Source organism: Pseudomonas sp. Wu6, assembly GCF_019891515.1.
GTDB lineage: Bacteria > Pseudomonadota > Gammaproteobacteria > Pseudomonadales > Pseudomonadaceae > Aquipseudomonas > Aquipseudomonas orientalis_A.
In genome coordinates, this window is record NZ_JAFLXH010000003.1 from 168962 (window position 1) to 226632 (window position 57671).

The 57671-nt window shown below is 61.1% G+C and carries 49 protein-coding genes (2 of these 49 running past the window's edge); 30 read left to right on the top strand and 19 right to left on the bottom strand.

The features are described from left to right. Positions 1-194, bottom strand: the beginning of a protein-coding gene (locus tag J1G34_RS03195; RefSeq protein WP_065886890.1) for a lipoprotein. 220 nt of this gene lie to the left of the window's left edge; the window shows 194 of its 414 coding nt (coding positions 1-194); it begins with the start codon at positions 192-194; its stop codon lies beyond the left edge, outside the window. 185 nt (positions 195-379) lie between these two features. Here J1G34_RS03195 and J1G34_RS03200 point away from each other — a divergent pair, with 185 nt between their 5' ends. After that, on the top strand, positions 380-1258 hold the full coding sequence (locus J1G34_RS03200; RefSeq protein ID WP_065935812.1) for a DMT family transporter: 879 nt from the start codon (positions 380-382) through the stop codon (positions 1256-1258). On the opposite strand, the gene J1G34_RS03205 is transcribed toward J1G34_RS03200, so the two are convergent. After that, positions 1259-2593, bottom strand: a complete 1335-nt coding sequence (locus J1G34_RS03205) for an MFS transporter (protein WP_065886892.1) — start codon at positions 2591-2593, stop codon at positions 1259-1261. Positions 2594-2803: 210 nt separating this feature from the next. Here J1G34_RS03205 and quiC point away from each other — a divergent pair, with 210 nt between their 5' ends. Both quiC and J1G34_RS03215 read left to right on the top strand, forming a co-directional pair. After that, positions 2804-4705, top strand: coding sequence for a 3-dehydroshikimate dehydratase QuiC (gene quiC, locus J1G34_RS03210; RefSeq protein ID WP_065895202.1), 1902 nt, complete (start codon positions 2804-2806; stop codon positions 4703-4705). A 75-nt stretch (positions 4706-4780) separates the two neighbouring features. Further along, positions 4781-5446, top strand: a complete 666-nt coding sequence (locus tag J1G34_RS03215; RefSeq protein WP_065886894.1) for a TetR/AcrR family transcriptional regulator — start codon at positions 4781-4783, stop codon at positions 5444-5446. Positions 5447-5582: 136 nt separating this feature from the next. On the opposite strand, the gene J1G34_RS03220 is transcribed toward J1G34_RS03215, so the two are convergent. Beyond that, positions 5583-6440, bottom strand: a complete 858-nt coding sequence (locus J1G34_RS03220) for a shikimate dehydrogenase (protein WP_222993282.1) — start codon at positions 6438-6440, stop codon at positions 5583-5585. After that, entirely contained in the window at positions 6437-6883 is a 447-nt protein-coding gene (gene aroQ / locus J1G34_RS03225) for a type II 3-dehydroquinate dehydratase (protein ID WP_065895204.1), read from the bottom strand. The genes J1G34_RS03220 and aroQ overlap by 4 nt, the downstream gene beginning before the upstream one ends. 331 nt (positions 6884-7214) lie before the next feature. Between aroQ and J1G34_RS03230 the strand changes: the two genes are divergently transcribed. Both J1G34_RS03230 and J1G34_RS03235 read left to right on the top strand, forming a co-directional pair. After that, on the top strand, positions 7215-7643 hold the full coding sequence (locus J1G34_RS03230; RefSeq protein ID WP_065886897.1) for a DUF4160 domain-containing protein: 429 nt from the start codon (positions 7215-7217) through the stop codon (positions 7641-7643). After that, positions 7640-8104 (top strand): DUF2442 domain-containing protein, encoded by a 465-nt coding sequence (locus J1G34_RS03235; RefSeq protein WP_222993284.1) that lies wholly within the window; start codon positions 7640-7642, stop codon positions 8102-8104. Before J1G34_RS03230 ends, J1G34_RS03235 begins: the two co-directional genes overlap by 4 nt. 147 nt (positions 8105-8251) lie before the next feature. Here J1G34_RS03235 and trmA read toward each other — a convergent pair whose 3' ends face one another. Both trmA and J1G34_RS03245 read right to left on the bottom strand, forming a co-directional pair. After that, entirely contained in the window at positions 8252-9331 is a 1080-nt protein-coding gene (gene trmA / locus J1G34_RS03240) for a tRNA (uridine(54)-C5)-methyltransferase TrmA (RefSeq protein ID WP_065895206.1), read from the bottom strand. After that, on the bottom strand, positions 9328-10623 hold the full coding sequence (locus J1G34_RS03245) for an NCS2 family permease (RefSeq protein ID WP_034117796.1): 1296 nt from the start codon (positions 10621-10623) through the stop codon (positions 9328-9330). The genes trmA and J1G34_RS03245 overlap by 4 nt, the downstream gene beginning before the upstream one ends. 188 nt (positions 10624-10811) lie before the next feature. Between J1G34_RS03245 and J1G34_RS03250 the strand changes: the two genes are divergently transcribed. The 4 genes from J1G34_RS03250 to J1G34_RS03265 all read left to right on the top strand — a co-directional run bounded on the left by J1G34_RS03250 (position 10812) and on the right by J1G34_RS03265 (position 15045). Further along, the gene (locus J1G34_RS03250; protein ID WP_222993286.1) at positions 10812-11258 is read left to right on the top strand and encodes a DUF4879 domain-containing protein; all 447 of its coding nucleotides are present in this window, start codon (positions 10812-10814) and stop codon (positions 11256-11258) included. A 96-nt stretch (positions 11259-11354) separates the two neighbouring features. Beyond that, positions 11355-11879, top strand: a complete 525-nt coding sequence (locus J1G34_RS03255; RefSeq protein WP_065886900.1) for a (2Fe-2S)-binding protein — start codon at positions 11355-11357, stop codon at positions 11877-11879. Further along, positions 11876-12865 carry an FAD binding domain-containing protein gene (locus tag J1G34_RS03260; protein ID WP_065897636.1) on the top strand — a complete coding sequence of 330 codons (990 nt, stop codon included), beginning with the start codon at positions 11876-11878 and terminating at the stop codon, positions 12863-12865. Before J1G34_RS03255 ends, J1G34_RS03260 begins: the two co-directional genes overlap by 4 nt. Next, positions 12862-15045 (top strand): xanthine dehydrogenase family protein molybdopterin-binding subunit, encoded by a 2184-nt coding sequence (locus J1G34_RS03265; RefSeq protein WP_222993288.1) that lies wholly within the window; start codon positions 12862-12864, stop codon positions 15043-15045. Before J1G34_RS03260 ends, J1G34_RS03265 begins: the two co-directional genes overlap by 4 nt. 514 nt (positions 15046-15559) lie before the next feature. Here the strand turns inward: J1G34_RS03265 and J1G34_RS03270 are convergent. Then, positions 15560-16810, bottom strand: a complete 1251-nt coding sequence (locus J1G34_RS03270; RefSeq protein WP_222993290.1) for an MFS transporter — start codon at positions 16808-16810, stop codon at positions 15560-15562. Between the two features lie 319 nt (positions 16811-17129). Here J1G34_RS03270 and J1G34_RS03275 point away from each other — a divergent pair, with 319 nt between their 5' ends. From J1G34_RS03275 to J1G34_RS03285, 3 genes are read left to right on the top strand one after another with little or no spacing between them, the layout of a single operon-like run. Then, on the top strand, positions 17130-18569 hold the full coding sequence (locus tag J1G34_RS03275; protein ID WP_128876057.1) for a cytochrome ubiquinol oxidase subunit I: 1440 nt from the start codon (positions 17130-17132) through the stop codon (positions 18567-18569). 1 nt (position 18570) lies between these two features. Beyond that, positions 18571-19578, top strand: coding sequence for a cytochrome d ubiquinol oxidase subunit II (cydB, locus tag J1G34_RS03280; RefSeq protein WP_065886905.1), 1008 nt, complete (start codon positions 18571-18573; stop codon positions 19576-19578). Between the two features lie 12 nt (positions 19579-19590). Beyond that, positions 19591-19758 (top strand): DUF2474 domain-containing protein, encoded by a 168-nt coding sequence (locus J1G34_RS03285; RefSeq protein ID WP_065886906.1) that lies wholly within the window; start codon positions 19591-19593, stop codon positions 19756-19758. Between the two features lie 69 nt (positions 19759-19827). On the opposite strand, the gene J1G34_RS03290 is transcribed toward J1G34_RS03285, so the two are convergent. Both J1G34_RS03290 and J1G34_RS03295 read right to left on the bottom strand, forming a co-directional pair. After that, complete coding sequence (locus J1G34_RS03290; protein WP_128876058.1) at positions 19828-20952, bottom strand: methyltransferase; 1125 nt, start codon at positions 20950-20952, stop codon at positions 19828-19830. A gap of 142 nt (positions 20953-21094) precedes the next feature. Then, positions 21095-21805 carry a helix-turn-helix transcriptional regulator gene (locus J1G34_RS03295; protein ID WP_065895212.1) on the bottom strand — a complete coding sequence of 237 codons (711 nt, stop codon included), beginning with the start codon at positions 21803-21805 and terminating at the stop codon, positions 21095-21097. Positions 21806-22231: 426 nt separating this feature from the next. Here J1G34_RS03295 and J1G34_RS03300 point away from each other — a divergent pair, with 426 nt between their 5' ends. Beyond that, the gene (locus J1G34_RS03300) at positions 22232-23008 is read left to right on the top strand and encodes a ferredoxin--NADP reductase (protein WP_122562038.1); all 777 of its coding nucleotides are present in this window, start codon (positions 22232-22234) and stop codon (positions 23006-23008) included. A 40-nt stretch (positions 23009-23048) separates the two neighbouring features. On the opposite strand, the gene mscL is transcribed toward J1G34_RS03300, so the two are convergent. Further along, the gene (gene mscL, locus J1G34_RS03305) at positions 23049-23465 is read right to left on the bottom strand and encodes a large-conductance mechanosensitive channel protein MscL (RefSeq protein WP_065886910.1); all 417 of its coding nucleotides are present in this window, start codon (positions 23463-23465) and stop codon (positions 23049-23051) included. Between the two features lie 287 nt (positions 23466-23752). Between mscL and katB the strand changes: the two genes are divergently transcribed. The 6 genes from katB (at position 23753) to yjiA (ending at position 31072) form a co-directional block, all read left to right on the top strand. Further along, positions 23753-25294 carry a catalase KatB gene (gene katB / locus J1G34_RS03310; protein ID WP_065895215.1) on the top strand — a complete coding sequence of 514 codons (1542 nt, stop codon included), beginning with the start codon at positions 23753-23755 and terminating at the stop codon, positions 25292-25294. Positions 25295-25432: 138 nt separating this feature from the next. After that, on the top strand, positions 25433-25981 hold the full coding sequence (locus J1G34_RS03315) for an ankyrin repeat domain-containing protein (RefSeq protein WP_122463081.1): 549 nt from the start codon (positions 25433-25435) through the stop codon (positions 25979-25981). A 35-nt stretch (positions 25982-26016) separates the two neighbouring features. After that, positions 26017-27384: a DNA repair protein RadA gene (gene radA, locus J1G34_RS03320; protein ID WP_032884669.1), complete on the top strand. Its 1368-nt coding sequence runs from the start codon at positions 26017-26019 to the stop codon at positions 27382-27384. Positions 27385-27678: 294 nt separating this feature from the next. Continuing rightward, on the top strand, positions 27679-29745 hold the full coding sequence (locus J1G34_RS03325; protein ID WP_065897629.1) for a carbon starvation CstA family protein: 2067 nt from the start codon (positions 27679-27681) through the stop codon (positions 29743-29745). Positions 29746-29760: 15 nt separating this feature from the next. Further along, positions 29761-29958: a YbdD/YjiX family protein gene (locus tag J1G34_RS03330; RefSeq protein WP_003176208.1), complete on the top strand. Its 198-nt coding sequence runs from the start codon at positions 29761-29763 to the stop codon at positions 29956-29958. Between the two features lie 154 nt (positions 29959-30112). Continuing rightward, the gene (yjiA, locus tag J1G34_RS03335; protein WP_122562041.1) at positions 30113-31072 is read left to right on the top strand and encodes a GTPase; all 960 of its coding nucleotides are present in this window, start codon (positions 30113-30115) and stop codon (positions 31070-31072) included. Between the two features lie 126 nt (positions 31073-31198). Here the strand turns inward: yjiA and glyA are convergent, their stop codons facing one another. Together glyA and J1G34_RS03345 are read right to left on the bottom strand one after the other, a co-directional pair. Beyond that, positions 31199-32452 (bottom strand): serine hydroxymethyltransferase, encoded by a 1254-nt coding sequence (gene glyA, locus J1G34_RS03340; protein WP_065895218.1) that lies wholly within the window; start codon positions 32450-32452, stop codon positions 31199-31201. Between the two features lie 142 nt (positions 32453-32594). Next, on the bottom strand, positions 32595-36446 hold the full coding sequence (locus tag J1G34_RS03345) for a sensor domain-containing protein (protein ID WP_122463098.1): 3852 nt from the start codon (positions 36444-36446) through the stop codon (positions 32595-32597). 285 nt (positions 36447-36731) lie between these two features. Here J1G34_RS03345 and ettA point away from each other — a divergent pair, with 285 nt between their 5' ends. Continuing rightward, the gene (gene ettA / locus J1G34_RS03350) at positions 36732-38396 is read left to right on the top strand and encodes an energy-dependent translational throttle protein EttA (protein ID WP_065886915.1); all 1665 of its coding nucleotides are present in this window, start codon (positions 36732-36734) and stop codon (positions 38394-38396) included. A gap of 248 nt (positions 38397-38644) precedes the next feature. Here ettA and J1G34_RS03355 read toward each other — a convergent pair whose 3' ends face one another. Continuing rightward, on the bottom strand, positions 38645-39556 hold the full coding sequence (locus tag J1G34_RS03355; RefSeq protein WP_065935818.1) for a LysR family transcriptional regulator: 912 nt from the start codon (positions 39554-39556) through the stop codon (positions 38645-38647). A 95-nt stretch (positions 39557-39651) separates the two neighbouring features. Between J1G34_RS03355 and J1G34_RS03360 the strand changes: the two genes are divergently transcribed. The 7 genes from J1G34_RS03360 (at position 39652) to gdhA (ending at position 47572) form a co-directional block, all read left to right on the top strand. Beyond that, positions 39652-40845: an MFS transporter gene (locus J1G34_RS03360; protein ID WP_122561362.1), complete on the top strand. Its 1194-nt coding sequence runs from the start codon at positions 39652-39654 to the stop codon at positions 40843-40845. A gap of 34 nt (positions 40846-40879) precedes the next feature. Then, positions 40880-41704 carry a hypothetical protein gene (locus J1G34_RS03365; RefSeq protein ID WP_222993292.1) on the top strand — a complete coding sequence of 275 codons (825 nt, stop codon included), beginning with the start codon at positions 40880-40882 and terminating at the stop codon, positions 41702-41704. Between the two features lie 32 nt (positions 41705-41736). Further along, the gene (locus J1G34_RS03370; protein WP_222993295.1) at positions 41737-42954 is read left to right on the top strand and encodes an MFS transporter; all 1218 of its coding nucleotides are present in this window, start codon (positions 41737-41739) and stop codon (positions 42952-42954) included. A 39-nt stretch (positions 42955-42993) separates the two neighbouring features. Further along, the gene (locus J1G34_RS03375; protein ID WP_222993297.1) at positions 42994-44223 is read left to right on the top strand and encodes an aminotransferase class I/II-fold pyridoxal phosphate-dependent enzyme; all 1230 of its coding nucleotides are present in this window, start codon (positions 42994-42996) and stop codon (positions 44221-44223) included. Positions 44224-44247: 24 nt separating this feature from the next. After that, complete coding sequence (locus J1G34_RS03380; RefSeq protein WP_065892204.1) at positions 44248-45093, top strand: hypothetical protein; 846 nt, start codon at positions 44248-44250, stop codon at positions 45091-45093. A gap of 47 nt (positions 45094-45140) precedes the next feature. Further along, positions 45141-46031 (top strand): phosphoenolpyruvate mutase, encoded by an 891-nt coding sequence (aepX, locus tag J1G34_RS03385; RefSeq protein ID WP_222993299.1) that lies wholly within the window; start codon positions 45141-45143, stop codon positions 46029-46031. A gap of 203 nt (positions 46032-46234) precedes the next feature. Next, positions 46235-47572, top strand: a complete 1338-nt coding sequence (gdhA, locus tag J1G34_RS03390; RefSeq protein ID WP_122685592.1) for an NADP-specific glutamate dehydrogenase — start codon at positions 46235-46237, stop codon at positions 47570-47572. Here gdhA and J1G34_RS03395 read toward each other — a convergent pair. From J1G34_RS03395 to J1G34_RS03410, 4 genes are all read right to left on the bottom strand, one after another. After that, positions 47569-48066, bottom strand: coding sequence for a GreA/GreB family elongation factor (locus tag J1G34_RS03395; protein WP_065892213.1), 498 nt, complete (start codon positions 48064-48066; stop codon positions 47569-47571). The two genes, gdhA and J1G34_RS03395, sit on opposite strands and share 4 nt — an antisense overlap. Positions 48067-48165: 99 nt before the next feature. Continuing rightward, positions 48166-48522, bottom strand: coding sequence for a hypothetical protein (locus J1G34_RS03400; protein WP_065937347.1), 357 nt, complete (start codon positions 48520-48522; stop codon positions 48166-48168). 224 nt (positions 48523-48746) lie between these two features. Beyond that, entirely contained in the window at positions 48747-50600 is a 1854-nt protein-coding gene (locus J1G34_RS03405) for an Lnb N-terminal periplasmic domain-containing protein (RefSeq protein ID WP_065937344.1), read from the bottom strand. A 92-nt stretch (positions 50601-50692) separates the two neighbouring features. Beyond that, on the bottom strand, positions 50693-51181 hold the full coding sequence (locus J1G34_RS03410; RefSeq protein ID WP_003194274.1) for a DUF3015 domain-containing protein: 489 nt from the start codon (positions 51179-51181) through the stop codon (positions 50693-50695). 266 nt (positions 51182-51447) lie between these two features. On the opposite strand from J1G34_RS03410, the gene J1G34_RS03415 reads away from it, so the two are divergent. Together J1G34_RS03415 and J1G34_RS03420 are read left to right on the top strand one after the other, a co-directional pair. After that, entirely contained in the window at positions 51448-53886 is a 2439-nt protein-coding gene (locus J1G34_RS03415; RefSeq protein ID WP_065883862.1) for a Lon protease family protein, read from the top strand. Positions 53887-54215: 329 nt separating this feature from the next. Beyond that, positions 54216-54533, top strand: coding sequence for a PA4575 family protein (locus tag J1G34_RS03420; RefSeq protein ID WP_065897618.1), 318 nt, complete (start codon positions 54216-54218; stop codon positions 54531-54533). Positions 54534-54540: 7 nt separating this feature from the next. Here J1G34_RS03420 and J1G34_RS03425 read toward each other — a convergent pair whose 3' ends face one another. After that, positions 54541-56361, bottom strand: coding sequence for a hypothetical protein (locus J1G34_RS03425; protein ID WP_222993301.1), 1821 nt, complete (start codon positions 56359-56361; stop codon positions 54541-54543). A 165-nt stretch (positions 56362-56526) separates the two neighbouring features. On the opposite strand from J1G34_RS03425, the gene J1G34_RS03430 reads away from it, so the two are divergent. Continuing rightward, a complete protein-coding gene (locus tag J1G34_RS03430; RefSeq protein ID WP_057724985.1) occupies positions 56527-57015 on the top strand; it encodes a TIGR00645 family protein in 489 nt (162 codons plus the stop codon). Between the two features lie 15 nt (positions 57016-57030). Here the strand turns inward: J1G34_RS03430 and J1G34_RS03435 are convergent, their stop codons facing one another. Next, positions 57031-57671, bottom strand: the final stretch of a protein-coding gene (locus tag J1G34_RS03435; RefSeq protein ID WP_222993303.1) for an ArnT family glycosyltransferase. The gene runs 799 nt beyond the window's last position; only the last 641 of its 1440 coding nucleotides appear in the window; the start codon falls outside the window, past its right edge; it ends in the stop codon at positions 57031-57033.

Sequence of the window (57671 nt, forward strand, 5' to 3'; positions counted from 1 at the left end):
CTGTCATCCTTGGCGATGTTCAGGTTCAAGCCTTCGACGCCGATCCACTTGCCCACCCATTTATCGGTTGGCGGGGTCTCGGGCACCAGGGTTGCTTGCACGGAGGCGGGTGCAGGCTTTGGCGCTTCCTTGGGGGCCTTGTCGCAGGCAGAGAGCAGGGCGAGGGCAGACAGCGCAAACAGGATTTTTTTCATATCGGCATGGCCTTGATTAAAAAGTGTGCAACGCCGGAGCGTGCGTGCAGCGTTGGACTCAAATCCACTGATTTAGTGCGCTGTTCGCCCGGTGTTTGGTTATGCTCTTGGGGCAGACACAGGCCCGGCTGCTAGATTACTAGGTTGAGTGCTATCGCGTTCCGCTCGCCATACAAGAGAAATCAATGACTGTCAGTACCCCGCTTTCCGGCGTCAACCATCCCTTCAAAGGCATCCTGCTGATTGTGCTGGCGACGTTTCTGTTCTCCAGCCATGACGCCTTGTCCAAATACCTGGCCGGGTTCTACCCGATCGTGATGGTGGTGTGGGCGCGTTACATGGTGCACACCTTGTTGATGGCGGGGATTTTCCTGCCCCAATCGGGCCTGCGCGTGCTGCGCAGCAAACGCCCGGGCATGCAGGTGGTACGGGCGTTGTGCCTGTTGGGCACCAGCCTGTTCTTCACCACGGCGCTGCATTACATCCCGTTGGCCGAAGCCACGGCGGTGAACTTCCTCGCGCCAATCCTGGTGACGGCGCTCTCGGTGCCCTTGCTCGGCGAGCACGTCACACGTGGCCAATGGCTGGCGGTGATCTGCGGGTTTGTCGGCGTGGTGATCATCATCCATCCGGGCGGTGAGTTGTTCACACCGGCGGTGCTGTTGCCGCTGTGCTCGGCGCTGTTCTTCTGTTTCTACCAATTGCTCACGCGCATTCTCAGCCAATACGACAGCCCCACCACCAGCAATTTTTTCGCCGGCCTGTGCAACACCTTGGTGATGAGTGCGATGGTGCCGTTCTTCTGGCAGGTGCCCACCCTGTGGCATGGCGTGATGATGCTGGCGCTGGGCACCTGCGGGATGACCGCGCATTTGATGCTCACCCAGGCGTTCCGCTTCGCGGCGCCGGCCTTGCTGGCGCCGTTCGGCTATTGCCAGATCGTGTTTGCGGGTTTGTTGGGCTGGCTGGTGTTCAGCCATACCCCCGACATGACCACCGTGGTCGGTATCGGGGTGATCTGCATGAGCGGGTTGGCCGCTGCCTGGCAGCAGCGGCGACGTTGATTACAGGTCGACCTTCGGAATCTTGCGCGGCGCCATGAAGTACATCCAGGTCAGCGCAATGAAATACATCGCCGGGATCAGGGTGAACAACACGGTGTAGTTGTTGTTGGTCACGGTGAGGATGTGGCCGACGATCTGGGTCATGAACATGCCGCCGATGGCCGCGCACATGCCGCCGAAACCGAACACCGTGCTCATCATGTGCTTGGGCGTGTAGTCCATCACCAGGCTCCAGATGTTGGCGGTCCAGGCCTGGTGCGCGCCGATGGCCAGGGAGATGGCGAACACCGCGACCCACAACTGGCTGGAGCCGGCCGCCATGATCACGCCGACGATGCAGCAGGCGAACAACAGCATCGACAGCAGCCGCGCCTTGATCGAGTTCATCCCGCGCCCGATCAGGAACGAGGACAGGATGCCGCCGCCCACACTGCCGAAGTCGGCGGTGAGGTAGATGATGATCAGCGGAATGCCCATCTGCGTCACGTTGATGCCCAGGTTGTATTGCTGGTTCAGGAACGGCGGCAGCCAATACAGGTAGAACCAGAACACCGGCGCGGTCAGTGCGTAGGCGATGGCAAAGGCCCAGGTGCCGCGCATGCGCAGGATGCGGCTGAACGGTACGCCAGGTTGTTCCGGCTCGGCGTGCTGTTGCACGTAGTCCAATTCGGATTGTTTGACGGTCGGGTGCTCTTCCGGGTTGTAATACTTCAGCCCCCAGAACACCAGCCAGATCAAGCCCAGCGAAGCCATGCACAGGAACGCCGCCTGCCAGCCCCACACGTGCAGGATCAACGGCAGCAGCATGGGCGTCATCATGGCGCCGACGTTGGTACCGGCGTTGAAAATGCCTGTAGCCACTGCGCGCTCACCGGCGGGGAACCAAAGGCGCGTGGTTTTCACACAGGCAGGGTAGTTGGCCGCTTCGGTCAGCCCGAGGATAAACCGGCAGACCATGAACCCGACGGCCGAGGTCGCCAGGCCGTGGGCACCGGTGGCCAGGCTCCACAGCAGCACGGCGCAGAAAAACACGCGCTTGACGCCCACCCGGTCGATCAACCGGCCCTGCAGCACAAAGCCGATGGCGTAGCCGACCTGGAACCAGAAGTTGATGTTGGCGTAGTCCATCGCCGTCCAGCTCATTTCCTTGGCCAGAATCGGTTGCATCACCCCCAGGGCGGCGCGGTCGATGTAGTTGAGGGTGGTGGCGAAGAACACCAGGGCCAACATGCCCCAGCGGGTTTTACCCACGGCCAGGGCGCCGCGGATCTTGTCGCCGATGCCGGCGTGCGGGGTGCCGGGGCGCGTGGCCAGGGCGGGATTTTGCAGAGGCATGAGGTCGTACCCGTTTTTGAAATTTTTATGGTGAGATCTGGGTCTTAGTGCAAGGTCGATGGTGCGCAGTGGTTAAAAAGTCGTCAATTCGCCAAAGGGGCATAGTGTTCGATAATCGCACCAAAAACTAACCGGTTCGTACATTTTAATTGCCGCGTGTAGGCTGGGGGCGAATAATTTGCCATAAACAACAATTGCCGGGAGTGACCCATGCAACGTTCCATCGCTACCGTGTCGTTGAGCGGCACCCTGCCGGAAAAGCTCGAAGCCATTGCCGCCGCCGGGTTTGATGGCGTTGAGATTTTCGAGAACGACCTATTGTATTACGACGGCAGCCCGCGCGAAGTTAGACAGATGTGCGCTGACCTCGGTATTGCCATCACCCTGTTCCAGCCGTTCCGCGACTTTGAAGGCTGCCGCCGTGACCGCCTGGCCCGTAACCTGGAACGCGCCGAGCGCAAGTTCGACCTGATGCAGGAGCTGGGCACCGACCTGGTGCTGGTGTGCAGCAACGCCTCGGCCGATTGCGTGGGCGATGAACGCATCCTGCTCGACGACCTCAGTCTGCTGGCCGAACACGCGGGCCGCCGTGGCTTGAGAATCGGCTACGAAGCGCTGGCCTGGGGCAAGCATGTGAACACCTGGCAACAGGTTTGGAACCTGGTGCGCCAGGTGAATCACCCAAGCCTGGGCGTGCTGCTCGATAGTTTTCACACCTTGTCCCTCAAGGGCGATCCGAGTGCCATCGCCGAGATCCCCGGCGACAAAATTTTCTTCGTACAAATGGCCGACGCGCCGATCCTGGCCATGGATGTGCTCGAGTGGAGCCGACATTTCCGCTGCTTCCCCGGCCAGGGCGAATTCGACCTGGCAGGTTTTCTTGCGCCGATCATCCAGAGTGGCTACACCGGGCCGTTGTCCCTGGAGATTTTCAATGACGGCTTTCGCGCCGCACCGACGCGGGCCAACGCGGCGGATGGTTTGCGCTCGTTGCTGTACCTGGAAGAGAAAACCCGTCAGCGCCTGGCAGCACAACAACCTGCCGCGCCCGTGGATATCCTGTTTGAGACGCCGGCGGCCAGCGAATACGACGGCATCGAATTCCTTGAATTTGCCGTCGATGAAAGCCTTGGCGCCAAGCTTACGCACTGGTTGGAGCGCCTGGGCTTCGCCAAGGCCGGTCAGCATCGCTCCAAGAATGTGAGCCTGTTGCGCCAGGGCGATATCAACCTGATCCTCAATTGCGAGCCCTATTCCTTTGCCCACAACTTTTTCGAGGCCCATGGGCCGTCGTTGTGTGCGATGGCGATGCGGGTCAAAGACAGTGCCAAGGCATTGGAGCGAGCGGTGGCCTACAAGGGCCAGCCCTATCGCGGACTGGTTGGGCCCAACGAACTGGAACTGGCCGCCGTGCGTGCGCCGGATGGCAGCCTGATCTACCTGGTGGACCAAAGCGAAGGCGGGCTCTACGACACCGATTTCAACCTGCAGCCTGCGACTGCCGCCAGCGGTGGCTTGCTGCGCATCGACCACATGGCCATGGCCCTGCCGGCCGACAGCCTCGACAGCTGGGTGCTGTTCTACAAGAGCCTGCTGGATTTTGAAGCCGACGACGAAGTGGTGCTGCCCGACCCCTACGGCCTGGTCAAAAGCCGCGCATTGCGCAGCCGCTGCAGTTCGATCCGCCTGCCGCTGAATATTTCCGAGAACCGCAATACTGCCATTTCCCACGCGCTATCGAGCTATCGCGGCTCGGGCGTGCACCACATTGCCTTCGATTGCGCGGATATTTTCGCCGAAGTGCGCCGGGCCAAGGAGGCCGGGGTGCCGTTGTTGGACATCCCGCTCAATTACTACGACGACCTGGCCGCGCGCTTTGATTTCGACGATGAGTTTCTCAGCGAACTGGCGTACTACAACGTGCTGTACGACCGTGACGCCCAGGGCGGTGAGCTGTTTCACGTCTACACCGAAGCCTTCGAGGGCCGGTTTTTCTTTGAGATCATCCAGCGCAAGAACGGCTATGCCGGCTATGGCGCGGCCAACGTGGCCGTGCGTCTGGCGGCAATGGCCAAGTCGCGCAGCGGTGCGGTGCGCCAGGCACGTTTATAACGGCGGTTGGGGTGCTTCCTTCGGGGAGCGCCTCGGCCCATAATCGGGCCTGCATAAAAACGCCGTGAGCGCACCATGACCCTGACTCCCGACCTCTCTGCCGTGTCAGATGCACCGCGCAAGAGTCGCAAGAACAATCCGGAAAAGACCCGCGAGAATATTCTCCAGGAAGCCGTTGTCGAGTTTGTTCAGCAAGGCCTGTCCGGCGCCCGCGTGGACGCCATTGCCGAGCGCACCCACACCTCCAAGCGCATGATCTATTACTACTTCGGCAGCAAGGAGCAGCTCTACGTCGAGGTGCTGGAGAAGCTCTACGGCGACATCCGCAACACCGAAACCCGCATGAACCTCACGGCCCTGGAACCGCGCGAAGCGATTCGCCGGCTGGTGGAGTTCACCTTCGACCACCATGACCAGAACGTGGATTTCGTGCGCATTGTCAGCATCGAAAATATCCACAACGCCGAGTATGTGAAACGCACCAGTACGATCAAGGACATGAACAGCAAAATCCTTGAGAGTCTCGGTGAGACCTTGCGTCGCGGCGCTGAGATGGGACTGTTTCGTGAAGGGTTGGAGCCGCTGGACGTCCACCTGTTGATCAACTCGTTCAGTTTTTACCGCGTATCCAACCGCCATACGTTCAGCGAGATTTTTCAGATCGAACTGTCGGATGAGGCGATCAAGCAGCGGCATCGCGCGATGATCTGCGAATCGGTGTTGCGCTACCTTCAGGCCTGAGAACACGTGATTTCAGGGCTGAGTGCAATCAATGTGGGAGGGGGCTTGCCCCCGATTGCGGTGTATCAGTCAACACATGCCTGACTGACAGACCGCAATCGGGGGCAAGCCCCCTCCCACATTTTTACACCGGTTTCTACAGTGAGGCGTTCATGCTCTGGAAGTGCGCCAGCATCCGGTCTGCATCCGCCGTCAGGCCGCAGAACAGCTCAAACGCCTTCACCGCCTGAAACACCGCCATATTGCCGCCATCCAGGGTGCGGCAACCCAGGGCGCGGGCGTCACGCAGCAATTGGGTTTCCAACGGGAAATACACGATTTCCGCCACCCACAGCCCGGCGTGTAGCCACTCGGCCGGCACGGGTGTGCCGGGCAGCTTGGCCATGCCCATCGGGGTGGTATTGACCAAACCCTGTGCCTCGGCCATGGCGTTGGCCAAGTGGCTGCCGACCTGGGCGCGCCCGTCGCCAAAACTCCGGGCGAGGTTATCCACAAGCTCGCGCGCACGGGCGGTGTCCACGTCGAAAATGCTCAGTTGCTCCACGCCCTCGGCCAGCAGCGCGTGCGCTACTGCCGCGCCGGCACCGCCTGCGCCCATCTGCACCACGCGTTGGCGTGGCACGTCATTGAAGTTGCGTCGGAAACCTTCGGCGAAGCCCAGGCAATCGGTGTTATGGCCGATGCGCTTGCCGTCTTTGAACACCACCGTGTTAACCGCGCCGATGCCCCTGGCCTCGTCGGACAATTCATCCAGCAACGGCAGGATCGCCTGCTTGCACGGGTAGGTAATGTTCAGGCCGGTGAAGTGCATCTGTTCAGCGGCACGCAGCAGATCGGGCAGGGCACGGCTGTCCAGACGCTGCGCGTCCAGATCAATCAGGCGATACAAATAGCGCAAGCCCTGAGCGTCACCTTCCTGTTCATGCAGGGCGGGCGTGCGGGAGGCCTGGATGCCGGCGCCGATCAGGCCGGCGAGAACACGGGGTTTCATCACGCGCATCCTTTCAACGAGTGGCTGAAATGCTCCAGGGCCAAGTGGTAGCCATGGCTGCCAAACCCGGCCAATACCGCCTTGGCGATGGGCGAGACAAAGGAGTGATGGCGAAACGCTTCACGGGCATGCACGTTGGATAAATGCACCTCGATCACCGGGACTTCGCTGGCCACCAGCGCGTCGCGAATCGCCACCGAGGTGTGGGTCCAGGCCGCCGGATTGATCACGATCCCGGCGCAACGGGCACGGGCGGCGTGAATCCAGTCGAGCAATTCGCCTTCATGGTTGGTTTGGCGAAACTCGATGCTCAGCCCGAGTTTTTCGGCGCTGCGGCCACACAGGGCGGCGATGTCAGCGAGGGTTTCGTGGCCGTAAGTGGCGGGCTCGCGGGTGCCGAGCAGATTGAGATTGGGGCCGTTGAGCACCAGCACGATAGGCGGCATAGAGGGGTCTCCACAGTTTTTATTGGTTGTGGAGATAAAATGTACTGAATGGTTAATTTGGTCAAATGAAGTCACTGGTTCTGTTCGATTATCGAACTGTTAATCAGCAGGGCAACTTCTGGTGAAGTGTTACGCCGGATTGCGGAGTGAATACGATTTTCGGGTGCGGCCGGAGTATCCCCAGCCGTCGGCATGAGTGGTTACAACCCGGCATTCGCCGGTTTGTTCGTCGTTACTAATCTTTGAAGCAGCTTCGTGAGCATGAAGCCGGTTGTCGGGTGATACGGGAAAATTGTTACCTGACGGAAAAAAACCTAACGGATGGGTTACGATGAGAGTAGGTGCTTACAAGGGATATGTAATCTCGGTATTTCTCAGGGATGAGCATTGCCCGCCCCATGTACATGTCAGGGGCAAGGAATGGGATGCGCGTTTCCGTTTCAGTTTCGTGGACGGGGACGTTGAATTATGGGATGTGGAGCCTGAACGGAGGCAGCCACCCCTATCGGTTCTGAAGGAGATACGCGGGGCCATCATGCAACGGCATTACTTGGCGCGGGCACGCAGGATTTGGTGGGAAAAACTGCAGACGGTTTGCCTGGAGAATCATTCTTGGAATTGGGACGCTGGTGAGTTGGTTCCAGGGTTGGTCATTCGACAAGGCGTCTACGTCATCTCAAGCGCCAGGCACGACGTCGTAGAGCAACGGACTATTTTGAATCTGGTAAGAGCGCCAGATTGTGTGGGGATTAATTTATGAAAATCATAAAAGCCAAAGTCACACCTTATGTACCTCTCACTGATGCCGACGTTGACAAGGCAATCGCCCGAGGACGCAGGTTGAAACGCCTGTACGCCAACGCCAGCAATGTGCGTTATGAAAACGACTGCCTCTCCATTGGCTTCAGCGATGGTAGCCGCGTCATGTTGCCGGCGGCTGGCCTGCCGGAGTTTGAAGGGTTTTCAGAGAAAGATTTCCAGCAGTTGGAAGTGACTTTCGGTGGCAAGGCGATTAGCTGTGAGGCCCAGGACCTGGATGTTTCGATCACCGGCTTGATCGCTACAAGCCAACCTCTGATGGACCTGGCTACCAGCCTGGTGGCATCGCGCAACGGCCGCAAAAGCAGCGCTGCCAAATCCGCCGCCGCTCGTGCCAATGGCAAGAACGGTGGCCGGCCACGCAAGGAGGTACCGCAGACCTCAGATCCAACAGACACTTGAATAACCAAATAGGGGAGCTGTAGGAGCGAGCTCGCGAAAACTCATAGGCACCGCGTTTATCCAGGAAGCATGCGTTATCGTTGACGTTTTTCGCGCGCAAGCTCGCTCCTGCAAAAGCCTTAACTGGCGATACTCATACCCCGCAGATTACCGCCGGGTCAGCAACACACCCGATTCCATATGATGCGTCCACGGGAACTGGTCAAACATCGCGCATTGAGTAATGCGATGGGTGTCATGCAGTTGCGCAATGTTCGCCGCCAGGGTCTCCGGGTTGCAGGAGATATACAGGATGTTGTCGAAACGTCGGGTCAGTTCGCAGGTGTCCGGGTCCATGCCGGCGCGGGGCGGGTCGACGAATACGCTGCCGAATTCGTAGCTTTTCAGGTCGATGCCGTGCAGGCGGCGGAACGGTCGAACTTCATTCAGCGCCTCGGTAAGTTCTTCGGCGGAAAGGCGCACCAGGGTGACGTTATCCACGGCATTTTCATCGAGGTTGCTCAGGGCCGCATTGACCGACGTCTTGCTGATTTCGGTGGCCAGCACCTTGCGCACGCGGGTTGCCAGCGGCAGGGTGAAATTGCCGTTCCCGCAGTACAGCTCCAGCAAGTCGTCCGGGCGATCGCCCAGGGCGTCGTACGCCCAGTTGAGCATCTTGCGGTTCACCGTGCCGTTGGGCTGGGTGAAGGCGCCTTCGGGTTGGCGGTAGCTGAACGTGCGGCCGCCGACCTCGAGTTTTTCCACCACGTAGTCGCGGCCGATGACATCGCGCTTGCCCTTGGAGCGACCAATGATGCTCACGTCCAGCTCGGCCGCCAGCTGGTTGGCGGCGGCGTGCCAGTGTTCGTCCAGCGGGCGGTGATAGCACAGGGTGATCATCGCGTCGCCGGCCAGGGTGGTCAGGAACTCCACCTGGAACAGCTTGTGGCTGAGGGCGGCGCTGGCTTGCCAGGCGGCCTTGAGCTGCGGCATCAATTGGTTGATGCGCTGGCTGGCAATGGGGAATTCTTCAATGAGGATCGGTGTGCGCTTGTCGTCCTGGGCGAACATGGCGTAGTGGCGATCCCCGCCTTCGCGCCACAGGCGGAATTCGGCGCGCAGGCGGAAGTTCTGCAGCGGCGAGTCGAAGACCTGCGGTTCGGGCGCGTCGAAGGGGGCCAGCAGGTCACGCAAACGCGTGACCTTGTCTTGCAGTTGAGCGGTGTAGTGTGCGGCGTCGAAAGTCATGCGTTGAACCAGCCAAGCTTGATCACGAACAGGATCGACAGAATCACCAGTGCCGGGTTCAGCTCACGGTAGCGGCCCGAAAGCAGCTTGATGGCGGTCCAGGCGATGAAACCGAAGGCGATGCCGTTGGCGATGGAGTAAGTGAACGGCATCGCCAGGGCGGTGATCACCACCGGCGCTGCCACGGTAATGTCATCCCAGTCGATTTCGGCCAGGCCGGACGTCATCAACACCGCCACGAACAGCAGCGCCGGCGCGGTGGCGAAGGCCGGTACGCTGGCCGCCAGGGGCGAGAAGAACAGCGCCAGCAGGAACAGGATCGCGACCACGATGGCTGTCAAGCCGGTACGGCCACCGGCGCTCACGCCGGCGGCGGATTCGATGTAGCTGGTGGTGGTCGAGGTGCCCAGCAGCGAGCCGGCCATGGCCGCCGTACTGTCGGCGATCAGCGCACGGCCCATTTTCGGCATATGGCCGTCCTTGCCCATCAGCCCGGCGCGCTTGGCGACGCCGATCAAAGTGCCGGAGTTGTCGAACAGGTCGACGAACAGGAACGCAAAGATCACGCTGACCAGGCCGATATCCAGCGCGCCCTTGATGTCCAGCTGCAGGAAGGTGGGTGCCAGTGACGGTGGCATGGAGGTCACGCCGCCGAACGGGGTGACGCCCAGCAGGATCGAGACAATGGTCACCGCCAGGATGCCGATCAACACGGCACCGCGCACTGCCAGGGCTTCCAGCGCGACGATCAGCACGAAGCCCAGGGTCGCCAGGATCGGCGCCGGTTGTTTCAGATCGCCCAGGCCCACCAGCGTGGCCGGATTGGCGACCACGATACCGGCGTTGTGCAGGGCGATCAGCGCCAGGAACAGGCCGATACCGGCAGCAATCGCCGAGCGCAGGGGCAGGGGAATGCTGTTGATGATCCACTCACGGATACGGAAGATCGACAGCAGGAAGAACAGCACCGCCGAAATGAATACCGCACCCAGCGCAACCTGCCAGGTGTGGCCCATGTGCAACACCACGGTATAGGTAAAGAAGGCGTTGAGGCCCATGCCCGGCGCCAGCGCAATCGGGTAGTTGGCGATCAGGCCCATCACGGTGGAACCGATGGCCGCCGCCAGGCAGGTCGCGACAAACACTGCGCCTTTGTCCATGCCGGTTTCGCCGAGGATGCTCGGGTTGACGAACAGGATGTAGGCCATGGCCAGGAATGTGGTGATACCCGCGAGAATCTCGGTGCGCACATTGGTGTTGTGGGCTTTGAGTTGAAACAGCTTTTCCAGCATGCCGGCTCCCTGTGACGCTATCTTGCGTCGTGATTTGTTGACCTCTAAGTCAAAGCACAAACTGCGCCAAGCGCCTGTGGCTTCAGAGAGGATCGGAAAAAGCGGCGCATCATACCAGCAGCCGAGGCTGTGTGGCGCATGGCCTTGAGGCATACTGCAGCGACGTTCAACAGTGGGTCATCGACAGCATGAAAAAAGCCAACGTGTGGAGTCTAGCGCTGATCGCCAGTATCAGCCTGTGGCTGGGCGCAGCACCGGCGTGGGGCGCGACTGCACCGGCTTTGAGCGAGGTGCGGGTGTTCAAGGTCGAGTCGCCCACTTGCACGGAAACCATCCCGGAGCGCGTCACCGTTACTCAAATGTGTACACATCGCGGGCCAACCAAGGTGTCGGTGATGGAAGTGGGCCTGGGTAACAACCCGGTCGGGCGCTTCAACGGTGCGGTGCTCAATGGCCAGCGCACGGCGGTGTGCCAGGTCGGCAACATCAGCCAGGCGTGCAATGGCGCGGGCACGCTGATGGGCTATATCTATGTGTTCGACCTGAATGTCGAGGGCCCGGGGGACTTCATCTACAGCAATTCGTCGATCAACCCACCGCAAAATACGTTGACCGCAACACTCAATATCCACTGATCAATCATCTTGAACGCTCAAAACCCCGGGAAGTCGTACCCCTGAGACGGCGATTTTCCTGAACGCCGCGGATGTACACCAACCCGTGAGGTGTTTATGAGCGCGACCCCCAATGGCGCGGCGGCCCAGCCGTACGTTGCCCACCCGATACGCTTGACCTTGAATGGCCAGGATCGCCAATTGAGTGTGTTGCCCTGGACCACCTTGCTGGACCTGCTGCGCGAACAACTGGACCTGGTTGGCAGCAAAAAGGGCTGTGACCACGGCCAATGCGGTGCCTGCACCGTGTTGCGTGATGGCAAACGCGTAAACGCCTGCCTGACCCTGGCCGTGATGTGCGACGGCGCCGAGCTGACCACCATCGAAGGCCTGGCCGACGGCGACCAATTGCATCCGATGCAGCAAGCCTTTATCAAGCACGATGCCTTCCAGTGCGGCTACTGCACCCCCGGCCAGATCTGCTCGGCGGTCGGCCTGGCCAACGAAGGCCGCGCCCACGACACTGCGCAGATCCAGGAATTGATGAGCGGCAACCTGTGCCGCTGCGGTGCCTACAGCAATATCCGCGACGCCATCGAAGACGCGCTGCCGGCGTGCCGCAACCGCGGAGGTGAGCAATGAATCCCTTCCAGTACAGCAAACCGGCCGATGTACACGAGGCGGTGCACCTGAGCAGTGCGGCGTCGCGCTTCATTGCCGGCGGCACCAACCTGCTGGACCTGATGAAAGAGAACATCAGCCGCCCCGAACACTTGATTGATATCACCGGATTGCCGCTGCGCGCCATCGAAGAAACCGCCGAGGGCGGCCTGCTCATTGGCGCGCTGGTGAGCAATGCCGACCTGGCCTGGCACCCGCTGATCGAGCAGCGTTACCCGTTGCTGTCCCAGGCCATCCTTGCCGGGGCCTCACCGCAACTGCGCAACATGGCCAGTACCGGTGGCAACTTGCTGCAACGCACCCGTTGCTACTATTTCTATGACGCCACGGTGCCGTGCAACAAGCGTGAGCCCGGCAGCGGCTGCCCGGCGCGCACCGGCTTGAATCGCATCCACGCGATCCTTGGCGCCAGCGCGCAATGCGTCGCCACGCACCCCTCGGACATGTGCGTGGCCCTGGCAGCGCTGGAGGCGCGGGTGCATGTGCAAGGGCGCGGCGGGGCGCGGGTTATCGAGTTTGCCGACTTCCACCGCCTGCCGGGTGATGCGCCGCAACGGGACAACCAATTGGCCGATGACGAACTGATCACCGCCGTGGAATTGCCCGCCGATAACCTGGCTCGCCACAGTCACTACCTGAAGATCCGCGACCGCGCGTCCTACGCGTTTGCACTGGTGTCGGTTGCCGCCGCCCTGGAGTTGGACGGCGACGAGATCATCGACGCCCGCCTGGCCCTTGGCGGTGTGGCCCACAAACCCTGGCGTGACCGTGCGGTGGAAGCCTCGCTGATCGGCCGCCCCGTCAGCCGCGAAACCTTCAGTAACGCCGCCGATGCCCTGCTGCAAGATGCCGAGCCGCTGCAACACAACGGTTTCAAGATCAAGCTGGCGCGCCGCGCAATCATTCGAGCACTGAGCGACGCTGCGGTCGCGGGAGAACAGCCATGAGTGCCATCGGCAAACCCCTGGACCGTGTCGACGGTCTGCTCAAAGTCACCGGCCAGGCGCGCTACGCCGGTGAATTTCCCGAGGACGCCCTGCTGCATGGCAGTGTGGTATCGAGCACCATCGCCAAAGGCCGGGTCATCCGGATCGATGCCTCCAGGGCCCTCGCGCTGCCGGGCGTGGTGCAAGTGATTGATCATCTCAATCGCCCCAGGATCGCCAGCTACGACGATGCCTTCGCCGATGCGGATGCCGCCGACGGCTCACCGTTTCGCCCGCTGTACAACGACCGCGTGCTCTACAGCGGACAGCCGCTCGCGCTGGTGATCGCCGATAATCTGGAGCTTGCGCGGCATGCCGGCTCGCTGGTGGAGATTGAATACGCGCCCGAAGACTTCGAGACGGACCTGATCACCCAGCAGGAATCGGCCCACCCTTCGCCGCAGACCCCGCCCGGCCCGCGTGGCAATTTCCAGGCCGAATGGGCCGGCGCCGCCATCAGCCTCGATCTGCACTACAGCACGCCCATCGAACACCATAACCCGATGGAACCCCATGCCAGCACCGTGCTGTACCAGCCGGACGGCACGCTGCATATCCACGACAAGACCCAGGGGCCGCAGAATTGCCAGGCCTATGTGCAGAAAGTGTTTGGCCTGGATAAAAGCCAGGTGCGCATCTTTGCCGCGTTTGTCGGCGGTGCCTTTGGTTCAGGCCTGCGCCCGCAGTACCAATTGCCGCTGGCGGTCATGGCATCGCTGGCATTGAAGCGCTCGGTACGCGTCACCCTGACCCGGCAACAGATGTTCACCTTCGGCTACCGCCCGCGCACCTTGCAGCGCTTGCAAATGGGCGCCGCCGCCAACGGGCGCCTGCTGGCGCTGGGGCATACCGCGATCGGCCAGACCTCGCGCTTCGAGGATTTCAGCGAACACGTGGTGGAATGGAGCGGCATGCTTTATCACTGCGATAACGTGCAGTTGACCTACAAGTTGGTACCGCTGGACGTATTCACCCCGCTGGACATGCGTGCTCCAGGCGCGGCCCTGGGTGTGATCGGCCTGGAATGCGCCATGGACGAACTGGCCTGTGCCCTGGCCATCGACCCGGTGCAGCTGCGCCTGATCAACTACGCCGAGCGTAACCAGAACGAGGACAAACCCTGGTCGAGCAAAGCCCTGCGCGAATGTTACAGCGAAGGCGCCGAGCGTTTCGGCTGGAGCCAGCGCAACCCCGAACCGCGCAGTATGCGCGACGGCCGCCAGTTGATCGGCTGGGGCATGGCCGGCGGGGTGTGGGAAGCCATGCAGATGAAAGCCAGTGCCAAGGCGCGCATCGACAGCGACGGCAAACTCACTGTCAGCAGCGCCACCACCGATATCGGTACCGGCACCTACACCGTGATGACCCAGATCGCGGCCCAGGCCAGCGGCGTGGCGATGGGCGATATCAGCTTCCTGCTGGGCGATTCGTCCTTGCCCACGGCGCCCTTGCAGGGCGGCTCGTTTACCGTGTCGTCCGTTGGTACCGCCGTGCAGCAGGCCTGTGAAGCGCTCAATGCGAAACTGTTGGAAACCGCGCGGCAGGTCTACCCGGTGTTCAAGGACGCCGAGTCCGTGCGATTCGAAGAGGGGCAGTTGCATACTGGCGATGTGAGTGTGTCGCTGGCTCAGTTGGTCAAGGACAGCGGTGAGGACGCGCTGGAGGTGCAGATCGACAGCGAGCCTGACAAGAAGCGCGAGGGCTATGCCAGTGCCACCCATTCGGCGGTGTTTGTCGAAGTTCGCGTGGACGAGGACCTTGGCACCATCAAGGTCAGCCGCGTGGTCAGTGCGATTGCGGCCGGGCGCGTGGTTAATCCGAAAATGGCGCGCAGCCAGATCCTTGGTGGCGTGGTGTGGGGGATTGGCATGGCGCTGCATGAAGAGACTCAGGTTGATCATGAACTGGGGCGCTCCATGAACCACAGTCTGGCCGAGTACCATATCCCGGTGAATGCCGATATCGGCGAGATTGATGTGCTGTTTGTCGAAGAGCATGACGAGATCGTCAATGCCCTGGGGTCCAAGGGTGTGGGAGAGATCGGTATTGTCGGGGTGGCGGCGGCGGTGGCGAATGCTATCTATCACGCTACTGGGAAACGGGTTCGGGAGTTTCCGATTACCTTGGACAAGGTGCTCTAAAAGGCAGCGGGCAGCCCATAGCTATTTTACTGACGCGCCACTGTCCAAATGTGGGAGGGGGCTTGCCCCCGATGGCGGCCTCTGGGCCGACCAGGATGCTGGATTGGAACGAGTACATATCCGTTTCTGTGGTCACGGCTGCTATGGGTTCCGCCCTTACGGCGGCTCACTTTTGAAAAGCGCAAAAGTAAGCAAAACGCTCTTGCCCCACCACTCGGCACCTCGCTTAGGCTCGGTGTGCCCTCTCTCCGGCTTGAATCCGTGGGCCGCCGCAATGGGCCATCCTTGGCCCAGTGCGGCTAACCCGGCGTCCTGCCGGGTTGCCCACGGATTCAAGCCTGCGTTCGGCCAGCGTGGTTTAACGGGGCGCCTGAGATCAAAAGCAGATCAAGATCAAGGTCAAGAGCGACTCGCTTCGCATCGTGGTTACGGTTGGGCGCTGCTGAGTTGTGTAGATACCTATGGCTATCGGGGGCAAGCCCCCTGCCACATTTGACCTTATTGTCAACGCGGGTCAGGCGGTGGTTTTCAAGGCCGTTTCTTGCACTGGAACATGCATTCGGTCGCGGTTGGCCAGGGTCGGGAACAGTTTGATCCACACTCCGGTCACCACCAGCGTGCCCACGCCGCCCATGACGACGGCGGGCACAGTGCCGAACCAGTGCGCGGTGATGCCCGATTCGAACTCACCCAGTTGATTGGATGCGCCGATAAACAAGCCGTTGACTGCGCTCACTCGGCCGCGCATTTCATCCGGTGTTTCCAGTTGCACGAACGAAGCCCGGATCACCATGCTGATCATGTCCGCCGCGCCGAGGACCACCAGTACGGCCAGGGAGAACCAGAACGAGGTCGACAGGCCGAACGCGATGGTCGCCACGCCGAACACGCCGACGGCGGTGAACATTACGCGTCCCACTTTGCGGTCCACCGAAAAGCGTGCCAGCCACAGTGACATCAGCAGCGCCCCCACCGCCGGTGCCGAGCGCAGCAGGCCCAGGCCCCAGGGGCCGGTCAACAGGATGTCCTTGGCGAACACCGGCAATAGGGCGGTGGCGCCGCCCAGCAGTACGGCGAACAGGTCCAGGGAGATGGCGCCGAGGATGTCCGGCCGGCTGCGGATAAAGCGAATCCCGGCCAGCAACGAGTCGAGGGTGGCCTTGCCTTTGTTCAGCGGCGTCTGGCGGGCGGGGAGGTTCAGGGTCAGCCCGCAGGCGATCAGGTACAGCACCACGGTCGGGCCGTACACCCACACGCTGCCGAACGCGTAGAGCAAGCCGCCGAGGGCCGGGGCGACGATGGTCGCCAATTGCTGGGCCGATTGCGACGACGCCACGGCCCGGGGGAACAGCGTGGCGGGCACGATACTGGGCAGCATTGCCTGGGTGGTGGGCATTTCGAATGAACGGGCGGCGCCCAGCAGGAAGGCGAGAATGAAGATCATCTCGCGGGTCACGTTGCCGGTCAGCCCGCCGATGGCCAGGGACAGGGCAATCAGCGCCTGGACGGTCTGGCAGATGGCAGCGACCTTGCGTCGCTCATAGCGATCGGCCACGTGCCCGGTGTGCAGCATGAACAGCACACGCGGCACGAACTCCACCAGGCCGACCAATCCCAGGTCCAGCACATTGCCGGTCAGTTGGTAGAGGTTCCAGCCGATGGCCACGGTCAGCATCTGGAAGCCGCTGGCGGTAAAGATCCGCGCCAGCCAGAACGCGATAAAAGGGCGGTGGTGACGTAACAGCAACGCAGGTTCGCTAGGCATTGGGCGTACAGGTCGGGGGCCGAAGGGAACATCGAGATTAGCATTATGTTGTAACAAAGAGTTGCAATAACTCGGGTGAGGCAAGCTGTCACGCGGCAAAAGACCACACAACCGGACAGCGCAAATGGGACTACTCTTTCAACGATGCTTGATCCAGATCAAAACCTGCCAGGGGATTGTTCTGGCGGCCGAAAGGCCAGACTCCCTGCGTGACGGGTAAAAAAAGAAACGAATTGAAATTCGCCACACTCCATATCCGTAGGGGCAGTGGGTGCAGGCTCCGAGCCCGCAGCCGGTATTACCTGACAGAGGAAGACTTATGTTCGGTTTGGAGGCGCTAGATCTCGCCCGAATTCAATTTGCGTTCACCATCTCGTTTCACATCCTGTTCCCGGCGATCACCATCGGCCTGGCCAGTTACCTTGCGGTGCTGGAGGGCTTGTGGCTCAAGACCCGCAATGACACCTACCGTGACCTCTACCATTTCTGGTCGAAGATCTTTGCCGTCAACTTCGGCATGGGCGTGGTTTCGGGCTTGGTCATGGCTTACCAGTTCGGCACCAACTGGAGCCGCTTTTCGGATTTCGCCGGCGCCGTTACCGGGCCGCTGCTGACGTACGAAGTGCTCACCGCCTTCTTCCTCGAAGCCGGTTTCCTGGGGGTGATGCTGTTTGGCTGGAACAAGGTGGGGCGCAACCTGCACTTCTTCTCCACCGTGATGGTGGCGATCGGTACGCTGATTTCGACGTTCTGGATTCTCTCCTCCAACAGCTGGATGCAGACGCCCCAAGGCTTTGAAATTGTCGATGGCCGCGTGATCCCCACCGATTGGTTCGCCGTGGTCTTCAACCCCTCATTCCCCTACCGCCTGGCGCACATGGCCACCGCTGCCTTCGTGGCCACGGCGTTCTTCGTCGGTTCGTCGGCGGCCTGGCACCTGCTGCGCGGCAAGGACAACCCGGCGATCCGCAAGATGCTCTCGATGGCAATGTGGATGGCCTTGATCGTCGCGCCGATCCAGGCGGTGATCGGCGACTTCCACGGCCTCAATACCCTGAAGCATCAACCGGCCAAAATCGCCGCGATTGAAGGTCACTGGGAAAACATCGGCAATGAACCCACGCCGCTGATCCTGTTCGGCTGGCCGGACATGAAGGCGGAAAAAACCAAGTACGCGGTGGAAATCCCTTACCTGGGCAGCCTGATCCTGACCCACTCGCTGGACAAACAGGTGCCGGCGCTCAAGGACTTCCCGCCTGAAGACCGGCCTAATTCGACCGTGGTGTTCTGGTCGTTCCGGGTCATGGTCGGCCTGGGTTTCCTGATGATCTTCACGGGGCTGTTCAGCCTGTGGCTGCGCCGCGGCGACAAGATGTACACGTCCAAGCCGTTCCTGTACCTGGCGTTGTGGATGGGCCCTTCGGGGTTGATCGCGATTCTCGCTGGCTGGTTCACCACCGAAATCGGCCGTCAGCCGTGGGTGGTCTACGGGCTGATGCGCACGGCGGATGCCTCTTCCGGGCATAGCCTGGCGCAGATGACTATCACCCTGGTGATGTTCGTGGTGGTGTACTTCGCGCTGTTCGGCGCGGGCCTGGGTTACATGATGCGACTGGTGCGCAAAGGGCCTGTGGTTTACCAGGTCACCGAGCCGACCCAGGGTGGACCTGGCCAGAAACGTACCCCGGCGCGTCCGTTGTCCGCTGCCGATGATGGCACCGATAACGACCACGACGACATCCAGCACAAGGGGCATTGAGATGGGCATTGATCTTCCGCTGATCTGGGCCGTGATCATCATCTTCGGCATCATGATGTACGTGGTGATGGACGGCTTCGACCTGGGCATCGGCATCCTGTTTCCATTTGTGAAGGGCAAGACCGACCGCGACGTCATGATGAACACCGTGGCGCCCGTGTGGGACGGTAACGAAACCTGGCTGGTATTGGGCGGCGCGGGCTTGTTCGGTGCATTCCCGCTGGCTTACTCGGTAGTGTTGTCGGCGTTGTACCTGCCGCTGATCCTGATGTTGATCGGGCTGATCTTTCGTGGCGTGGCCTTCGAGTTCCGCTTCAAGGCCAAGGACCATAAGCGCCACCTGTGGGACAAGGCATTTATCGGCGGCTCGCTGACGGCCACGTTCTTCCAGGGCGTGGCGCTGGGGGCGTTTATCGATGGCATTCCGGTGGTGAATCGCCAGTTCGCCGGCGGCTCGCTGGACTGGCTGACCCCGTTCACGATGTTCTGCGGCGTGGCGTTGATCGTGGCGTATGCCTTGCTTGGCTGCACCTGGCTGATCATGAAGACCGAAGGCAAGTTGCAGGAACAGATGCACAACCTGGCGCGCCCGCTGGCCTTCGTGGTGTTGGCGGTGATCGGTATCGTCAGCCTCTGGACGCCGCTGACCCACGCCGAAATCGCCTCGCGCTGGTTCACCCTGCCGAATCTGTTCTGGTTCCTGCCCGTGCCGCTGCTGGTGCTGGTGACGATGTACGGGTTATTCCGCGCCGTGGCACGCCGGGCGCACTACACGCCCTTCCTGCTGACGCTGGTATTGATCTTCCTGGGTTACAGCGGCCTGGGGATCAGCCTGTGGCCGAACATCATTCCACCGTCAGTCTCGATCTGGGACGCCGCCGCGCCGCCGCAAAGCCAGGGCTTCATGCTGGTGGGCACCTTGTTCATCATTCCGTTCATCCTGGGCTACACCTTCTGGAGCTACTACGTGTTCCGCGGCAAGGTCACCCATGAAGACGGTTATCACTAGGAGGGTCGCAGCATGGCGGGCAAACCTTCGTTGCACGATATCGAACAGGCCGAGAAACAGCCGCTTTGGCGGCGCCTTGGATGGCTGGCGATGATCTGGACCGGCAGTGTGCTGGCCTTGTTTATCGTCGCCAGCCTGATGCGCATGTTCATGAACGCGGCCGGGCTGACCACCCACTGACATCCCGATCCGGGCTTTGCGGCCCGGTTTTTCAGCCCTGCTCTTCTTACCGGAAGGGCAGGGCTTTTTTTATTTGCGCGCCTTGAGAATGACGAACTTGGGTGTGGCCGCCACTTGTTCGACGCCACGGAACAGGCGCGCCAATTTGCTGTGATAACCCAGGTGACGGTTACCGACGATATACAGCGCGCCACCCACCACCAGCGCCTCCCGCGCCTGCTGGAACATGCGCCAGGCGAGAAAGTCGCCCACCACCTGCTGCTGGTGGAAAGGCGGGTTGCACAGCACCACGTCCAACGACTGCGGGGCCTGGCCGGCCAGGCCGTCATCAGCGCGCACGATGACATCACGGCCGCCCAGCGCGGCCTGCCAGTTTTCGGCAGCTGACTGCACCGCCATGAAGGACTCGTCCACCAGGGTGTAGTGCGCGTCGGGATTTTGCAGCGCGCTGGCAATTGCCAATACGCCGTTGCCGCAGCCAAGGTCGGCCACGCGGGCGCCGCCCAGGTTGTTCGGCAGGTGCGGCAGGAACGCGCGCGTGCCGATGTCCAGGCCTTCGCGGCAGAACACGTTGGCATGGTTGAGCAGTTCGATGGCCGGGGTATCCAGCGAGTAGCGGGTAGGGTAGGGCGATACGGGCGCGGGGCGCTGCGCGACGGTGGCGATCAGCAGCCGGGCCTTCTTTGCCGCAAGCGTGGCATGCATCGGCCCGATATAACGCTCCAGCAGTTCACCGGCGGCGCGCGGCAAGTGTTTGACCATGGCCCCGGCGATCACTTCGGCGCCCGGTGCGAGTTGCCCGTGCAACCGGATCAACTGTTCTTCGAGCAGCGCCAGGGTCTTCGGCACACGGAGCAACACCCGATCGAATGGCCCGACCGGCACTTGGCTGGCCGGTACGAACGTTACCGCATCAAAGGCTTTACCGTTGCGCGCCAGGTTTTTTCCCAGGCCTTGGGCGGCGAGGAACGAGTCCCCGCTGGAGGTCACCTGCACCTGGCCTGCAAGGCTGGCCGCGAGGGCGCCGAAGCTGTCATTGAGTACCAGCACACGGGTTGCCGCAGGGGGTTGCTGGCCGGCGAGGTGGCTGAGCAGGTATTCGTCGGCGGCATCGAAGGCTTGCAGCGGATCATTGTGTTGCTCGGGCTGACGGATCAAATCGAGCTGGGCGAAGGGGCTGTCAAGCAGGGGCATGGCGGGGCAGGCTCTGGGTAATCGACGGAACCGTCTGAGTGAACGGCGAGGCAACCTGTGAAAGGGCTGAATCAACACTCAGAATGGGCCGCAAATGTTACTTTTTTTTCAGCGCGATGACATGCGGTGTTTCTTGTTCGGGTCAAAACAGTCCTGCTTTAGAGGCACTGAGCACGGCCTGGATCTTATTGTGCACGCCAAGTTTCTTGAAGGTACTGCTGATATGAAAGCCCACTGTACGCTCGGACAGGCAGAGAATGGCCGCAATCTCGGAAGCGGTCTTGCCCATGGCGGACCACTTGAGGACCTCCGTCTCCCGTGCGGTCAACTTGCTGGGCGTGTTGATATGGGCTTTGTCGGCGTATTTTTTTGCAACCACTGCATGCATCGCATGGCAGAGCCACAACACCTGCCCGGCTTTTTCGTAAAGCTCTTCGGGGCTGACCTCGCCTTTGCCACGCGTCAGCGTGAGCATGCTGAACACACCCTGGAAATCATGGACCGCCTGACTCCAGCCCAAGTGCACCCCAAACGACTGGGCCAACTCCCACAGCTGGGGGGTACTGCTAAACGTTTTCGGGTCCCAGACAATGGGCAGGACACTGTTCTTGCAGTGGGATACAACAGGGTCTATTTCGAAGAAATGCGCTCGTTTGTAAATATTTCTCCATTCACTGGGATGGTTATCAAGATGTATGGGGTCTGTTTGGTTGCTTGGGGCTTGAGAACTCATCGTAAATGAGCAATGTTGGAATCCTAATTCATACGTGTGATTGACGACCATTTCAAACACGCTGGTGATTTCGCTCTCGCCTTCAAGCTTGGGCAGCCGTGTATTGCGCCATTTGACCATCGATTGCTCTCCACAGGTTTTCGTGTGACTTGGGTACGTCCTCATCCCAATGCGACTTGAATGGAAAGTGTAGGATAAGTCTTACTTGTGGGGCTGAAAAAAACTCCTTGACTGCCTTGGGTCAGGCTGTAACAGAGTGGACAAGGACTGGGCTTTAGTCGGACTTATGGAAGAGAGCGCAGTTTTTCAATTAGTTACGAATGATGTCAAAGTGACGCCATCGGTACGTTCGCTTTCGTGTTGTTGCGTATTGCGGGCGTATTCATAGCGAAATGTTTAGTTCGGTGTTGGGACGCTATTTGTCACCGATTGTTACCCGCCTGACAGGGCCGTCGACTCGGTTGACTGTAATGCCATTACCAATCAGCGGTGTTTGCGCGGCGCGCTTTGAGAGACACTACGGCCCTGTGCAAAACGGAGCCCCCCATGACGGCCAGTGCTGAGAAATTTACCCGCCAGACCTTGCTCGATGTGCAATCGCTGACTCCCAGCCTTTTCACCCTGCGCACCACGCGTGATGCCGGTTTTCGCTTTACCGCCGGCCAATTCGTGCGTCTGGGCGTCACCAAGGCGGATGGCAGTACCGTGTGGCGCGCCTATTCCATCGTGTCGTCACCGTTTGACGAATACCTCGATTTCTTTTCCATCGTGGTTCCAGGCGGCGAGTTCACCAGTGAGTTGAGCCGCCTGAAAGTCGGCGATAGCGTGCTGGTGGAGCGCCAGGCCACGGGCTTTCTGACGCTGAACCGCTTTGTGGACGGGCGTGATCTGTGGCTGCTGGGCACCGGCACCGGGGTGGCACCGTTTCTGTCGATCCTGCAGGATTTCGAGGTGTGGGAGAAGTTCGAACGTATCGTCCTGGTGTACAGCGCACGCGAGGCCAGGGAACTGGCCTACCAGACGCTGATCAAGGACCTGGGCGAGCGCGAATACCTGGCCGAATACGCCCACAAGCTGATCTACATCCCTATCGTCACCCGCGAGCGGCATCCGGGCGCATTGAACGGGCGCATCACCACCTTGATCGAGAACGGGGAGCTGGAGCGCGCGGCCGGCATCGCGTTGACAGCGCAGCACTCACGCGTGCTGATTTGCGGCAACCCGCAGATGGTCGATGACACGCGCCAGTTGCTCAAGCAGCGCGACATGCAACTGAGCCTGAGCCGACGCCCGGGCCAGGTGGCGGTGGAAAACTACTGGTAAAAAAAAGGCGCCTCACGAGGCGCCTTTTTGCATCTGCCGGTCAGAGCGGTTTGTCGTTCTGTGCCTTGAGCAGGTCGCGAATCTCGCCCAACAGCACCTCTTGCTTGGTCGGCGTCGGCGGCAGGCTCGGGGCTACGGCCTCTTCGCGCTTGAGGCGGTTGATCGCCTTTACACCCATGAAGATGGCGAAGGCGACGATCAAAAAGTCGACCACGCTCTGGATGAACTTGCCGTATGCCAGCACCACGGCGGGTGCATCGCCTTGCGCGGCTTTAAGCGTGATTGCCAGGTCGCCGAAGTCCACGCCACCGATCAACAGGCCGAGGGGCGGCATTACCACGTCGCCTACAAACGAGGAAACAATTTTGCCGAACGCGGCGCCGATGATAATACCGACGGCCATGTCGACCACATTACCTTTGACCGCGAAGGCCTTGAACTCACTGATCACGCCCATAAGTTATTCCTTGTTACAGATGAGAAGGGTGGAGGTCAGTGTAAGTCAGTCGTAGCGGGCTCGCGCGACACAACCTTTAACACTGTTGGTTTTTATCGACACATTAAAACGCAATTAGTTTGCAAAGTGCCACCAATCGCGCGCGGAATACGGCTAATTTCAGCGGGTTACCACATTTTTTTCTCAATCGGGCCTGTGGGGTTTTTCTATTTATCTTCTGACCCGCAGGTCACTAGCCTCTGGCAAGCACAACTGAATGTGCACTAAAAAAACCAGAGGAAACCTTGATGAACCATTCAATCAATCGCAGGCCCGTGTCGGCACGCCAAGCCTTGGCGTTGGTGACCGCCAGCCTGCTGACCCTCTCCGTGCAAGCCGCCAACCTGACCCGTGACAACGGCGCCGCCGTTGGCGATAACCAGAACTCGCAGACGGCCGGCGCCAATGGCCCCGTGCTGCTGCAGGACGTTCAATTGATTCAGAAGCTGCAGCGCTTCGACCGCGAACGTATCCCCGAGCGCGTGGTGCATGCCCGTGGCACGGGCGCCCATGGCACCTTCACCGTGACCGACAACCTCAGCGACCTGACCAAGGCCAAGGTATTTGCCGCCGGTGAAGCCACGCCGGTATTCGTGCGCTTCTCGGCCGTGGTCCACGGAAACCATTCCCCGGAAACCCTGCGCGACCCACGGGGCTTCGCCACCAAGTTCTATACCGCCGAAGGCAACTGGGACCTGGTCGGTAATAACTTCCCGACGTTCTTCATTCGCGATGCCATCAAGTTCCCGGACATGGTCCACGCGTTCAAACCGGACCCGCGCACTAACCTGGACGATGACTCGCGTCGTTTCGACTTCTTCTCCCATGTTCCCGAGTCCACACGCACACTGACCGAGTTGTACTCGGACTCCGGCACACCGGCCAGTTACCGGGAGATGGACGGCAACGGCGTACATGCCTACAAGTTGATCAACGCCAAGGGTGAAGTGCACTACGTCAAGTTTCACTGGAAGAGCCTGCAAGGCATCAAGAACCTTGACCCCAAGCAAGTCACCGAAGTGCAAGGGCGTGACTACAGCCATATGACCAATGACCTGGTCACCCATATCAACAAGGGCGACTTCCCCAAGTGGGACCTGTATGTGCAGGTGTTGAAACCTGAAGACCTGGCCAAGTTCGATTTCGACCCACTGGACGCCACCAAGATCTGGCCGAATGTGCCGGAGCGCAAAGTCGGGCAAATGGTGCTCAACCGCAACCCGGGCAATGTTTTCCAGGAGACCGAACAAGTGGCGATGGCCCCGGCCAACCTGGTGCCGGGTATCGAACCGTCGGAAGACCGCCTGCTGCAAGGTCGGGTGTTCTCCTACGCCGACACGCAAATGTACCGATTGGGCGCCAATGCCCTGCAACTGCCGATCAATGCCCCAAGGGTCACCGTCAACAACGGCAACCAGGACGGCGCGCTGAACTTCGGCAAGACCACCACCGGCGTGAACTATCAGCCAAGCCGTCTGTTGCCACGGGAAGAGCCGCAGGCTGCGCGCTACAGCCAGTCGCCGCTGTCGGGCAGCACCCAGCAGGCGAAGATTCAGCGTGAGCAGAACTTCAAGCAGGCCGGTGACTTGTATCGCTCCTACAGCAAGAAAGAGCGTCAGGACCTGATCGACAACTTCGGCGGCTCGTTGGCGACCACCGATGATGAAAGCAAGCACATCATCTTGTCGTTCCTCTACAAGGCCGACCCGGAGTACGGCACCGGTGTGGCCAAGGTGGCCAAGGGTGACTTGGCGCGTGTGAAAGCACTGGCTGACAAACTGACTGACTAACCACGCCCTCCTGTAGGAGCGAGCTTGCTCGCGAAGAACTCAAAGGCAACGCATTTATCCAGGATGCACGCGTTATCGTTGACGTTTTTCGCGAGCAAGCGCGCTCCTGCAAGGGGATCTTTCTCAAGGATCTTGATCATGCGTACGTTCATATGGGCACTGCTGGCCTGCTGTTCGTTCAGTGTGCTGGCCGAACAACCCCCCTCCAATGACCCTGGTGCGCTCAAGGCGCAGCTTCAGGACTATTATTTCGACGCCGCCCGTCGTGGCGACCTCGACATGCTCAACACTTTCATTGAGTCGGGCTACGCCCTGAATACTCAGGACGACAAGGGCTACACCGCCTTGATCCTCGCCGCCTATCACGGCCAAAGCGCCTACGTTGAGCGCCTGTTGGCCGCCGGCGCCGACGCCTGCGTGCAGGACAAACGCGGCAACACCGCGCTGATGGGCGCGATTTTCAAAGGCGAACTGCAAATCGCCCAGCGCTTGCTGGCCACCGACTGCAACCCCGACCAACGCAACGGCGCGGGGCAGACGGCCGCCATGTACGCCGGGCTATTCAAACGCGTGGAGTTGTTAAGCGAATTGAAGGCCAAAGGCGCCGACCTGAATGCCGAAGACCCCATCGGCAACAGCGCTTCACGCTTGGCCAACGGTGAAATCCGGACCCCGGCGCCGCGCTGAGCTATCATCGCGGTTTTTCGGTTGGAGGTTCTTCAATGGCAAAGGCCAAGCGCATGTACGGCTGCACCGAGTGCGGCGCGACCTTTCCCAAATGGGCGGGCCAGTGCGGCGAGTGCGGTGCGTGGAACACCCTGACTGAAACCATGATTGAAAGCGGTGGCGCCGCAGCGCCCACCGGCCGCGCCGGTTGGACCGGGCAACAAGCGCAGATCAAGACCCTGGCCGAAGTCAGCGTCGAAGAGATCCCGCGTTTCTCCACGGCCTCCGGCGAGTTGGACCGGGTATTGGGCGGCGGCCTGGTGGACGGCTCGGTTGTGCTGATCGGCGGCGACCCCGGCATCGGTAAATCCACGATCCTGCTGCAAACCCTGTGCAGCATCGCCAGCCGCATGCCGGCGCTGTACGTCACCGGGGAAGAGTCCCAGCAACAAGTGGCCATGCGCGCCCGTCGTCTGGGCCTGCCCCAGGACCAACTGCGGGTCATGACCGAAACCTGCATCGAAAGCATCATCGCCACGGCGCGCATCGAAAAGCCCAAGGTCATGGTGATCGACTCGATCCAGACGATTTTCACCGAGCAACTGCAATCGGCGCCCGGCGGCGTATCCCAGGTGCGTGAAAGCGCGGCGCTGTTGGTGCGCTATGCCAAGCAGAGCGGCACGGCGATCTTCCTGGTCGGCCACGTGACCAAGGAAGGCGCGCTGGCCGGGCCGCGAGTGCTGGAGCACATGGTGGATACCGTGCTGTATTTCGAAGGTGAATCCGATGGCCGCCTGCGGTTGCTGCGGGCGGTGAAGAACCGTTTTGGCGCGGTGAACGAGTTGGGTGTATTTGCCATGACCGACCGCGGGCTGAAAGAAGTCTCCAATCCGTCGGCGATTTTTCTCACCCGCGCTCAGGAAGAAGTCCCAGGCAGCGTGGTGATGGCGACGTGGGAAGGCACCCGGCCGATGCTGGTGGAAGTCCAGGCGCTGGTGGATGACAGCCATCTGGCCAACCCGCGCCGGGTCACCCTCGGCCTGGACCAGAATCGCCTGGCCATGCTGTTGGCGGTATTGCACCGCCATGGCGGCATTCCGACTCACGATCAGGACGTCTTCCTCAACGTGGTGGGCGGGGTCAAGGTGCTGGAGACCGCGTCCGACCTGGCGTTGATGGCGGCGGTGATGTCCAGCTTGCGCAACCGGCCGTTGCCCCATGACTTGCTGGTGTTTGGCGAGGTGGGTTTGTCGGGCGAAGTGCGCCCGGTGCCCAGTGGCCAGGAGCGCTTGAAAGAGGCGGCCAAGCATGGCTTCAAGCGGGCGATCGTGCCCAAGGGCAATGCGCCGAAGGAAATGCCGCCAGGGTTGCAGGTGATTGGGGTCACGCGCCTGGAACAGGCGCTGGATGCGCTGTTCGAGTAATCAGCAACACCGCAAAACCCATGTGGGAGGGGGCTTGCCCCCGATGACGGCAGGTCAGTCAATCTATCAGCGCCTGACACACTGCTATCGGGGGCAAGCCCCCTCCCACATTTTGACCTGTGTTGGATTCCAGGTTTCCAGCAATGCCGCCACCGCTGCGCCATCATCCAGCCTTTATTTCCGCTTTTTTTGCCTCGGCAAGGCTCTAGACCAAGGAAGGGGGTGGCCTTTAAGGCCAACAGCGCTAAACTCGGGCTGGCTGTCCTTTCTGTCCACCCTGGCTGGAATATAAAAATGAAAAATAATAATAGCCTGCTACGCCATCTACCCTGGCTGGTGCTGGCAATCGTAGGAGCATGCGCCCTCGGCGTAGTGGCCTTGCGCCGCGGCGAGGCGATCAACGCCTTGTGGATTGTGGTTGCTGCGGTGGCCATCTACCTGGTCGCGTACCGGTACTACAGCCTGTTCATCGCCAATAACGTGATGCAACTGGACCCACGGCGGGCAACTCCCGCAGTGGTCAACAACGACGGTCTGGACTACGTGCCGACCAACAAACACATCCTTTTCGGTCACCACTTTGCGGCGATTGCCGGCGCGGGCCCTCTGGTCGGCCCGGTATTGGCGGCGCAAATGGGTTACCTGCCCGGCACGCTTTGGCTGATTGCCGGTGTGGTGCTGGCCGGTGCGGTGCAGGATTTCATGATTCTGTTCCTGTCCACCCGGCGTAACGGCCGTTCCCTGGGCGATATGGTCCGCGAAGAAATGGGCCGCATTCCCGGGACCATTGCGCTGTTCGGCTGCTTCCTGATCATGATCATCATCCTCGCGGTGCTGGCGCTGATCGTGGTCAAGGCCCTGGCCGAAAGCCCGTGGGGCATCTTCACGGTGATGGCGACCATCCCGATCGCGATGTTCATGGGCATTTACATGCGCTACATCCGCCCGGGCCGCATTGGCGAGATTTCGATCATCGGCGTGCTGTTGCTGCTGGGTTCGATCTGGCTGGGCGGGCAGATCGCCGCTGACCCGGTATGGGCCAAGGCCTTCACCTTTACCGGCATCCAGATCACCTGGATGCTGATCGGCTACGGGTTTGTTGCCGCAGTATTGCCGGTATGGCTGATCCTGGCCCCGCGTGACTACCTGTCGACTTTCCTCAAAATCGGCACCATCATCGCGCTGGCGATTGGCATCCTGGTCACCATGCCTGACCTGAAAATGCCGGCGCTTACCCAGTTCATCGACGGCACCGGCCCGGTGTGGAAGGGCGGCCTGTTCCCGTTCCTGTTCATCACCATTGCCTGCGGCGCGGTCTCCGGCTTCCATGCGCTGATCTCCTCGGGCACCACGCCCAAGCTGCTGGCCAATGAAAGCCACGCGCGCTACATCGGTTACGGCGGCATGCTGATGGAGTCGTTCGTGGCCATCATGGCGATGGTTGCCGCGTCGGTGATCGAGCCTGGCGTGTACTTCGCCATGAACAGCCCGGCGGCGATTGTCGGCACCGACGTGGTAACCGTGGCGCAGACCGTCAGCAGCTGGGGCTTTGCAATCACCCCCGAGGCGCTGTCGGCCGTGGCCCATGACATCGGTGAAACCACCATCCTGGCCCGTGCCGGCGGTGCACCGACCCTGGCGGTCGGTATCGCGCAGATCCTGCACAGCGTACTGCCGGGTGAAAACACCATGGCGTTCTGGTACCACTTTGCGATCCTGTTCGAAGCGCTGTTCATCCTGACGGCAGTCGACGCCGGTACCCGTGCCGGTCGTTTCATGCTGCAGGATCTGCTCGGCTCCTTCGTGCCGTCGCTCAAGCGCACCGAATCCTGGACCGCCAACCTGATCGCCACCGCCGGTTGTGTGGCGATGTGGGGTTACCTGCTGTACCAGGGCGTGATCGACCCACTGGGCGGCATCAACACCTTGTGGCCGCTGTTCGGTATCTCCAACCAGATGCTGGCCGGGATCGCGCTGATGCTCGCCACGGTTGTGCTGATCAAAATGAAGCGTCAGCGCTACATTTGGGTGACCCTGGTGCCGGCCGTCTGGCTGTTGATCTGCACCACCACGGCGGGCTTTATCAAGCTGTTCGACGCCAACCCGGCAATCGGCTTCCTGTCGCTGGCGAAGAAATACAGCGATGCCCTGGCCAACGGTCAGATCCTGGCCCCGGCCAAGAGCATCGACCAGATGCAGCACGTGATCTACAACGCCTACACCAACGCAACGCTGACGGCGCTGTTCCTGTTCGTGGTGTTCAGCATCCTGTTCTATGCGCTCAAGGTCGGCATTGCCGCCTGGGGCAACAAAGAGCGTACGGATAAAGAAGCGCCATTCCAGGCCGTACCGGACGCATAACCGAGGATTGCAACCATGTTCAATGACATCAGTCGCCTCGGTAAATACCTCGGTCAGGCCGCGCGCCTGATGGTCGGCATGCCCGACTACGACACGTACGTCGAGCATATGCAAACCAAGCACCCGGACAAGCCGATGATGGACTACAAGGCGTTCTTCCGCGAACGCCAGGAGGCCCGTTACGGCGGCAAGGGTGGGCCCAAGTGCTGCTGACCCGGCACTCGGGCCAGTAGTGATTCCATGTGGGAGGGGGCTTGCCCCCGATAGCGGTGTATCAGCGACACATCAGTGCCTGACACACCGCCATCGGGGGCAAGCCCCCTCCCACATTTGTTTTGTGTTCCTTCAGATATAAGGAGAACTGTCTGTGTCCTCTCCCATTCCGGTCACCGTGCTCAGCGGCTTTCTCGGCGCCGGCAAGACCACCTTGCTGCGTCATCTGCTCAAGGCCGAACACGGCTTGAAGATCGCCGTGATCGAAAACGAATTCAGTGATGCCGGCATCGATACCCAACTGTTGGGCGCAGAGCCGGTACAGGTCATGACCCTCTCCAACGGCTGCGTGTGCTGCACCATCCATACCGACTTGACCAAGGCGCTGTACTTGCTGCTCGAGCGGCTGGACAGCGGCGAAATCGCCTTCGACCGCCTGGTGATCGAGTGCACCGGCCTGGCCGATCCCGCGCCGGTGGCCCAGACCTTTTTTATCGATGAGGAACTGCGCGAGCGCTATATCCTTGACGGCATCATCACCCTGGTGGACGCGGCCCACGCCGAGCAACACCTGACCCAGACCATCGCCCAGGCCCAGATCGGCTTTGCCGACCGCCTGCTGGTGAGCAAGCGCGACCTGGTAGACGAAGCCTCCTTCAACGCCCTCAGCGAACGCCTGACCCGCATCAATCGCCGCGCACCAATCCGGGTGGTGGAGCATGGCAAGATCGACCTCGCCGAGTTACTGGATGTGCGCGGCTTCAACCTCAACGCTGGCATGAGCCTGCGCCCGGTCAGCGCTGCGCCATCGGTCGACCGTATTTCCAGCCTGGTGCTGCGCACCGACCAGCCGCTGGATATCGACCGCCTCAGTGAGTTCATGAACGAACTGTTGGAAGACCATGGCAAGCAACTGCTGCGCTACAAGGGCGTGCTGAACATCGCCGGGGAGGATCGGCGCATGGTGTTCCAGGGCGTGCTGAAGCTCTACGGCTTCGACTGGGACACCGAGTGGGCCGAGGGCGAGACGCGGGAAAGTGTGATTGTGTTTATTGCCGACGAATTGCCGGAAGACAAGATTCGAGAAGGCTTTGCCAGGGTCTACCGGGCATAAAAAAGCCCACCTGTAGGAGCGAGCTTGCTCGCGAAGAACTCACAGGTAACGCGTGCTTCCAGGATGCACGCGTTACCGTTGACGTTTTTCGCGAGCAAGCTCGCTCCTACAGTGGGCTTCTTAGTATTACGCGCCGTACACCGGCAGCTTCTTGCAGATGGCCTTGACCTTCTCACGTACCGCGTCGATCACGGCTTCGTTGTTCAGGTCCGCCAGGATGTCGCAGATCCAGCCGGCCAGTTCCTTGCACTCGGCTTCCTTGAAGCCACGGGTGGTCACAGCCGGGGTGCCGAAGCGCAGGCCGGAGGTGACGAACGGCGAACGTGGGTCGTTCGGCACGGAGTTCTTGTTCACGGTGATGAAGGCTTTGCCCAGGGCAGCGTCAGCATCTTTACCGGAAATGTCCTGCTTGATCAGCGACAGCAGGAACAGGTGGTTCTCGGTACCGCCGGACACCACGTCAAAACCGCGCTCGATGAACACGCCGGCCATGGCCTTGGCGTTCTTGACCACTTGTTGCTGGTAGGTCTTGAACTCAGGCTGCAGCGCTTCCTTGAAGCAGATCGCCTTGGCCGCGATCACGTGTTCCAGCGGGCCACCCTGGGCGCCCGGGAATACGGCGGAGTTGAGCTTCTTCTCGATCTCGGCATTGGCGCGCGCCAGGATCAGGCCGCCACGTGGACCGCGCAGGGTCTTGTGGGTAGTGGTGGTGACCACGTCGGCGTAAGGCACCGGGTTCGGGTAGACGCCCGCAGCGACCAAGCCTGCAACGTGCGCCATGTCCACGAACAGGTAGGCGCCAACCTTGTCGGCGATGGCGCGGAAGCGTGGGAAATCCAGGATCTGCGAGTAGGCAGAGAAACCGGCCACGATCATTTTTGGCTTGTGCTCGACCGCCAGGCGCTCGACTTCGTCGTAGTCGATCAGGCCGTTGGCATCGATACCGTATTGAACGGCGTTGTACAGCTTGCCGGAGGAGGACACGCTGGCGCCGTGGGTCAGGTGGCCGCCGTGGGCCAGGCTCATGCCCAGGATGGTATCGCCACCTTGCAGCAGGGCCAGGTACACCGCGCTGTTGGCTTGGGAACCGGCGTGGGGCTGGACGTTGGCGTAATCGGCGCCGAACAGTTCTTTTGCACGGTCGATGGCCAACTGCTCAACCACGTCGACGTATTCGCAACCGCCGTAGTAGCGCTTGCCTGGGTAGCCTTCGGCGTACTTGTTGGTCAGCACCGAACCTTGAGCCTCCATCACCGCAGGGCTGGTGTAGTTTTCCGAAGCGATCAGCTCAATGTGCTCTTCCTGGCGCACGGCTTCTTGCTCCATGGCGGCGAAGAGATCGGCGTCGTACTTGGCAATAGTCAAATCACGGCTGAACATGGCGGTCCTCAAGGATCGGGGGCAGAAAAGGAGGGCATTCTAACCCAATGGGTTTTGGATGGCATATGAAAGGACATCATGTCGCGGACAAGTGGGGCTCATCTGGGTGTGGGGGGGGACTGTGCCGGCCTCACCACACATCTCAGTCAAACATGAACAGCGCATCATTGCTGAACTGCGCCTCGAACCGATTCGCCGGCATCGGCCGCCCGAACAGGTAGCCCTGCACTTCATCGCAGCCATGCTCGCGCAGGAAGTCCAACTGCTCGTGGGTTTCCACGCCCTCGGCGATCACCGCCAGGTTCAGGCTGTGGGCCATGGCGATGATGGCGCGGGCGATCTGCGCATCCTGCTCGCCGGAGGGCAGGCCGTCGACGAAGGTGCGGTCGATCTTCAGGACGTCGATGGGGAATTGCTTGAGGTAGTTGAGCGATGAATAACCGGTGCCGAAGTCGTCGACCGCAATGCTCAGCCCCAGGTTTTTCAGGCTGGCGAGGATCTGCATGGCTTCGTTGACTTCGCGCATCAGGATACTTTCGGTCAGCTCCAGCTCCAGGCACGCCGGTGGCAGGCCGGTGTCCTTGAGGATGGTGGCGATGCGCGTGCCCAACTGCCCGTCGGAGAACTGTCGCGCCGAGATGTTGACCGAGACTTTCGGCACCCGCACTTTGTTCTGGTGCCAGGTCTTGAGCTGGCGACAGGCTTCGCTGATCACCCAGTCGCCCACATCCACCACCAGCCCCAGCTCTTCGAGCACCGGAATGAAATCCCCCGGCGGCACCAGGCCGCGGCGTGGATGGCGCCAGCGCAGCAGGGCTTCGGCGCCGGTCAGGCGTTTGCCGTCGCCGCTGAACTGCGGCTGGTAATAGAGCACGAATTCGTCCTGTTCCAGGGCGTGGCGCAGGTCGCTTTCCAGTTCCAGGCGTTCCAGGGCGCTGGCGTTCATGTCGGCCTGGTAGAACTGGAAGTTGTTCTTGCCGCGTTCCTTGGCGTGGTACATCGCCGTGTCGGCGTTTTTCATCAACTGGCTCAGCTCGTTACCGTCCTGGGGACTCAAGGCGATGCCGATGCTGGCGGTCACGAAGAACTCGCGGCCTTCGAGCACGAACGGCTTCACCAGGCTGGCCAGGATCTGCTCGGCCACGGTGATGGCACGGTTCAGCGCCATTTCGCGGTTGATACGCGGTTGCAGCAGCAGGGTGAACTCGTCGCCGCCCATCCGCGCCACGGTGTCGTCTTCGGCCACGCAACCGAGCAGGCGCGTGGCCATTTCCTTGAGCATACGGTCGCCGGCGGCATGACCCAGGGAGTCGTTGATCGGCTTGAAACGGTCGAGGTCGAGGAACATCAGCACCACCCACGATTTCTGCCGCTCGGCCGATTGCAACGCGGTGTGCAGGCGGTCCTGGAACAGCGTGCGGTTGGGCAGGTGGGTCAAGGCGTCGTAGTAGGCCAGGCGGTGGATGCGCTGTTCGCTGGCCTTGCGCTCGCTGATATCGCTGAAGAAACACACGTAGCTGGCCAGGTCGCCTTCATCATCGAACACGGCCGTGATACCGACCCAGGCCGGGTAGTGCTCGCCATTGCGGCGCTTGAGCCACACTTCACCTTCCCAGGTGCTGTGCTGGTGCAATTGCTTGAGCACGTAGCGCAGGTGGGCTTCCTGCTGTTCGTCGACGGTGAGCATGTTCGGCAACTGGTCGAGTACATCGCTGACGGCGTAACCGCTGACCCGGCTGAAGGCTTCGTTGGCCTGTACGATATAGCCGGCCGGGTCGGTGATCAGGATCGCCGAGGTGGAGTGTTCGAACACCGTGGCCGCCATGCGCAGGTCTTTTTCCGCGCGGCGTTGCTGGCTGATATCACGGCCGACGCCGAGGATGCCTTCAAACGCGCCATGTTCGTCCCACACCAGCACCACGCGCAGCTCGATCGGCACTTTGCGCCCATCGGCGCGCAGGCAGTCGAACAGGAACAGTTGGGTCTGCACCTCATCGCGCAGGCTGTTCAGCGCCTCGGGATTACCCACGGCACGGCTGACCTGCTCCATCAGGCCGTACATGCCGGTGAGCTGCTGCGGGTTGGCAATGATCGACTGCCAGCCGTTCTTGAACACCCAGTCCACGTCGTACCCCAGCACGGCGTTGACCGATGGGCTGACGTAGTTGAGGGCCAGTCGGCTGTCGGTGGAACAGATCACGTCACTGATGCTTTCGGCCAGCATGCGGTAGCGTTGTTCGCTGTCGCGCAGGGATTCGCTGGCCTCGATCTGGTCGGTGATGTCCTTGGCCACGCCGATGATCCGTGTGACCGCCGCCGAGGTGTCCGTGGCCAGGGCCTGTTCGCGAATGTCGAAGCGTCGCCACTGGTTGTTGCGGTGACGAAAGCGCAGCTGGCAGTGCAGTTGGGTCGTATAACCCACCTCGCGTTGCTGTTGACGCGCGTCCTGGTAATGCTCGGCGTCTTCGGGGTGCAGCAGGATTTCCCAGAAGTACTCCCCCATTTTCTGCAGTTCGGCTTTGTTGTAGCCGAGGGTATGGCCCAGGTGATGGTTGCTGAAGATCATGCGCTGGCTGACCACGTCCTGCACATACAGGTGGTCGGGCACGGTGCGTACCACATCCGACCAGAAACTCTCGCGCTCGACCAGCGACAGCTCGATCAGCTTGCGGCTGGTGATATCGCTGATGCTGAGGATGACCGCCCTGATGTCATCCTGCTGTTCCGGCAAACGCATGACCAGCCACAGGTATTGTTCATTGCCCATCACATCGTTGAGCTGGATTTCCAGCTCCAGTTGTTTTTGCCGGGTCAGTACGGCTTCCAGCACCTGGTGGCCGATCGAGGTGGCATTGTGCGGCCCATCGTCAATCAGGCGCTCCCAGGCCTGCTCGCAGGAGCTGACGCCCAACAGGCGCACCGCCATCTGGTTGATCTCGGTGACGCGCAACTCCTTGAGCAGTTTGCGCCGCTCGGCGGGGTTGGCCTGCATCCAGGCATGCAATTGTTCGCTGTCCTGCACCTGAGGCTTGTCGCAGAACGCCTTCACCCCCGACAGATCGAGTACGCACAAGGCCACGCCGGTGCCTTCGAAAATATCCTGGTAACGTCGGCGGCCCTCATTCACCTGGCGCTGGCGCCGGCGCATGTTCAGCAGCACGATCACCGGGATCAGCGAAAAAGCCAGGCCCAGCAGGCATTTGCCGATAAAGGCCGGCAGCAGTTGTTCGAGCACCGCGCTGCGGTCGAACAGCCCGTGCAGTTGCCAGTCACTTTTGCTCAAGGGTGTGACCAGCACACTTTTATTCAACTCGTCCGGGGTCAACGCAGTGGCCCAGGGTGCTGGCATGCCGCTGTCGCGGCTGACCACGCGGTGGTTCAGGCGGTTCTCGATCGCCCACATCGGGCGCTGGCCCTGGGCATCCTGGCGCGTCAGGTTGGCCAGGTAAGTGGGCGTCAGGCGCAGTGCCCAGTACAGTTTCGAGCCACCGCTGGGCTGGTGCAGCAACAGATAGATGACGGTGCCGTCGCTGTCGTTGCTCAGGTAATAGGCTTGGGCGTGGCTGCGCTTGACCAGTTCTTCGAGCAGGGCGCTGTCCTGGCTGTCGCCGGCGGTGTCGCTGATCAGCGCGCCGCTGGGGGCGAGCAGGGCGAAGCTGCGCAATTCGGGAAATGAGCGCTGCAACGTGCGCATCAGGGCCTGTTGTTGTTCGGCGTTGCGCGGCGGTTCGACCATCGGTAGCAGATTCAAGGCAATCTGTGCGCTCAGGGCCATGTTCTGGCTGATCTGTTCGGCCAGGTCGGCGCTGTAGTCGATGGTGTATTGCTGCTGGTTTTTCTGGTTCTGCTGCAATTGGTCGAGCAGTTGCCAGAACAATAACGCGAGCAACACCAGCACAAGCGTCGCCAACGCGCCTTTAAAGGTGCCGTGCAGGGGCGCTCCTGGCGCTAGATGAGCGGCGCGCAAGGGCGTGGGCGGCGTGACTTTGGACAAGCTGTGATCCTGCGGTTGGCTGGACTGGCGCGCGACGTGCACTATAAGCCGGACGCCCGGAGGGCGGCTAGCATGCCTTGAGTTGTGGCAAAGTGCCAGTCCCGCCTGGCTGGACTGCCCCAGCGCATTCAGGTAGCTTTGCCGGTTACGCGGGGGCGTTCCAGCCCCAGATATTCAGGCTTTTTTTCGCTCGCCGGCATTGATGATAGTCAACGGCCCGCGCGGCGCATGGCCTGGCACGGGCTTCGTCCGCATAATTCATCAGTCACTGACGCTAGGTTCACCATGGCTCAATACGTCTTCACCATGCATCGGCTGGGAAAAGTTGTTCCGCCGAAGCGGGAAATCCTGAAAAACATTTCGCTGTCCTTCTTCCCTGGCGCCAAGATCGGCGTGCTCGGCCTCAACGGTTCGGGTAAATCCACGCTGCTGAAAATCATGGCCGGCGTCGACACCGAGTTCGAAGGCGAAGCCCGCCCGATGCCGGAGCTGAACATCGGCTACCTGCCCCAGGAGCCGATCCTGGACCCGACCAAGACCGTGCGTGAAGTGGTCGAAGAGGCCGTCAGCGTGATCAAGGACGCCCAGGCGCGCCTGGACGAGGTCTACGCCGCCTACGCCGAGCCGGATGCCGACTTCGACAAGCTGGCCGCCGAACAGGCCAAGCTCGAAGCCATCCTGCAGGCCGGCGACGGTCATAACCTGGAGCGCCAGCTCGAAGTCGCCGCCGACGCCCTGCGCCTGCCGGCCTGGGACGCCAAGGTCGAGTTCCTGTCCGGTGGCGAGAAGCGCCGTGTGGCCCTGTGCCGCCTGCTGCTGTCGGCTCCCGACATGCTGCTGCTCGACGAACCGACCAACCACCTGGACGCCGATTCCGTCGCCTGGCTGGAGCATTTCCTGCACGATTTCCCGGGCACCGTGGTAGCGATCACGCACGACCGTTACTTCCTCGACAACGTCGCCGGCTGGATCCTCGAACTCGACCGTGGCGCCGGTATCCCTTACGAGGGCAACTACTCCGGTTGGCTGGAAGCCAAGTCCGACCGTCTGGCCGCCGAATCCAAGCAGCAATCGGCCCATGAAAAAGCCATGAAGGAAGAACTGGAGTGGGTGCGCAAAGGCGCCAAGGCCCGTCAGTCCAAATCCAAGGCCCGTCTGCAACGCTTTGAAGAAATGCAGTCGCAGGAATTCCAGAAGCGCAGCGAGACCAACGAGATCTACATCCCGGCCGGTCCGCGCCTGGGTGACAAGGTCATCGAGTTCAAGAACGTTTCCAAAGGCTACGGCGACCGCGTGCTGATCGACAACCTGTCGTTCTCCATGCCAAAAGGCGCGATCGTCGGCGTTATCGGCGGTAACGGTGCGGGTAAATCCACGCTGTTCCGCATGCTGATGGGCAAGGAAACCCCGGATTCGGGCAGCATCGAGATCGGCGAAACCGTGCAACTGGCCTGTGTGGACCAGAGCCGTGAAGACCTCGATGGCAGCAAGACGGTGTTCCAGCAGATTTCCGACGGCTCCGACCAGATCCGTATCGGCAACTATGAAATCCCGGCGCGTACCTACGTGGGCCGTTTCAACTTCAAGGGCGGCGACCAGCAGAAGTTCGTCAAGGACCTGTCCGGTGGTGAGCGTGGCCGCTTGCACCTGGCCCTGACCCTAAAAGAAGGCGGCAACGTGTTGCTGCTCGACGAACCGTCCAACGACCTCGACGTTGAAACTCTGCGTTCCCTGGAAGAAGCCCTGCTGGACTTCCCGGGCGCCGCCATTGTGATCTCTCACGATCGGTGGTTCCTTGACCGCGTGGCGACTCACATCCTGGCTTACGAGGATGATTCGCAAGCGGTGTTCTTCGAAGGTAACTACACCGAGTACGAAGCGGACCGTAAAAAGCGCCTGGGCGAAGCCGCTGCCCAACCGCACCGGGTACGCCACAAGAAACTGGCCTGATTCGGCAACGGGCGCAGCTTCGGCCGCGCCTGTACGCAGCAGCCTGTAGAAAAATACCCCTCACGCAGGGTAATGCTGTTCAGTTAAGCGTACATCGCCCTCTGTAGGAGCGAGCTTGCTCGCGAAAAACGTCAACGATAACGCGTGTGTCCTGATTGAACGCGGCGCCTGTGGTTTTTCGCGAGCAAGCTCGCTCCTACAAAAACTGAACGGCATTACCCTCGCGCAGGGGTATTTTTTTGCCCGGATTATGCCAGCGCCGGCCGGCCTTGCAGCAATTCACCGACCACCCCCATGAACGCCTCGACCAGCAGCGAGCGTGATTGCGAGCGCGTGAGGATCAGCAGGTGCACCCAGGCTTCGGGGTCTGCCAATGGTCGGTAGACCACGCCTTGCCTGGCCAGCGTGCGGGTGCACTGGGGCACCAGCGAGACACCCTGGCCTGCCGCCACCAGGGCGATGATCGAGGTGATCTGGCGCCCCGCGGGGCCCGGGCGCAACGCCAGGCCGTGGCGTTGATACAGCTGCTCGATGGAACCGTTGAGGCCCGAACCGTAATCGCTGGGGAACAGAATCAACGGGAACTCACTGAGCTGGGCGAGGGTGACTTCGTCCTGGCCCGCTAATGGGTTGTCGCTGCAAAGCGCTGCGACCAGAGGTTCCTGCCCCAACGACAACACCTCGACGTCGGTTTGCCCGGGCTCCGGCAGCAGGCGGCTCATGCCGATGTCGATGCGACCGTCCAGCACGTGCGCATGCAGGCTGCCGGAAGCGCTCTCCACCAGGGTCAGTTGCACCTCGGGAAAACGCTGGGCGAAGGCTCGCAGGGTTTGGCTGAACAGCTCCGACAGCGCGATGGAGCTGGCATAGCCGACGACCAGTTGGCCGGTGGCGCCGGCGGCCAGCTTGGCGGCAATGTCCTGCGCGAGCCGGGCGTGCTCCAGCGCGGCGCGGGCATAGGGTAGAAAGTGCCGGCCCTGGGCGGTCAGGGTGACCGTGCGGCTGGTGCGGTCGAACAGACGAAAGCCGAGCTCGGTTTCCAGGGCCGAGATCTGCCGCGTCAGGGGCGGCTGGGCGAGGTGCAGGCGCTGCGCCGCGCGACCGAAGTGCAACTCTTCGGCGACCGTCAGGAAGTAACGTAACTTGCGTAAATCAAGCATTCTGTTTCCTGGGTATTGATCGGTCCGAATTCGGTATTGGTGTTCGCCACGCTGGGCATTCTATAAAGATCCTCGACAATAAGACGAGAGGTCCCATGAACCCGCGCTTGCATCACGCCCGCCTTGCCGTGTTTCTGTGTGGCTGTGCGGCGTTCCTGAATCTCTACGCGACCCAGAGCATCCTGCCTGTGTTTGCCCAAAGCTTCCAGGTGAGCGCCCGGCAGGCCGGGTGGAGCATTACCGTGACCACCCTGGCGGTGGCGCTGACTGCGCCGTTTGTCGGGCGCCTGACCGGACGTTTCGAGCAACGCACAGTGATTGTCGCGGCCGCCTTGCTGCTGGCGCTGCCGACGCTGCTGACGGCCTATGTGGACAGCTTTGCCGAGCTGCTGGTGTGGCGGTTTATCGAGGGTATGTTGATCCCGGTGGTGTTCGCCACCAGCGTGGCCTATATCGGCGACCGCTGGCGTGCAGCGACCGTCACTGAGATCACCAGCCTGTACGTCGCAGGTACGGTACTCGGCGGGTTTGCCGGGCGCTTTGTCTCCGGGGTCATGACCCAATATGTCGGCTGGCGCGAAGCCTTCGAGCTGTTGGCAGTGATCAGCCTGGCGGTGGGCCTGCTGATCCTGTTGTTGCTGCCGGCCAATCCAGTGGCACGTCCCAACCTTGCGGTCGTGGGCGCGCGCGGGGTGCGCCGGCTTTTGCGCAAACCCTTGCTGGCGGCCTATGGCGTCGGTTTCTGCGTGCTGTTCTCACAAGTCGCCACCTTTACCTATGCCGGGCTGTATCTCAGCCAGGCGCCGTTCAACCTGGGCGCCGCCGCCTTGGGGACACTATATGCCGTGTTCCTGCTGGCGCTGGTGGTGATTCCCATTGCCGGGCGCTTGAGCAAATCGCGACCGCAATCGCAGTTACTGAGTGCCGCCGTGGCCCTTGGGCTCTGCGGGTCGGCCCTGACCTTGTTGCCGTCCCTGTGGCTGATCGTGCTGGGCCTGGCTTTGAGCTCGACCGGCGTATTCCTGGCCCAGGCCTGCGCCAATGCCTACATCGCCACCACGGCCGGGCAGGACAAGTCCGGCGCCGTGGGCCTGTACCTGACCGGCTATTACCTGGGCGGCAGCGCCGGCGCCGTGGCCCCGGCGCTGCTCTGGGAGCAGTGGGGCTGGCCGGGCTGCGTGGCATTGATCGCAGGTTTTCAGGTGTTGTCGCTGGTGATCGCCCTGCTGGGCTGGAAACCGGTAAACACCCAGGCGCTGATCGCCGGCCAACGCGGCAAACCGGCCTGATGTTTCATCCAATAAAGGATTATGAGAGGTGAATATGACTGACACCCTGATCAAACGCAGCCAGTTGTTGAAGATCGTCGAACCGGTATTGAATGACATGCCGGCCAGTACCTTGCGGCATGCCCTGTTCGAAGCCTTCTGGGCTGAGGAAGAGGCGCTGATGGCTATCGAAGAGGCGTTTGCGCGACTCACCTCGCGTCGGCATCCGCCAGCGGTGCTGCGCACGTTCTTCGCCAGCTGGTCCAAGACCAATAATTCGGCGGCCAGTGTGTCCGGCCTGGCCAACCGGATTACCTTGCTGGCGCGTTGCGACGCCGGTTCCGCTGCCGCCGCGCAGCTGTACCGCGCTTGCGGCAGCCTGCAGCGCATCACCGATGAAGACTTGGGCGCGTTGGGCAACACCGTGCACGCGGACCTGTTCTACACCATGGCGACCGCGCTGTGCGGCGATGACCAGTGGATGTTGAAGGACAATTGCCTGCCCTCGGCCCAGGCCTTCAAGGATTGGACCGACAGCCGTCGCCTGCGTGATCGCGACCTGTTGCAGGGCTTGCTGACCACGTTGATCCACGAGGTGTATACCCACGGCGAAGTGGAGTTCATCCATCCGATGTACTCGCAGTGGTTCGTACGGGACATGGGCGTGCCGCCGGAAAAATCCCGTGCGACGGTGGCCTGGGTCACCGTGCACACCGGCGGCACCGAGAGCAACCATTTCGCCCATGCGGTGGCGGCGGTGAACGAGTTCACCAGCGCCCTGCAGGTTGAAGTGGACCCCGCTACGGCGCGCGACATTTTTGCCGAATATCTGCAGCGTAAAGCCAGCGTGATGAACGACTGTGCGAAGTTGCTGGGTTGACCCGGCGTTCTGCCTGAGAGCCACTGACCCGAATGAACACCCTGAAGCACACCGCAACCCCGTCGTTGTCGCCGCCTGACCCGGCAAGCGTGCGTCGCCGTTCCCTGGTGGCCGGTTGCGGCGCGCATGCCGTGCACGATGGGCTGACCGATGTGATCTACGTGCTGTTGCCGATCTGGCAAGCGCAGTTCGGCCTCAGTTACGCCCAGGTCGGCCTGTTGCGCGGTGCCTATGCGGGCATGATGGCCGGTTTCCAGCTACTGGCCAGCCGCGCTGCGGCGCGCTGGGGGCGCGAACGTCTGCTGGTGGGCGGCACTGCGCTCGCGGGCCTGGCCTATCTGCTGGCCGGCCAGGCCGGTGGGCTGGCGGTGCTGCTGGTGGCGCTGCTGCTGGGCGGTCTGGGTGCAAGTACGCAGCATCCCCTGGCTTCGTCGCTGATCACCGATACCCACGAGGCGGGCGGGGGCGTCAAACAAGCGCTGTCGCAATACAACTTCAGCGGGGATATCGGCAAGACCCTGATCCCTGGGTTGATCGGTCTGTTGCTGGCGGTCATCAGTTGGCGCGCCAGTGTCACCCTGCTGGGTGTACTCGGGCTGCTGGCGGCCGGCCTGTTGTGGTGGCTGATCCCGGCGCGCACCGAGGGTTCGGCGGCGCCGGTGAAAGCCAGCCGCGCGGGCGGCGGCGCCGGTTCCGCGAGCGGGCTGCGCGCGCTGATCGTGACCGGCACGCTGGACAGTGCGGTGCGCATGGGTTTTCTCACGTTCCTGCCGTTTTTGCTCAAGGCCAAGGGGGCCGGGCCTGCGGGCATTGGCCTGGCGCTGACGATGCTGTTCGTGGGGGGCGCCTTCGGCAAATTGCTGTGCGGTTACCTCGGTGCACGCATCGGCATGATGAAGACGGTGTGGGCCACGGAGTTCACCACGGCGGTGCTGATCGTCATGGCGGTGTACCTGCCGTACGCCGGCTTGATGGTGATGTTGCCGCTGTTGGGGCTGGCGCTCAATGGCACCTCGTCGGTGCTGTATGGCGCGGTGCCGGACCTGGCGGGGCCGGGCCGGCGCGACCAGGCGTTTGCAGTGTTCTACACCGGCACCATCGGTGGCGGCGCATTGGCGCCGGTGCTGTTCGGCAGTCTCGGAGATACCACCGGCGTGCCCGTGGCCGTCTTGTTGCTGGCCGCCACCTTGTTGCTCACCTTGCCGCTGTCCTGGCGGGTTCAGCGAGGGCTGGAGGCCCAGGCCCGGTAGGACGAACGAATTTTTCAGCGTGTTGTGGCAGGTATAACAATGAATAACAGTGAACCGTCTGCCGTGTCATTGCCGTTGTCCCAGCGTGCGCAACGCCTCAGCGCACCGGGCACATCCAGCATGCGCAGCAAAGCCAATGCCTTGAAAGACGCCGGCGTCGACGTGATCAATTTTGCCGCCGGTGAATTGACCTTCGATGCCTGTCCGGACATGAAAGCCGCCGCGAGCGATGCGCTGGCCACTGCGCGCAACCGCTATACGCCGCCCATCGGCTTGCCCCAGTTGCGCCACGCGCTGGCGCAGCAGGTCACTCAGCGCTGCGGCGTGAACTACAGCGCCGATGAAGTCGCGGTGACCGCCGGTGCCAAGCAGGCGCTGTATAACGCCGCGATGGTGCTGCTCGATCCGGGGGATGAGGTCATCGTTGCGGTGCCGTACTGGGAAACCTTTCCCACCCAGATCCAGCTGGCCGGTGGCGTCCCGGTCTATGTCGACACGGCAGCCGATGACTATCGCCTCACCTGCGCGGCCGTCGAAAATGCCCTGACCCCACGCACCCGCATGATTGTGATCAACACCCCGAACAATCCGACGGGCACGGTTTATCAACGCGAACAACTGTTGGGGATCGCCCGGCTCGCGTTCGAAAACCGGCTGTGGGTGGTGTTCGACGAGTGCTACCGCAAGCTGGTGCGCGCGCCCCATGAACATCACAACATCGTCTCGCTGTTTGCGCCGCTCAAACACCAGACGGTGCTGGTCGATTCGTTTTCCAAGAGCCACGCGGTCACCGGCTGGCGGGTAGGGTATGCGTGCGCGCCCGCTGCGGTCATCGCCGCCATGCACAACCTGCAGGGGCACACCACATCCAACCCCAGCAGCCTGTCCCAATACGCCGCGCTCGGCACCCTGATGGCGGACGCGCCGCACTTTACCCGCCAGGTCAACGCCTTCCTCGACCAGCAACTGCTCGCGGCCTGCACTTGCTTGGGGCATATCGATGACATCACCTGCGCCCCGCCGGAAGGGGCGTTCTATCTGTTTATCGATGTGTCGCGCAAATTGGGTGGCCGCTACCTGGGCACCGTTATCCGTGATGTCGACCACCTGGCCGATCTGTTATTGACCCAGGCCCATATCGCGGTGGTGCCCGGCTCCGGCTGCGGCGACCGCAACAGTATCCGCATTTCCTACGCCGTTGAGCGTGAAGCGTTGATCGAAGGCCTCACGCGCTTCGCGCGCTTCATGGCAGAAATCGTTGCGCACTAACCCCAGCCAAAAAGGATATGAGCCGTGGAAAATCTGAGCCGCCAATTTATCGGGTACGTGAACCAGGCGCTGGTGGATGTCGAGGACCGACATCTGGCCCAGGCCCTGCTCAGCGGTTTCAACAGCCAGCCTGCCGAGCTGGACAGGTACTGCGAGACCTATGTCGACATGACTTCCAGTAACTGGAGCGAGTCGTCGCTGTGTACATTCTTCTGCGGCTGGCGCAGCCCCGATGGCGCCGCCCATGCTGTCTCAAGCATCATTGTGCGCATTCTCCAGGAGTCGGCATCCCTGGCCGACGACGCCCGGCTGCAGATGCTCGAAGCGGCGGCCCACTGTGGCGAGATCATTGTCGAGGACATCGGATTGGGCGAAATGCACGGGCATCCGCACCACTCCAAGCTGTATTACCGCATGGCGTCGGCGATATGCGGCTCGGATGAATGGCGCCTGCAGGACAAATTCCTGAACCCGATCACCAAGGAATTTTCCGGCTGGGTTGGCGAAAAACGCCCACTGGCGCCGCAGCTCATTGAGGCGCTGGAAATGATGGCCATGACGGAGCTGTTCAACACCGGCGAATACAACCTGATGACGCCGTTGTGGAAGCAGTGGTTGCGCGATGTGCGCGGCTACAGCGCCGGTGAGGCCAGCCGCGTGGCGAGCTTTCTCAGCGTGCATTGCGGCAGCGTCGAAGCGCGCCACTTCAAACATGCGGCAGAGGCGCTACGGCTGTATGCCAGCGCCACCGGGCAGGCCGTGGATTACAGCCGTATCGCGCAGCTATCCAGGGAATACGTGGCCAGGGCCTGTGAGCATCTGCAAAAGATGGCGTCGGTGCTCAAGTGTGAACAGCCCGCCTGGGATTGAGGCAGTCCGATAACCCTCGTTGTGCCGCTGACATGGAGCCTGAACCTATGATGGATACTGAAGCGCGCCGACGCCCTCTGTCGGCGCTACTGGATAGCACCCGTTGCCTGCGCGTACTCGAAGCCCATAGCCCGATATCGGCGTTGCTCGCGCAGCGCGCCAGGCTGGAAATCAGCCCCGGGCATACGGTGGGGTACGACGCCATCTGGTCCAGTTCGCTGACCGACTCGACCCAGCGCGGGTTACCCGATATCGAAATTCTCTCGCCCAGTAACCGTTTGCCGGGGATCCGCGAAATATTCGATGTGTGTTCGCTGCCGCTGATATTCGATGCCGACACCGGCGGCAAGCCCGAACATTTCGCGATTCACATCAAGATGCTGGAGCGTGCGGGCGTCTCGGCGGTGGTGATCGAAGACAAGTGCGGCTTGAAGAAGAACTCACTGTTCGGCACCGAGGTCGACCAGGCGCAGGAGTCGATCGAGACTTTCTGCGCCAAGCTCCATGCCGGTTGCGCCAGTCGCACCGGCTCAGGGCTGATGCTGATTGCGCGGTGTGAAAGCTTGATCCTCGATCGCGGCATGGAAGAGGCGATGGCGCGGTGCCTGGCGTATGTGGAGGCGGGGGCGGATGGCATCATGATCCACAGCCGCAGACAGGATGGCCTGGAAATCCTCGAGTTCGCCAGGCAGTTTCGTCGGCAACGGCCCAGGGTACCGCTGATTTGTGTGCCCACCAGCTACGCTCACCTGAAGTTCGAGGTGTTGGAGCAGGCTGGTTTCAACGCGGTGATTTACGCCAATCACATGTTGCGCAGTGCCTATCTGGCTATGCGCGATACCGCTGTGGGCATACTCGCCCATGGCAGGACCCTGGAACTGGAGCCGCGCTGCCTGGGTATCGACGAAATACTCGACCTGGTGCCCGGGACGCGCTAGCGCGATGCTGTCGTCCAGCCGTTTACGCATTGGTGCATGTGTCGGGTTGAAATCCCCGTTTCAGGGCGAAAAGCGCTGTTTATTTATACAAATGCACCATTTAAATTCATAAAGGCGACATTTTGCCCTGTCACGGTGCGAAATGAATTGATAAAGTCCGGCTCAATCTCTGTTTAACAACAATCATTTTGCCGAGACTTTTCATGAGCGAATCCGTCGAATCCTTCCTTGCCCGCCTCAAGAAACGCGACCCCGACCAACCGGAATTCCATCAGGCCGTGGAGGAAGTCCTACGCAGTTTGTGGCCGTTTCTTGAAGCCAACCCCCACTACCTGACCTCGGGCATTCTGGAGCGCATGTGCGAGCCGGAACGCGCGATCACCTTTCGGGTGTCCTGGGTGGATGATCATGGCAAGGTCCAGGTCAATCGCGGTTTTCGTATCCAGATGAACAGTGCCATCGGCCCGTACAAGGGCGGTTTGCGCTTCCATCCCTCGGTGAACCTGGGCGTGCTGAAATTCCTCGCCTTCGAGCAGACCTTCAAGAACTCCCTGACCTCATTGCCCATGGGCGGCGGCAAAGGCGGCTCGGACTTCGATCCCAAGGGCAAGAGCGACGCCGAAGTGATGCGCTTCTGCCAGGCCTTCATGAGCGAGTTATACCGTCATATCGGTGCGGACGTGGACGTACCGGCCGGTGATATCGGCGTGGGCGCACGGGAAATCGGCTTCCTGTTCGGCCAGTACAAACGCCTGGGCAATCAATTCACCTCCGTCCTGACCGGCAAAGGCATGACCTACGGCGGCAGCTTGATCCGTCCGGAAGCCACTGGTTTTGGCTGTGTGTATTTCGCCGAGGAAATGCTCAAGCGCCAGGGCCAGCGGGTCGAAGGCAAGCGTGTGGCAATCTCGGGTTCCGGCAACGTGGCGCAGTACGCGGCGCGCAAAGTGATGGACCTGGGTGGCAAGGTGGTTTCCCTGTCGGACTCCGAAGGGACGCTGTACGCCGAAAGCGGTTTGACCGAGGAACAATGGTCGGCCCTGCTGGCGCTGAAAAACGTGCAGCGTGGGCGTATCAGCGAACTGGCCGAGCGTTTCGGCCTGGAGTTTCGCCAAGGTCAAACACCCTGGGCGCTGGCGTGCGATATCGCACTGCCCTGCGCCACCCAGAACGAACTCGACGCTGATGCCGCCCGCGCGCTGTTGCGCAATGGCTGCATCTGCGTGGCCGAAGGCGCCAACATGCCGACCACCCTTGAAGCGGTAGATATCTTTATCGACGCGGGCATTCTGTTCGCGCCGGGCAAGGCCTCCAATGCCGGCGGCGTGGCCGTCAGTGGCCTGGAGATGTCGCAGAACGCCATGCGCCTGCTATGGACCGCCGGCGAAGTGGACAGCAAGCTGCACACCATCATGCAGTCGATCCACCATGCCTGCGTGCACTACGGCGAGGAAAATGGCCGGGTCAACTATGTGAAGGGCGCGAACATCGCAGGCTTCGTCAAAGTTGCCGACGCGATGCTGGCCCAGGGCATCGTCTAAGCCTCGGGTTCGATGCGCAGCACTTCGATCAACTGATCGCCGACCGGGCGCTTCCACAGCACCTCGTCACCCACCTGGGCGCCCAGCAAGGCGCGGCCCAGGGGCGAACCCCAATTGATCAGGCCCGCGTTGGCGTCGGCCTGGTCTTCGCCGACCAACTGGATGCGCTGCTGCTCGTCCTGCTCATTGGCGAAGGTCACCCAACTGCCGATTTGCACCTTGTCGGTGGACGTGGCCGGCGGCACAACCTGGGCGCTTTGCACGCGCTGGTTGAAGTAGCGTAAATCCCGCTCCAGGTCGGCCTGGCGTTGCTTGTCTGCCTGCTCGCCTTTAGTGGATTCGGTGCTGTATTCCAGTTGCAACTGCGTAACCTTGGCTTGCAGTTGCGCCAGCCCTTGCGCAGTCAAACGGTTGGGCTGCGCGCTGACCTGACGCTCCACCGGCTGGTCGGCCTGGGCGGCGGCGTTGTCCTCATTTACAAAAGCTCGGCTCATGACATTCTCCTCCAATGGAGTTTGGGCCATGCTCACAGCCGGATCGTTCCCACGCTCTGCGTGGGAATGCAGCCTATGACGCTCCGCGTCATCATGACGTCATTGCGAGCGATATGCCTTGGCCGCATCACGGTCTTTCTCCTGCTGCCACTCGTGCTCGCGATCGTTCCTGCGGTTGTCCTGATACTCGCGCAATTCCTCGTTCTCACGCATGGCTTTGCACTGGCGAAAACCGTCCTCCCAGCCTTCGGCGTATTGCCGGTCTTTCAGATAGCGCGGCACGTTCTTGCGAAACTCCCCGGTGATCACCCCAGCGGCCTGGCGCCCGCTGCTGCAACCGTCGTCAAAGCCATCGGCGAAGGCGGGTGGATAACCCTTGGCCAGCAACTCCTGATGGGTGGTTTGGCAGCCCGCTAACCACAGCGCCGTACTCAGCACTACCGCATATCGCCACATGGCGTACTCCCTGGCCGATTTACGGCTGATAGGGAGAGTCTAGAAGGGGATTTGTAAGCTGTATGTGAAAGGCGTGTAAGAGGGATGTGCAGGATGATCGTTCCCACGCTCTGCGTGGGAATGCCGCACTGGACGCTCTGCGTCCGCTGTAAAGGCGTGACGCGGAGCGTCACAGGATGCATTCCCACGCGGAGCGAGGGAACGATCATTTCATCAGGCTTGGGTCAGTAGTGATACCACTTCACTTCGAGCATCACTTCATTGACCGGCGTCGACAGGTGGCTGTATTCGCGCTGGGCGCTCAGGCGCAGGCCGAGGTTGCGTGACAGTTCCCATTGCTGGTTGAGGCTGATGCTGCGCCGCACCTCGCCATTGGTGAAGAAATCGCCCTTGGCTTCCAGGCTCAGGTTGCCCAGCGGGTTCTTCCACAGCACGCCGGTGTTGAAGCCGGCGGCGGGGGAGATGGCTTCGCTGAAGTCATTGTTGTGTTCCACACGCACGGTGCCGAGGGCGAAGCCGAGCATGTCGTCCGAGAGTTGCCAGGTGCCGCCGGCGCCGCCATTGACGTGGGCGACCAGGGTTTCGTCGTCATGTTTGCCCGGCACCCGTTCCAGGCCGCCGGTGACTTGCCAGGACCACGGTTGCAACAAGGCGTTGCGCGGGGTCAGGGAGCGGATGGTGGCCAGGTCCAGTTGCTGCAATTGCCAGTGGTTGCCTTCGTACTGGCGCAGTTTCATCTGCAGGATCTCGATTTGTGCGCCCAGGGGGAAACCTTCGGCGTTGTCGTTGAGGTCGTGATAGGCCATGCGCAGGCCGTATTCGCCAAAGGCTTTGTCGCCGCGGGTGCCGATGCCGGCCTGCCAGGTGCGCGACTCGTGGCCGTTTTCCGGCAAGCCGGGCGGGGTGATCTTCAGGTCGGGCGCCGGGTTCTGGTTGATCGCGCGCAGCAATTCGAAGCTGCGCTGGGAGCGTGCGGTGTCGCGTTCCAGGCCGTTGGCGCGGTAGCGTCCAAGGCGATAGGCAGCGTCCACCACCAGCGCCTGGCGCTCGCGCGGCAGCGCCTTGAAGGCGGGCTCCTGCAACTGTTTCTGGTCATCGCTGATCTTCAATACCCATTGCTGCTCATCGCTGTCGAGCGGCTTGGCGCGTTCGAGCAGTTCGCGTTCACGGGACGGACGATAGTCGATCTTTTCCACCAGACCCGCGTCCTTTACCGCTTTGACGGTATCGGTCGGGATCGCGGTGAGCGGGAATTGCTCGGTCAGGCGCAGGCCGGGGCGCGCCACTTGCAGCAGTTCCAGCAGTCGATAGGAGCAGTTTTCATCGAAGAAGAAGTAGTCGAACTTGATCTGCTTGAGCTCCCACACGTGCTCGACCATGCGCTTGGTCTCGACTTCGGTGAGGTTCAGGCGGTATTCCCACAGGTCACGGTTTTCCAGGCTGCGGTATTCGGAGAGTTTTTCCTGATAGGGCACCAGGGCGAACAGGCCGGGGTAGCCGCCCATCAGGCCTTTCCAGGCATACAGAATGCTGTTGTCCGAGCCTTCGATATAGGCGCCGAAGTTGATTGCGTAGCTGAGCAGGGCGGTGTTGTTGCTTTGCACGTCGGCCTGGTCGATGCGCAGCAAGGTGTGGCCGAACATCGACGAGGGGCTGTTGAGGTACGCCGCCGGGAAAATCATCACCGCGCTGTGGGGCGCGACGTCCGAGAACCATTGTTTGAATTCTTTGCAGTCCACGGCCGGCAGGTCGGTTAGTTGCAACTGATCCTTGAGCCAGCGGGTGCGTGCGGGGTAGACGCATTGGGCATGTTTTTCGCCCAGGCTGGCCGGTGCGTAGAGCGCGTCCACAGTGGCCTTGAGTTCGGCGTCCGGATGATGCGCCCCGTCAGCGGCGAGAAAGAATTTCTTGTCGCTGACATAGCTGCGCCAGCCATTGATCTTGCCGGCCTCGTAATGCCCCAGCGAAAGCCAGAACGGATCATTGGCCAGTTGCTGCAAACGTTGATCGTCGAGGTGCGGGGCCGCGTGCAGCGGGGCGCAGGCGAAGAGAGCCAGGCAAGCGAGGCGTTTGAGCATGGGGGCTACTTAAGTCGGACTGAAAAAAAGACCCAAGGGGGACAGGTCGAAAAAACAAAACCCGCGCCTCGAAAGACGCGGGTGGGTCGAGCTTAAGCCTGGGTAGCGTATTTCGCCAGACGGGCATCGCTTTTCAGTACGGCAATGGTGTTGTTGTGCACGTCATCAGCAGTCACGTCAGCCTTGCTGAAGATCTGCTGGAAGTGCTCGTGGGTCACGGCCGCGAAGTGATCGCGATCTTCCGGAGCCACACCCAGTACCACCGCGTAGGTGGTCAGGGCTTCGCCGTTGCCTTTGGCCATGTCTTCGGACAGCTCGTTCATCATGCCATTCATGGCAATCCAGGACTTGCCGCCGTAGGTCAGGGCGCTGTTGGTGCTGCAACCGTTGGTGCCCGAGGTCATGCCGAAGGTGGCGTTACCCGAGGTGCCGTTGGTGGTGGAAGCGAGGAAATGAGCAGGAGTACCGCGCTGGCCTTCAAACAACATGTTGCCCCAACCGCAGTTCGGGCCACCTGGTGCTTCTGCCATTGCATTGAGGGAGACGACGGTGAAGAGAGTACCAAGAAGGATCCGTTTCATAGCTTTGTTCTCTTTGTGTGCAAACCAATGGACAAGGGTTCAGGCGCTTCGCAGCACCCTAGGGGCCAGTTATTAGTCCAACCCGCGCAGTTTGGAGTTTAGGCACGTTCCATGGGTTCCGTGAGTTTTTATAAAACATTCAGTCTTGAACGTTTTTTTTGTGCGGCACGCGCCGTGGCTATGCTTTCCCAACAGCGCGCCTTGCCAGAGCGCGCAACCGAGAGCCAGAATGCCCCCATCTGCCCCGCCTGATGTAAGGAAGCCCGATGCCTGATCCTGTTGCTGCCAGCTTGCGTCTAGCGCCCGAAGCGCTGACTCGCCCTTTCTCCGCTGAACAGTTCAGCTTCTCGACCACCAATGATTTGGAGCCCTTTCGCGGTGTGCTTGGCCAGGAACGTGCGGTTGAAGCCTTGCAGTTCGGTGTGGCCATGCCACGCCCCGGTTACAACGTGTTTGTCATGGGCGAGCCCGGTACCGGTCGCTTTTCATTCGTCAAACGTTACCTGAAGGCTGAAGGCAAACGCCTGCAAACCCCGTCGGACTGGGTCTATGTGAATAATTTCGACGAGCCGCGCGAACCGCGCGCGCTGGAATTGCCAGGCGGCGGTGCTGCAGCGTTTATCACCGATATCAACGCGCTGGTCGACAATCTGGTCGCGACTTTCCCGGCCGTGTTTGAACACCCGACGTACCAACAGCGCAAAAGCGCCATCGACCGTGCGTTCAACCAGCGTTATGACAAGGCCCTGGACGTGATCGAGCGCCTGGCCTTGGAAAAAGACGTGGCGCTGTACCGCGACAGCTCCAACATCGCCTTCACGCCGATGCTTGACGGCAAGGCGCTGGACGAAGCGGAGTTCTCGCAGTTGCCGGAAGCCGATCGCGAGCGCTTCCACACCGATATTTCCGAGCTGGAAGAACGCCTCAACGAAGAGTTGGCGAGCCTGCCGCAATGGAAGCGTGAGTCAAACAACCAACTGCGCCAGTTCAACGAAGAAACCATCACCCTGGCCCTGCAGCCGTTGCTTGCGCCACTGTCGGAAAAGTACGCGGAAAACGCCGCCGTCTGCGGTTACCTGCAGGCCGTGCAGGTGTATCTGCTCAAAACCGTGGTCGAGCAATTGGTCGACGACGCCAAGACCGATGCCCAGGCGCGCAAGCTGCTCGAAGAGCAATACTGCCCGAGCCTGGTGGTGGGGCATTCGGTCAACGGCGGTGCGCCGGTGGTGTTTGAACCGCACCCGACCTACGACAACCTGTTCGGCCGTATCGAATACAGCACCGACCAGGGCGCGCTTTACACCACGTATCGCCAACTGCGTCCGGGGGCGTTGCACCGTGCCAACGGTGGCTTCCTGATTCTTGAAGCGGAAAAAATGCTCAGCGAGCCATTTGTATGGGATGCGCTCAAGCGTTCCCTGCAATCGCGCAAGCTGAAGATGGAGTCCCCGCTGGGCGAACTCGGCCGCCTGGCGACCGTGACCCTCAACCCGCAGATGATTCCGTTGCAGGTCAAGGTGATCATCATCGGGTCGCGCCAGTTGTACTACGCGTTGCAGGACGCCGATCCGGACTTCCAGGAAATGTTCCGGGTACTGGTGGACTTCGACGAAGACATCCCGATGGTCGACGAAAGCCTGGAGCAGTTCGCCCAGTTGCTCAAGACCCGCACCTCGGAAGAAGGCATGGCGCCGCTGACGTCGGATGCGGTGGCGCGGTTGGCGACTTACAGCGCACGCCTGGCTGAACATCAGGGCCGTTTGTCGGCGCGCATCGGCGACTTGTTCCAACTGGTCAGCGAGGCCGACTTCATTCGTCACCTGGCGGGCGATGAAATGACCGATGCCGGGCATATCGAGCGCGCGCTCAAGGCCAAGGCCACGCGCACCGGCCGTGTGTCGGCGCGGATTCTCGACGACATGCTCGCCGGGGTCATCCTGATCGACACCGCCGGCGCCGCCGTCGGCAAGTGCAACGGGCTGACGGTGCTGGAGGTGGGGGATTCGGCGTTTGGCGTACCGGCGCGGATTTCCGCCACGGTGTACCCGGGCGGCAGCGGGATTGTCGACATCGAACGTGAGGTTAACCTCGGCCAGCCGATTCACTCCAAGGGCGTGATGATCCTCACCGGTTACCTGGGCAGCCGTTACGCGCAGGAATTCCCGCTGGCGATCTCGGCCAGCATCGCGCTGGAACAGTCCTACGGTTACGTGGACGGCGACAGTGCCTCCCTGGGCGAGGCCTGCACCTTGATCTCGGCGTTGTCGAAGACGCCGCTCAAGCAGTGCTTTGCCATCACCGGCTCGATCAACCAGTTTGGCGAAGTGCAGGCCGTGGGTGGGGTCAACGAGAAGATCGAAGGCTTCTTCCGCCTGTGCGAAGCGCGCGGGTTGACCGGTGAACAGGGCGCGATCATTCCCAAGGCCAACGTGGCCACGCTGATGCTCGACGAAAAGGTCTTGCAGGCCGTGCGCGCCGGGCAATTCCATATCTATGCGGTGCGCCAGGCGGATGAGGCGCTGAGCCTGCTGGTGGGCGAGGATGCCGGTGAGCCGGATGCGGAAGGGCAGTTCCCGGAAGGCACGGTCAATGCGCGGGTGGTGGAGCGCTTAAGGGCAATTGCCGAGATGATCAGCGAGGAAGACTTGAAGGAGGCAGAGAAAGAGCTGGCGCAGCAGGCTTTAGCGGAGGCCAAACCGACCTGATCCCTGAAGCTTGATGGGATCAAAAGTGTGGGAGGGGCGGTGCGACGATTCGACTTGCCCCCGATTGCGGTGCATCAGTCAAAAATATTGAGACTGACACACTGCTATCGGGGGCAAGTCGAATCGTCGCACCGCCCCTCCCACAGTTTGATCTGTTTTTGTCATTAAATTGACAGGTGCCTGGAGAGGATGTCCGTTGGTCTCTACGAGCTTGGTTTGTCGCGTTTTTCTTCTATTCTCAATATCAGGGATATCCGCAGGAGTCGCAGGATAGAAACAGCCTCGCCTTTGCGCTGGGGCTGAACACCGATCTACCGAGGGTCGCCGCCATGCCGCGCAACCTTTGCCTTACCCGCCAGTGCCTGGGCCTGGCAACTCGTATCGAATGCTCCATTCGCCCCCTTGCCGGGGAGAATGGGCTGTGGACGTTGTTATTTGCCGCCGGCATGTCGGGCGAACAGCCGTCTACGGTCAAGTCTCAAGGCCCGTTTCACGGGCCGTTCGTGGCGGAAACCATGTTGGGTTCCATTGTCGACAGCCTGACCCTGCACGGTTACGAGCAGTTGGACGAGCCGCAGATCTGGTGCCTGCACCTGCAGGCTCATCTGCGCCAACTCAACGGCGGCCAGGAGCGATTGGCCCTATAATCCCGGGCTATTTGCTTTCCGGTTTGTCCAGTTTGACCTCAAAGCCATATTGCACGGTGTTGAGGTCGGTGCGCTGGTAGCTTTCCAGGGTGGTCGGCTGGCCGTAGAAATAATGCACATCAAACAACGCCGTACCGTATTCCTCGGCGCGGTGGCTCACGCCGAGAATTTCCTTGAGGTAGTTGCCGCTCGCGTCCCTGGCGTAGAAACGCCAGCTGTCGGCGGGAAACGCTTGCTGGTCGACGATCAGCGCGTTGTCCTTGAGCGACAGACCCTTGGGCAGTTTTCCGACGTCAATCGAGGCCTTTTCGATGGTGGCGAGAAACAAGGGTACCGAGCCGACCACAAACGCCGGGGTTTCCGGGAACAGGTTGAGGTCATAGGTCAGCGTGCCGCTGGCCGCGTTCAGCTCGTAGGCTTCGGTCGGCAACTCGATGGGTTCGCCGCGCTCGCCCTTATCATCTGCGGTGAAAAAGGTGATCGGCGCGGCGCTGTTATTGCGCTCGGCGCCGACCAGATCGTCATTGAAGGTGAAAGGGTGGTCGAACACGATTTTTGCGGCACTGGCATCTTCGGTCGATTGGCTGATGGTGACGCTGTTTTTCAACTGATCTTCAGTCATTGACGCGTCTTTGAGCCAGCTGGCGGCGGCGTCGTCATACACCGTGACCGGCATCGGCAAGGGCTGCACGCTCTGTTGCAGGCTGTTTTTGTCGAAGCGCATCACCGGCAGGTCCAGCGCCTTGCGAGTCACCGTGGCCTTGGAAAAATCCAGTACGTTGACCTGCAGGGTATCGATCACACCGTTGAAATACACCTTGGCGTAATGGCTGTTCTGGGTGTGTTCGAAGGCTTTTTGCGCGTCGGTGAGCTGTTTATCCAACGCTTCGGACCAAGCCTTCTGCTGTTGCAACTGCGCCAGCTGCTTCTCATAGAACGCCACTTGTGCAGCGCTTTCGTTGATTGAACCTGAGCGGGTGAGAAATTGCCCGGTGCTGTCCCGGGCCTGTACCAGCAGCGGGTTGGGCGAGTCGTCGCCCAGCTCGGTGGCCAGCGGCTCGCTGTTGGTCAGTTCGATTTCGGCGTAATTCTTGCCCAGCGACAGCAGCTTGAGGCTGATATTGCCCTCGGTGCGTGAATGGCCGACGTCGTTTTTTGACAGGTCAAAGGTCAGCACCCTGCCCGGCGCGGCGACCTCAATCGTGCCTTTAAGGCTGATGGGTTGCGGCTGGCTCTTGTTTTCCGTCTCGATGCCCTCGATGAACGGGTAGGTCACCGTCAGGTCGTCGGGGTTGGTCAGGTTGGAGCTGCTGGGACTGAGCTGGATGCCGGGGTCGGTCTCCGACCATTCCGGCTGGAAGGGAATGACTTTGTTGTTGCTCAAGGTTACCGACTCCCACTCCAGGCCATGGGGGAAGGGGAATTGCTCGGGAGCGTTGAACGTGAACGGGAAGACCGGCTGCAAATCCGTCAGGTAGTCGGAATGGGAAGCCCTGCGCAGGACGAACAGGCCATTGATATAGGTGTCCACCAGGGCCTGGGGGCTGGGGTAATGCTTGAGCAAGACCAGGCTGTCTTCGCCGTATTCGGCCTCGATGGGCTTGGTGTCGAGCTTGATCCGCGCACGTTCCAGCAACAGCAGCGAACCGCCAAGGTCAGCGATGACGTCGCGCAGCTTGGGGTCCTGGATGCCGTCCAGGGACTGTTCGAACGTGGTGGTTTTTTCTTCGAGGGTGGCCTGCTTCTGCTCTTCTTTGGGAGAGCAGCCGCTGGTCATCAGCAACGCCGCGCACAGGCCTAGACTGGCCAAAGGGGATCGCACATCCATTATCTGAGTTTTCCTGTCCGACATCATCGAGCCGAGTGAATGGTCTCGACACTAGCAGAAAAATCCTCTTACAGATGCCACTTGGCGCAGTTTTCTCGCGGTGACAGGCGCCGGGTAGCCACTGGTATACTCGGCGCCATTTTTAGCCAAGCTGTGTGGGATTCAATGGAACGCTTTATCGAAAACACGATGTATGCCGCGCGCTGGCTGCTGGCGCCGATCTATCTGGGTTTATCCCTGGGGTTGCTGATCCTGGCGATCAAGTTTTTCCAGGAAATCATTCACGTGATTCCGAATATTTTTTCCTTGCTGGAATCGGAAGTAATCCTGCTGCTGCTGTCGCTGATCGACATGGCCCTGGTCGGTGGCCTGCTGGTGATGGTGATGATTTCCGGCTACGAGAACTTCGTCTCGCAGCTGGATATCGATGAAAACAAGGAAAAGCTCAACTGGCTGGGCACCATGGACTCTTCGTCGCTGAAGATGAAAGTGGCGGCCTCCATCGTGGCGATTTCCTCCATCCACCTGCTGCGCATCTTCATGGACGCCAAGAACGTCGATCCGCAACACCTGATGTGGTACGTGATCATCCATATGACCTTCGTGGTCTCGGCGTTTGCCATGGGTTACCTGGACAAGCTGACCAAGCACTGATGGCGCGCGCCGGCCTTACTGCTCGACGAAGTAGTAGGGCTGGCGGTTGATCTTCATTTGCTTGACCACGGTGACTTTCTGACTGAGCCGGTCGGTCTGATCCAGCAGCGCGACATTGCCGGGTTTGGCGCTGAGAAAGGCGTGCAATTGGGCCTCGGTCTGCAGAATCGGCAAGTAGGCCTGCAGATAGAACACACTGGCGCCGGCGATTCGTTCATTGGGTTGGAACAGCGCCACCTCTTTACCTTCGTCCTGCAGTGTCTGCACCTGACTGATCACCGGCACGAATGACTGGCGCACATCGGCTTTGGGGGCGAACCAGAAGGCGGCGCTGAGGTAGCAGGCGATGGCGAGGGTGAATACACCGCCGATGATCTGTCGGTGGTAGCGGTAGAGTGCCGGTTTGTGTTGTTTGACCCACTCCAGCAGCACCCGCGCGTATTCCGCTGCCAGTACGGCGGCGGCCGGAGTCAACGCCATCAAATAGACGGTGCGTTTGCTCGAGGCCAGGGTCAGCAGAGTGAACTGCGCCACCAGCCACACGCTGAAAAACAGGCGGTAGCGGTTGCGCACCAGGCTTTTGCGAAAGTGCCACAGGCCCAGGTACACCAGGATATTCCATGGCAGGAAGGCCTCAGGCAGTTTAACGAGGTAGT

What these genes read in the sequence shown, in the direction of transcription:
- J1G34_RS03215 (WP_065886894.1), top strand. Translation starts at nt 4,781, where the DNA reads ATGACCCTGACTCCCGACCTCTCTGCCGTGTCAGATGCACCGCGCAAG.
- J1G34_RS03230 (WP_065886897.1), top strand. Translation starts at nt 7,215, where the DNA reads ATGAGAGTAGGTGCTTACAAGGGATATGTAATCTCGGTATTTCTCAGG.
- gdhA (WP_122685592.1), top strand. Translation starts at nt 46,235, where the DNA reads ATGAGCGAATCCGTCGAATCCTTCCTTGCCCGCCTCAAGAAACGCGAC.
- J1G34_RS03410 (WP_003194274.1), bottom strand. Translation starts at nt 51,181, where the DNA reads ATGAAACGGATCCTTCTTGGTACTCTCTTCACCGTCGTCTCCCTCAAT.
- J1G34_RS03430 (WP_057724985.1), top strand. Translation starts at nt 56,527, where the DNA reads ATGGAACGCTTTATCGAAAACACGATGTATGCCGCGCGCTGGCTGCTG.
- J1G34_RS03395 (WP_065892213.1), bottom strand. Translation starts at nt 48,066, where the DNA reads ATGAGCCGAGCTTTTGTAAATGAGGACAACGCCGCCGCCCAGGCCGAC.
- katB (WP_065895215.1), top strand. Translation starts at nt 23,753, where the DNA reads ATGAACCATTCAATCAATCGCAGGCCCGTGTCGGCACGCCAAGCCTTG.
- J1G34_RS03370 (WP_222993295.1), top strand. Translation starts at nt 41,737, where the DNA reads ATGAACACCCTGAAGCACACCGCAACCCCGTCGTTGTCGCCGCCTGAC.
- J1G34_RS03270 (WP_222993290.1), bottom strand. Translation starts at nt 16,810, where the DNA reads ATGCCTAGCGAACCTGCGTTGCTGTTACGTCACCACCGCCCTTTTATC.
- J1G34_RS03330 (WP_003176208.1), top strand. Translation starts at nt 29,761, where the DNA reads ATGTTCAATGACATCAGTCGCCTCGGTAAATACCTCGGTCAGGCCGCG.
- aroQ (WP_065895204.1), bottom strand. Translation starts at nt 6,883, where the DNA reads ATGCCGCCTATCGTGCTGGTGCTCAACGGCCCCAATCTCAATCTGCTC.
- radA (WP_032884669.1), top strand. Translation starts at nt 26,017, where the DNA reads ATGGCAAAGGCCAAGCGCATGTACGGCTGCACCGAGTGCGGCGCGACC.
- cydB (WP_065886905.1), top strand. Translation starts at nt 18,571, where the DNA reads ATGGGCATTGATCTTCCGCTGATCTGGGCCGTGATCATCATCTTCGGC.
- J1G34_RS03295 (WP_065895212.1), bottom strand. Translation starts at nt 21,805, where the DNA reads ATGGTCAAATGGCGCAATACACGGCTGCCCAAGCTTGAAGGCGAGAGC.
- aepX (WP_222993299.1), top strand. Translation starts at nt 45,141, where the DNA reads ATGATGGATACTGAAGCGCGCCGACGCCCTCTGTCGGCGCTACTGGAT.
- J1G34_RS03325 (WP_065897629.1), top strand. Translation starts at nt 27,679, where the DNA reads ATGAAAAATAATAATAGCCTGCTACGCCATCTACCCTGGCTGGTGCTG.
- J1G34_RS03365 (WP_222993292.1), top strand. Translation starts at nt 40,880, where the DNA reads ATGACTGACACCCTGATCAAACGCAGCCAGTTGTTGAAGATCGTCGAA.
- J1G34_RS03400 (WP_065937347.1), bottom strand. Translation starts at nt 48,522, where the DNA reads ATGTGGCGATATGCGGTAGTGCTGAGTACGGCGCTGTGGTTAGCGGGC.
- mscL (WP_065886910.1), bottom strand. Translation starts at nt 23,465, where the DNA reads ATGGGCGTGATCAGTGAGTTCAAGGCCTTCGCGGTCAAAGGTAATGTG.
- trmA (WP_065895206.1), bottom strand. Translation starts at nt 9,331, where the DNA reads ATGACTTTCGACGCCGCACACTACACCGCTCAACTGCAAGACAAGGTC.
- J1G34_RS03200 (WP_065935812.1), top strand. Translation starts at nt 380, where the DNA reads ATGACTGTCAGTACCCCGCTTTCCGGCGTCAACCATCCCTTCAAAGGC.
- J1G34_RS03375 (WP_222993297.1), top strand. Translation starts at nt 42,994, where the DNA reads ATGAATAACAGTGAACCGTCTGCCGTGTCATTGCCGTTGTCCCAGCGT.
- J1G34_RS03255 (WP_065886900.1), top strand. Translation starts at nt 11,355, where the DNA reads ATGAGCGCGACCCCCAATGGCGCGGCGGCCCAGCCGTACGTTGCCCAC.
- J1G34_RS03355 (WP_065935818.1), bottom strand. Translation starts at nt 39,556, where the DNA reads ATGCTTGATTTACGCAAGTTACGTTACTTCCTGACGGTCGCCGAAGAG.
- glyA (WP_065895218.1), bottom strand. Translation starts at nt 32,452, where the DNA reads ATGTTCAGCCGTGATTTGACTATTGCCAAGTACGACGCCGATCTCTTC.
- J1G34_RS03420 (WP_065897618.1), top strand. Translation starts at nt 54,216, where the DNA reads ATGCCGCGCAACCTTTGCCTTACCCGCCAGTGCCTGGGCCTGGCAACT.
- J1G34_RS03260 (WP_065897636.1), top strand. Translation starts at nt 11,876, where the DNA reads ATGAATCCCTTCCAGTACAGCAAACCGGCCGATGTACACGAGGCGGTG.
- quiC (WP_065895202.1), top strand. Translation starts at nt 2,804, where the DNA reads ATGCAACGTTCCATCGCTACCGTGTCGTTGAGCGGCACCCTGCCGGAA.
- ettA (WP_065886915.1), top strand. Translation starts at nt 36,732, where the DNA reads ATGGCTCAATACGTCTTCACCATGCATCGGCTGGGAAAAGTTGTTCCG.
- J1G34_RS03250 (WP_222993286.1), top strand. Translation starts at nt 10,812, where the DNA reads ATGAAAAAAGCCAACGTGTGGAGTCTAGCGCTGATCGCCAGTATCAGC.
- J1G34_RS03315 (WP_122463081.1), top strand. Translation starts at nt 25,433, where the DNA reads ATGCGTACGTTCATATGGGCACTGCTGGCCTGCTGTTCGTTCAGTGTG.
- J1G34_RS03245 (WP_034117796.1), bottom strand. Translation starts at nt 10,623, where the DNA reads ATGCTGGAAAAGCTGTTTCAACTCAAAGCCCACAACACCAATGTGCGC.
- J1G34_RS03235 (WP_222993284.1), top strand. Translation starts at nt 7,640, where the DNA reads ATGAAAATCATAAAAGCCAAAGTCACACCTTATGTACCTCTCACTGAT.
- J1G34_RS03300 (WP_122562038.1), top strand. Translation starts at nt 22,232, where the DNA reads ATGACGGCCAGTGCTGAGAAATTTACCCGCCAGACCTTGCTCGATGTG.
- J1G34_RS03405 (WP_065937344.1), bottom strand. Translation starts at nt 50,600, where the DNA reads ATGCTCAAACGCCTCGCTTGCCTGGCTCTCTTCGCCTGCGCCCCGCTG.
- J1G34_RS03425 (WP_222993301.1), bottom strand. Translation starts at nt 56,361, where the DNA reads ATGGATGTGCGATCCCCTTTGGCCAGTCTAGGCCTGTGCGCGGCGTTG.
- J1G34_RS03290 (WP_128876058.1), bottom strand. Translation starts at nt 20,952, where the DNA reads ATGCCCCTGCTTGACAGCCCCTTCGCCCAGCTCGATTTGATCCGTCAG.
- J1G34_RS03285 (WP_065886906.1), top strand. Translation starts at nt 19,591, where the DNA reads ATGGCGGGCAAACCTTCGTTGCACGATATCGAACAGGCCGAGAAACAG.
- J1G34_RS03360 (WP_122561362.1), top strand. Translation starts at nt 39,652, where the DNA reads ATGAACCCGCGCTTGCATCACGCCCGCCTTGCCGTGTTTCTGTGTGGC.
- J1G34_RS03415 (WP_065883862.1), top strand. Translation starts at nt 51,448, where the DNA reads ATGCCTGATCCTGTTGCTGCCAGCTTGCGTCTAGCGCCCGAAGCGCTG.
- J1G34_RS03275 (WP_128876057.1), top strand. Translation starts at nt 17,130, where the DNA reads ATGTTCGGTTTGGAGGCGCTAGATCTCGCCCGAATTCAATTTGCGTTC.
- J1G34_RS03265 (WP_222993288.1), top strand. Translation starts at nt 12,862, where the DNA reads ATGAGTGCCATCGGCAAACCCCTGGACCGTGTCGACGGTCTGCTCAAA.
- J1G34_RS03205 (WP_065886892.1), bottom strand. Translation starts at nt 2,593, where the DNA reads ATGCCTCTGCAAAATCCCGCCCTGGCCACGCGCCCCGGCACCCCGCAC.